The sequence below is a fragment of the Pedococcus sp. 5OH_020 genome (genome assembly GCF_027812955.1).
Taxonomy (GTDB): Bacteria; Actinomycetota; Actinomycetes; order Actinomycetales; family Dermatophilaceae; genus Pedococcus.
Genome location: NZ_JAPYZV010000007.1, coordinates 109,452 through 165,543, shown reverse-complemented (window position 1 = coordinate 165,543; position 56,092 = coordinate 109,452). Strand labels below are relative to the sequence as shown.

56 protein-coding genes (1 of these 56 running past the window's edge) are annotated in these 56,092 nt (G+C 68.9%); 21 read left to right on the top strand and 35 right to left on the bottom strand.

The genetic code is table 11. The features are described 5' to 3' along the window. Positions 1 to 230: 230 nt before the first annotated feature. Positions 231 to 998: a hypothetical protein gene (locus tag PHA84_RS14440; protein ID WP_270888825.1), complete on the top strand. Its 768-nt coding sequence runs from the start codon at positions 231 to 233 to the stop codon at positions 996 to 998. On the opposite strand, the gene PHA84_RS14435 is transcribed toward PHA84_RS14440, so the two are convergent. From PHA84_RS14435 to PHA84_RS14425, 3 genes are all read right to left on the bottom strand, one after another. Then, the gene (locus PHA84_RS14435; RefSeq protein WP_270888824.1) at positions 981 to 1,916 is read right to left on the bottom strand and encodes a hypothetical protein; all 936 of its coding nucleotides are present in this window, start codon (positions 1,914 to 1,916) and stop codon (positions 981 to 983) included. The two genes, PHA84_RS14440 and PHA84_RS14435, sit on opposite strands and share 18 nt — an antisense overlap. A gap of 185 nt (positions 1,917 to 2,101) precedes the next feature. Continuing rightward, a complete protein-coding gene (locus tag PHA84_RS14430; protein ID WP_270888823.1) occupies positions 2,102 to 2,587 on the bottom strand; it encodes an ester cyclase in 486 nt (161 codons plus the stop codon). 64 nt (positions 2,588 to 2,651) lie between these two features. Next, entirely contained in the window at positions 2,652 to 3,149 is a 498-nt protein-coding gene (locus PHA84_RS14425; RefSeq protein ID WP_270888822.1) for a hypothetical protein, read from the bottom strand. A gap of 426 nt (positions 3,150 to 3,575) precedes the next feature. Here PHA84_RS14425 and PHA84_RS14420 point away from each other — a divergent pair, with 426 nt between their 5' ends. Continuing rightward, complete coding sequence (locus PHA84_RS14420) at positions 3,576 to 4,268, top strand: hypothetical protein (RefSeq protein WP_270888821.1); 693 nt, start codon at positions 3,576 to 3,578, stop codon at positions 4,266 to 4,268. Between the two features lie 137 nt (positions 4,269 to 4,405). Next, entirely contained in the window at positions 4,406 to 4,921 is a 516-nt protein-coding gene (locus tag PHA84_RS14415; protein WP_270888820.1) for a hypothetical protein, read from the top strand. 1,310 nt (positions 4,922 to 6,231) lie between these two features. Here the strand turns inward: PHA84_RS14415 and PHA84_RS14410 are convergent. From PHA84_RS14410 to xylA, 6 genes are all read right to left on the bottom strand, one after another. Then, on the bottom strand, positions 6,232 to 6,621 hold the full coding sequence (locus tag PHA84_RS14410; RefSeq protein ID WP_270888819.1) for a DUF2237 family protein: 390 nt from the start codon (positions 6,619 to 6,621) through the stop codon (positions 6,232 to 6,234). A 187-nt stretch (positions 6,622 to 6,808) separates the two neighbouring features. After that, positions 6,809 to 7,936 carry an HBL/NHE enterotoxin family protein gene (locus PHA84_RS14405; protein ID WP_270888818.1) on the bottom strand — a complete coding sequence of 376 codons (1,128 nt, stop codon included), beginning with the start codon at positions 7,934 to 7,936 and terminating at the stop codon, positions 6,809 to 6,811. 45 nt (positions 7,937 to 7,981) lie between these two features. Continuing rightward, complete coding sequence (locus tag PHA84_RS14400; protein ID WP_270888817.1) at positions 7,982 to 9,046, bottom strand: hypothetical protein; 1,065 nt, start codon at positions 9,044 to 9,046, stop codon at positions 7,982 to 7,984. Next, the gene (locus PHA84_RS14395; RefSeq protein WP_270888816.1) at positions 9,046 to 9,990 is read right to left on the bottom strand and encodes a hypothetical protein; all 945 of its coding nucleotides are present in this window, start codon (positions 9,988 to 9,990) and stop codon (positions 9,046 to 9,048) included. The genes PHA84_RS14400 and PHA84_RS14395 overlap by 1 nt, the downstream gene beginning before the upstream one ends. Before the next feature lie 189 nt (positions 9,991 to 10,179). Beyond that, the gene (gene xylB, locus PHA84_RS14390; RefSeq protein ID WP_270888815.1) at positions 10,180 to 11,619 is read right to left on the bottom strand and encodes a xylulokinase; all 1,440 of its coding nucleotides are present in this window, start codon (positions 11,617 to 11,619) and stop codon (positions 10,180 to 10,182) included. A 9-nt stretch (positions 11,620 to 11,628) separates the two neighbouring features. Continuing rightward, the gene (gene xylA, locus PHA84_RS14385) at positions 11,629 to 12,846 is read right to left on the bottom strand and encodes a xylose isomerase (protein WP_442952898.1); all 1,218 of its coding nucleotides are present in this window, start codon (positions 12,844 to 12,846) and stop codon (positions 11,629 to 11,631) included. A gap of 28 nt (positions 12,847 to 12,874) precedes the next feature. Here xylA and PHA84_RS14380 point away from each other — a divergent pair, with 28 nt between their 5' ends. The 3 genes from PHA84_RS14380 to PHA84_RS14370 all read left to right on the top strand — a co-directional run bounded on the left by PHA84_RS14380 (position 12,875) and on the right by PHA84_RS14370 (position 15,862). Beyond that, positions 12,875 to 14,125 carry an ROK family protein gene (locus tag PHA84_RS14380; RefSeq protein ID WP_270888813.1) on the top strand — a complete coding sequence of 417 codons (1,251 nt, stop codon included), beginning with the start codon at positions 12,875 to 12,877 and terminating at the stop codon, positions 14,123 to 14,125. Positions 14,126 to 14,219: 94 nt separating this feature from the next. Continuing rightward, complete coding sequence (locus PHA84_RS14375) at positions 14,220 to 14,888, top strand: ThuA domain-containing protein (RefSeq protein WP_270888812.1); 669 nt, start codon at positions 14,220 to 14,222, stop codon at positions 14,886 to 14,888. A 26-nt stretch (positions 14,889 to 14,914) separates the two neighbouring features. Continuing rightward, positions 14,915 to 15,862, top strand: coding sequence for a nucleoside hydrolase (locus PHA84_RS14370; protein WP_270888811.1), 948 nt, complete (start codon positions 14,915 to 14,917; stop codon positions 15,860 to 15,862). Between the two features lie 22 nt (positions 15,863 to 15,884). On the opposite strand, the gene PHA84_RS14365 is transcribed toward PHA84_RS14370, so the two are convergent. The 13 genes from PHA84_RS14365 to PHA84_RS14305 form a co-directional block, all read right to left on the bottom strand. Continuing rightward, positions 15,885 to 16,904 (bottom strand): LacI family DNA-binding transcriptional regulator, encoded by a 1,020-nt coding sequence (locus PHA84_RS14365; protein ID WP_270888810.1) that lies wholly within the window; start codon positions 16,902 to 16,904, stop codon positions 15,885 to 15,887. Between the two features lie 73 nt (positions 16,905 to 16,977). Further along, positions 16,978 to 17,862: an AraC family transcriptional regulator gene (locus PHA84_RS14360; protein ID WP_270888809.1), complete on the bottom strand. Its 885-nt coding sequence runs from the start codon at positions 17,860 to 17,862 to the stop codon at positions 16,978 to 16,980. 9 nt (positions 17,863 to 17,871) lie between these two features. Next, positions 17,872 to 18,834, bottom strand: a complete 963-nt coding sequence (locus tag PHA84_RS14355; protein WP_270888808.1) for an alcohol dehydrogenase catalytic domain-containing protein — start codon at positions 18,832 to 18,834, stop codon at positions 17,872 to 17,874. Further along, positions 18,831 to 20,978, bottom strand: a complete 2,148-nt coding sequence (locus PHA84_RS14350) for a hypothetical protein (RefSeq protein WP_270888807.1) — start codon at positions 20,976 to 20,978, stop codon at positions 18,831 to 18,833. The genes PHA84_RS14355 and PHA84_RS14350 overlap by 4 nt, the downstream gene beginning before the upstream one ends. Before the next feature lie 84 nt (positions 20,979 to 21,062). Beyond that, positions 21,063 to 21,980, bottom strand: a complete 918-nt coding sequence (locus PHA84_RS14345; RefSeq protein WP_270888806.1) for a sugar phosphate isomerase/epimerase family protein — start codon at positions 21,978 to 21,980, stop codon at positions 21,063 to 21,065. An 83-nt stretch (positions 21,981 to 22,063) separates the two neighbouring features. Then, positions 22,064 to 22,792: a phytanoyl-CoA dioxygenase family protein gene (locus tag PHA84_RS14340; RefSeq protein WP_270888805.1), complete on the bottom strand. Its 729-nt coding sequence runs from the start codon at positions 22,790 to 22,792 to the stop codon at positions 22,064 to 22,066. Positions 22,793 to 22,900: 108 nt separating this feature from the next. Next, complete coding sequence (locus tag PHA84_RS14335; protein WP_270888804.1) at positions 22,901 to 23,974, bottom strand: Gfo/Idh/MocA family protein; 1,074 nt, start codon at positions 23,972 to 23,974, stop codon at positions 22,901 to 22,903. A 138-nt stretch (positions 23,975 to 24,112) separates the two neighbouring features. Further along, positions 24,113 to 25,042, bottom strand: coding sequence for a carbohydrate ABC transporter permease (locus PHA84_RS14330; RefSeq protein WP_270888803.1), 930 nt, complete (start codon positions 25,040 to 25,042; stop codon positions 24,113 to 24,115). Beyond that, positions 25,039 to 25,983, bottom strand: coding sequence for a carbohydrate ABC transporter permease (locus PHA84_RS14325; RefSeq protein WP_270888802.1), 945 nt, complete (start codon positions 25,981 to 25,983; stop codon positions 25,039 to 25,041). Before PHA84_RS14325 ends, PHA84_RS14330 begins: the two co-directional genes overlap by 4 nt. Before the next feature lie 71 nt (positions 25,984 to 26,054). After that, entirely contained in the window at positions 26,055 to 27,398 is a 1,344-nt protein-coding gene (locus PHA84_RS14320) for an ABC transporter substrate-binding protein (protein ID WP_270888801.1), read from the bottom strand. Between the two features lie 135 nt (positions 27,399 to 27,533). Continuing rightward, the gene (locus PHA84_RS14315; protein ID WP_270888800.1) at positions 27,534 to 28,541 is read right to left on the bottom strand and encodes a sugar phosphate isomerase/epimerase family protein; all 1,008 of its coding nucleotides are present in this window, start codon (positions 28,539 to 28,541) and stop codon (positions 27,534 to 27,536) included. Positions 28,542 to 28,589: 48 nt separating this feature from the next. Beyond that, positions 28,590 to 29,789 carry a Gfo/Idh/MocA family protein gene (locus PHA84_RS14310; protein ID WP_270888799.1) on the bottom strand — a complete coding sequence of 400 codons (1,200 nt, stop codon included), beginning with the start codon at positions 29,787 to 29,789 and terminating at the stop codon, positions 28,590 to 28,592. Positions 29,790 to 29,903: 114 nt separating this feature from the next. Continuing rightward, entirely contained in the window at positions 29,904 to 30,827 is a 924-nt protein-coding gene (locus PHA84_RS14305; protein WP_270888798.1) for a sugar phosphate isomerase/epimerase family protein, read from the bottom strand. Between the two features lie 249 nt (positions 30,828 to 31,076). Between PHA84_RS14305 and PHA84_RS14300 the strand changes: the two genes are divergently transcribed. Next, positions 31,077 to 32,228, top strand: a complete 1,152-nt coding sequence (locus PHA84_RS14300; protein WP_270888797.1) for an ROK family protein — start codon at positions 31,077 to 31,079, stop codon at positions 32,226 to 32,228. Between the two features lie 7 nt (positions 32,229 to 32,235). Here the strand turns inward: PHA84_RS14300 and PHA84_RS14295 are convergent, their stop codons facing one another. Then, positions 32,236 to 32,865 (bottom strand): hypothetical protein, encoded by a 630-nt coding sequence (locus PHA84_RS14295; protein ID WP_270888796.1) that lies wholly within the window; start codon positions 32,863 to 32,865, stop codon positions 32,236 to 32,238. 88 nt (positions 32,866 to 32,953) lie between these two features. On the opposite strand from PHA84_RS14295, the gene PHA84_RS14290 reads away from it, so the two are divergent. After that, the gene (locus PHA84_RS14290; RefSeq protein ID WP_270888795.1) at positions 32,954 to 33,625 is read left to right on the top strand and encodes an HAD-IA family hydrolase; all 672 of its coding nucleotides are present in this window, start codon (positions 32,954 to 32,956) and stop codon (positions 33,623 to 33,625) included. Between the two features lie 142 nt (positions 33,626 to 33,767). On the opposite strand, the gene PHA84_RS14285 is transcribed toward PHA84_RS14290, so the two are convergent. The 3 genes from PHA84_RS14285 to PHA84_RS14275 all read right to left on the bottom strand — a co-directional run bounded on the left by PHA84_RS14285 (position 33,768) and on the right by PHA84_RS14275 (position 36,070). Beyond that, entirely contained in the window at positions 33,768 to 34,643 is an 876-nt protein-coding gene (locus tag PHA84_RS14285) for an aldo/keto reductase (RefSeq protein WP_270888794.1), read from the bottom strand. A gap of 141 nt (positions 34,644 to 34,784) precedes the next feature. Beyond that, complete coding sequence (locus tag PHA84_RS14280) at positions 34,785 to 35,402, bottom strand: DedA family protein (RefSeq protein WP_270888793.1); 618 nt, start codon at positions 35,400 to 35,402, stop codon at positions 34,785 to 34,787. After that, a complete protein-coding gene (locus PHA84_RS14275) occupies positions 35,399 to 36,070 on the bottom strand; it encodes a phosphatase PAP2 family protein (RefSeq protein WP_270888792.1) in 672 nt (223 codons plus the stop codon). Before PHA84_RS14275 ends, PHA84_RS14280 begins: the two co-directional genes overlap by 4 nt. 115 nt (positions 36,071 to 36,185) lie before the next feature. Here PHA84_RS14275 and PHA84_RS14270 point away from each other — a divergent pair, with 115 nt between their 5' ends. The 5 genes from PHA84_RS14270 (at position 36,186) to PHA84_RS14250 (ending at position 42,690) form a co-directional block, all read left to right on the top strand. Further along, the gene (locus tag PHA84_RS14270; RefSeq protein WP_270888791.1) at positions 36,186 to 36,593 is read left to right on the top strand and encodes a BlaI/MecI/CopY family transcriptional regulator; all 408 of its coding nucleotides are present in this window, start codon (positions 36,186 to 36,188) and stop codon (positions 36,591 to 36,593) included. Further along, the gene (locus PHA84_RS14265) at positions 36,590 to 37,558 is read left to right on the top strand and encodes a M56 family metallopeptidase (RefSeq protein WP_270888790.1); all 969 of its coding nucleotides are present in this window, start codon (positions 36,590 to 36,592) and stop codon (positions 37,556 to 37,558) included. Before PHA84_RS14270 ends, PHA84_RS14265 begins: the two co-directional genes overlap by 4 nt. A 160-nt stretch (positions 37,559 to 37,718) precedes the next feature. Then, positions 37,719 to 41,273: a galactose oxidase-like domain-containing protein gene (locus PHA84_RS14260; protein WP_270888789.1), complete on the top strand. Its 3,555-nt coding sequence runs from the start codon at positions 37,719 to 37,721 to the stop codon at positions 41,271 to 41,273. A 100-nt stretch (positions 41,274 to 41,373) separates the two neighbouring features. Next, positions 41,374 to 42,189 carry a phosphotransferase gene (locus PHA84_RS14255; RefSeq protein WP_270888788.1) on the top strand — a complete coding sequence of 272 codons (816 nt, stop codon included), beginning with the start codon at positions 41,374 to 41,376 and terminating at the stop codon, positions 42,187 to 42,189. Positions 42,190 to 42,336: 147 nt separating this feature from the next. Beyond that, positions 42,337 to 42,690 (top strand): VOC family protein, encoded by a 354-nt coding sequence (locus PHA84_RS14250; RefSeq protein WP_270888787.1) that lies wholly within the window; start codon positions 42,337 to 42,339, stop codon positions 42,688 to 42,690. A 7-nt stretch (positions 42,691 to 42,697) separates the two neighbouring features. On the opposite strand, the gene PHA84_RS14245 is transcribed toward PHA84_RS14250, so the two are convergent. Next, a complete protein-coding gene (locus PHA84_RS14245; protein WP_270888786.1) occupies positions 42,698 to 43,399 on the bottom strand; it encodes a GDSL-type esterase/lipase family protein in 702 nt (233 codons plus the stop codon). A gap of 187 nt (positions 43,400 to 43,586) precedes the next feature. On the opposite strand from PHA84_RS14245, the gene PHA84_RS14240 reads away from it, so the two are divergent. The 5 genes from PHA84_RS14240 to PHA84_RS14220 all read left to right on the top strand — a co-directional run bounded on the left by PHA84_RS14240 (position 43,587) and on the right by PHA84_RS14220 (position 48,584). After that, positions 43,587 to 45,074, top strand: a complete 1,488-nt coding sequence (locus tag PHA84_RS14240; protein ID WP_270888785.1) for a mannitol dehydrogenase family protein — start codon at positions 43,587 to 43,589, stop codon at positions 45,072 to 45,074. After that, positions 45,058 to 45,822, top strand: a complete 765-nt coding sequence (locus PHA84_RS14235; protein WP_270888784.1) for an HAD family hydrolase — start codon at positions 45,058 to 45,060, stop codon at positions 45,820 to 45,822. Before PHA84_RS14240 ends, PHA84_RS14235 begins: the two co-directional genes overlap by 17 nt. After that, positions 45,822 to 46,883: a CDP-glycerol glycerophosphotransferase family protein gene (locus PHA84_RS14230; protein WP_270888950.1), complete on the top strand. Its 1,062-nt coding sequence runs from the start codon at positions 45,822 to 45,824 to the stop codon at positions 46,881 to 46,883. Before PHA84_RS14235 ends, PHA84_RS14230 begins: the two co-directional genes overlap by 1 nt. Before the next feature lie 140 nt (positions 46,884 to 47,023). After that, the gene (locus tag PHA84_RS14225) at positions 47,024 to 47,944 is read left to right on the top strand and encodes an RNA polymerase subunit sigma-70 (protein WP_270888783.1); all 921 of its coding nucleotides are present in this window, start codon (positions 47,024 to 47,026) and stop codon (positions 47,942 to 47,944) included. An 88-nt stretch (positions 47,945 to 48,032) separates the two neighbouring features. Further along, positions 48,033 to 48,584, top strand: a complete 552-nt coding sequence (locus PHA84_RS14220) for a dihydrofolate reductase family protein (protein ID WP_270888782.1) — start codon at positions 48,033 to 48,035, stop codon at positions 48,582 to 48,584. A 71-nt stretch (positions 48,585 to 48,655) separates the two neighbouring features. Here the strand turns inward: PHA84_RS14220 and PHA84_RS14215 are convergent, their stop codons facing one another. Continuing rightward, entirely contained in the window at positions 48,656 to 49,120 is a 465-nt protein-coding gene (locus tag PHA84_RS14215) for a winged helix-turn-helix transcriptional regulator (protein WP_270888781.1), read from the bottom strand. 141 nt (positions 49,121 to 49,261) lie between these two features. On the opposite strand from PHA84_RS14215, the gene PHA84_RS14210 reads away from it, so the two are divergent. Beyond that, positions 49,262 to 50,320 carry an SDR family NAD(P)-dependent oxidoreductase gene (locus tag PHA84_RS14210; protein WP_270888780.1) on the top strand — a complete coding sequence of 353 codons (1,059 nt, stop codon included), beginning with the start codon at positions 49,262 to 49,264 and terminating at the stop codon, positions 50,318 to 50,320. On the opposite strand, the gene PHA84_RS14205 is transcribed toward PHA84_RS14210, so the two are convergent. Together PHA84_RS14205 and PHA84_RS14200 are read right to left on the bottom strand one after the other, a co-directional pair. Beyond that, complete coding sequence (locus tag PHA84_RS14205; protein WP_270888779.1) at positions 50,305 to 50,433, bottom strand: hypothetical protein; 129 nt, start codon at positions 50,431 to 50,433, stop codon at positions 50,305 to 50,307. The two genes, PHA84_RS14210 and PHA84_RS14205, sit on opposite strands and share 16 nt — an antisense overlap. Before the next feature lie 156 nt (positions 50,434 to 50,589). Continuing rightward, positions 50,590 to 51,513, bottom strand: coding sequence for a hypothetical protein (locus PHA84_RS14200; protein ID WP_270888778.1), 924 nt, complete (start codon positions 51,511 to 51,513; stop codon positions 50,590 to 50,592). A gap of 114 nt (positions 51,514 to 51,627) precedes the next feature. Between PHA84_RS14200 and PHA84_RS14195 the strand changes: the two genes are divergently transcribed. Then, complete coding sequence (locus PHA84_RS14195; RefSeq protein ID WP_270888777.1) at positions 51,628 to 52,134, top strand: mycothiol transferase; 507 nt, start codon at positions 51,628 to 51,630, stop codon at positions 52,132 to 52,134. A gap of 122 nt (positions 52,135 to 52,256) precedes the next feature. Here PHA84_RS14195 and PHA84_RS14190 read toward each other — a convergent pair whose 3' ends face one another. The 5 genes from PHA84_RS14190 to PHA84_RS14170 form a co-directional block, all read right to left on the bottom strand. Further along, a complete protein-coding gene (locus PHA84_RS14190) occupies positions 52,257 to 52,841 on the bottom strand; it encodes an isochorismatase family protein (protein ID WP_270888776.1) in 585 nt (194 codons plus the stop codon). Positions 52,842 to 52,934: 93 nt separating this feature from the next. Continuing rightward, the gene (locus tag PHA84_RS14185; protein WP_270888775.1) at positions 52,935 to 53,621 is read right to left on the bottom strand and encodes a hypothetical protein; all 687 of its coding nucleotides are present in this window, start codon (positions 53,619 to 53,621) and stop codon (positions 52,935 to 52,937) included. Positions 53,622 to 53,725: 104 nt separating this feature from the next. After that, entirely contained in the window at positions 53,726 to 54,136 is a 411-nt protein-coding gene (locus tag PHA84_RS14180) for a hypothetical protein (RefSeq protein ID WP_270888774.1), read from the bottom strand. A gap of 51 nt (positions 54,137 to 54,187) precedes the next feature. Continuing rightward, positions 54,188 to 54,379, bottom strand: a complete 192-nt coding sequence (locus PHA84_RS14175; RefSeq protein WP_270888773.1) for a hypothetical protein — start codon at positions 54,377 to 54,379, stop codon at positions 54,188 to 54,190. A gap of 165 nt (positions 54,380 to 54,544) precedes the next feature. Next, positions 54,545 to 55,051 carry a DUF6584 family protein gene (locus PHA84_RS14170; protein WP_270888772.1) on the bottom strand — a complete coding sequence of 169 codons (507 nt, stop codon included), beginning with the start codon at positions 55,049 to 55,051 and terminating at the stop codon, positions 54,545 to 54,547. A gap of 207 nt (positions 55,052 to 55,258) precedes the next feature. Here PHA84_RS14170 and PHA84_RS14165 point away from each other — a divergent pair, with 207 nt between their 5' ends. Then, positions 55,259 to 56,092 carry the 5' end (the start) of an acyl-CoA dehydrogenase gene (locus tag PHA84_RS14165; protein ID WP_270888771.1) on the top strand. The gene runs 1,038 nt beyond the window's last position, so only the first 834 of its 1,872 coding nucleotides appear in the window; the start codon lies at positions 55,259 to 55,261; its stop codon lies beyond the right edge, outside the window.

The following is a 56,092-nucleotide window of genomic DNA, read 5'->3' as shown; positions in this document are numbered from 1 at the left end:
CAGCAGCGGCCAGAGTAGCCGGCGGTGGGGGGGCGTGGAGCTGTCTTCGAGCGCCGTCGACAAGTGCTCCACAAAGCGCTCGCTGCCACTCCGCAGTCGCCTCGGCCACTTCGCCGAGCGGCTGTCGCGGACCCGTTCCACGAACTCGTGGCCGACGGCCCTCACCGGCTGACAGAGGCGACCACCACGGAGGAGAGACATTCTGGCGGGAGCCCTGGCATGCTGGGACGGTGACAACCTGGGCCGTCACGCGCTCTGTGGATGTCGTACGTCGAGTTCTCGCTGGATTCTTTGCTGTGACTTGGTTGACCTTCCCGGGGTTCGGGGTCGTCGATCTGTCTGTCACTTGGGACCCTGAGTGGCCGCAGGTCCTCGAGGCCGGGTGGGGCCTATACATGACGCTGTTCGTCGGCGTTCCGTTCGCGGTGGTGGCGATACGAGGCCGGGCTTACCTTGCTCCCGTCGTCGGGCAGCTGTCTATAGCAGGTGTTGCTCTCCTTCTCTCGGCGGTTGTCGCCATGGAGTGGCAACTGGCATTTTGGGCGCTCGTCATCGCACTGGAGCTTGTCGTCATCGCTGGCCTGCCGTTGCCGCGGCGGCCCGCAGTGCAAGCCGGGCCGATCAGCCCGCTCCTCGTGCCGCTCGTGCTCGGGGCGATTCCATGGATGGTCTACGCGATAGCCATGTGGAGCCTCAACCGTCAGAACCTAATCGACGGGGACATCACCGTCGGTACCGATCACTACTCGGTGCAGGGCGCGTTCGGTGTGGCTCTCCTCGGACTGGTGGCGGCAGCAGCCCTGTGGCCGCGGGGACGGCTGCTCATGGGCTCATGCGCTGGCCTGGCCGCTGTGTACCTGGGGATCGTGTCCTGGGCGTGGCACCCAACCCAGGGAAGCTTCAGTCGGACCTGGTCCATCCTCTGCGCTCTCTGGGGGCTCCTGGTAATGGCGCCAGCTCTTATGACACCTTCAGGGAGATCAACATTGGAGCGGTGACCACACCGTGTTCGCACTTGCCATGACGGGACGCCTCGGGCATGCCCTCGGTGCCGGCTGAGGCCCTCCCTTCGGGCCGCACATTGCCGTAGCGCTGCGACGTTGCTCGAGGAAAGGTGCTTTGACAGAGGTGGCCACAAGCAGAGGTGGCCGAGCGCAAGGGGCGCTCGGCGTACAGCCGCCGCCGCGTTTCGGCCCTGTGGCCCGGGAGCTCCTGAAGGCGGTTCGCGCGCGCCTGGAGCCAGCGCCGGCTGAACCGGTCGCCGCCGAGGTGGTCCCCGCGGCGCCGGGCATCGGCGGCTTGGTCGGCGAGTACAGCCACGCCTGGAACAGTGCATCAGGCTGCTGTCCGGAGATCCGCTCCGCCAGCGCCACGAACTGCGCGGTGGTGACGTTGCCACCGCGCTGCCCTGCGGCCCAGTTGCGAAGGATGCTGAAGAACGCCTGGTCCCCGACGGTGATGGGCAGCGCCTGCAAGGTCAGCGCGCCGCGCTCGTAGACCCGTCCGTCGAACAGGTCCGTCCTGCCCGGGTCGCCGATGGTGAAGTTCCAGCAGCCAGATGTCGCGCCAGCGGTACAACGCGAGGCTGTCGCCGCACTACTGGTGCGCCAGCTCGTGGGCGACGACGAAGGTGTTCGGCCCACCGCCAAGAACTGCTCGGAGTAGATCGGCCGGATCTGATTCTCCAGCGCGAACGCGACCATGACGAGGTACCCCGTCAGGATCAGAAGCCAGGCGCCGGCCGCGAACCCACTGTCCGAAGCGACGGCGGCCAGCCATGCCGGTCCAGGCTTGCCGGTCTGGGCAAGGAGGTCACTCGCGCCGCCAGAGGACAGCAAGATCCCGCCGACAAGAAAGGTTGGGAACATGAGGATGGCGCACCAGGCGCCGACCACGGTGATCTTGAGGCTCTTCATCGGCGACCTCCGGCCTCCCTGTGTCGAGAGCCCAGCCCGGCGCGAGGGCCGCACATGCCCAGTTCCCGCTCACGCGAGCAATGCCTACGAGAGCGGCCTGGTGCCGGCGCGAGGCGTGGAGGCCAGACACCAATGGCGGCAAGGCGCGACGCGTGTCTTGGCGCTGCATTCCGACGTGGTGATCGCTATACGGGGACAGTTGCATCCCTCAGCTGTTGGGCCAGGGCCAAGATGGGGAAATAGGCACCCAGCGCGGTGATCTTGTCGTCGGAGAGGTCGTAGGACACGGAATACGGCAGTCGCACGGCGGCGCCGGTCGCCGGGATCCCTGCGAACTCCGCAATGTGCTTACCGACGAAGACAGCCTCCAGTGCTGCGGCCCCATCGGCCGTGGTCAACGTCCCCAGCTCGGGTGATGCGTCGAAAAGCTCTCGGTGCAAGGCAACGATGAAGTCACGCACTGCCTCGCGACCCTGGAGTTCTTCGCCGGTCTCCATCGTGGTCCACACGACATCCTGTGCAAAGAAGTCGGCGAAGTCACCGCCACTGAGCAACGCATCGAGATATCCCCGAATGGTGCGTTCGGTTTCTGCTACGGCCATTTCTTCTTCTCCATTCTCCGGTGAGGAGCTCACTTGAGGGGCGCTGGCCCCGACCGGCAGACCATTCACGAGCGTCCGCACCCTCATCCCGGTGGGCGCCGGAGGCGCCTCGCGCAAGGGTGTCCGGGGCACGTCAGGCAAGCGTCGCGCAGAGGTTCTCGACCGCCCCTGATACGCGGGTGAGCTGGTTGTCGGTGAACACGGCGGGGCCATGGAAGACGAAGACACCCTGACCCAGCGTGCCCGTGTCGTCGTGCCCAGCAAAGACCGGCGAGAGGGACGTCCCGGTGAACACCGCCACCTGCTCACCGCTGGGTCCGCTGGTGAACAGCACGGGACCGGAAATGTCCCGCACCACGCTCTTTGCCGTCGCATCATTGGTCACGGTGACCACGAACTGGCCCGTGACCAGGATGTTGCCGTTGGGGAACGTACGCGCGAACTCGTTGTTCAGCACCTCCGAGATCGTGACGGCGAAGGGGCAAGCGGCGCCCGCCGGGAACGTGACCGGCAGCCCTGACTCGACAAACACGCGTGGACTCGGCTTCCCACCGCCACCGACCAGCCCAGCCGATGCAGGCTCAGCCCCGATCGTCACGGCTGCAAGCAGCCCGGCGGATGTCGCAGCCATCAAGATCCTGTGCAACGACATGGCCGTCACCTCGTGTTCACTCGGTCTGCACGTCGCGCACGCGACCCATCGAACTGTCCTCCGATGATCGAGAAGCAACAAGGGGTCCAAGAGTGCCGATTGCCGTTACAAGGCACCAAGGCAGCAAGGCATCAAGGGCAGAAGACTTCAGCCACCGTGGCGGCATCTACGCCTTCTGGCGGAAGTGCGGGCTGTCGGCGTGGAGGACCGTCGCGTACTGACGCCAAATTCGCTCCAGGCCACCCAAAGGAGCTGAACCAGCAAGGTCGGCGAACGGTGCACCGCTGTAGGCCGCACGAGGGGTCTACCGGTGTCTGGCAGGTCCTTCGCTGGGCCGATTCCGCAGCGGATCTGTGCGCAGCACTCCGTTGCGCCTTCGACGTCCCACCGATAGGACCACAACCCATGATCACAGTCACTGTGAAAGCGCAGGGGTCTAACGATGCGGCCAGGCGTCGCGCCCGTCGAATGCTGGGCGCCGTCCTGACGACATTGGCCGTCGGCTTTGGATCCACGGCCCTGCCCGCGGACGCGGCACCAGAGCACAAGGTCGGCGATGCCCTCGGCTCCCTCTGGCAGGTGGTCCTGGACACCCCAACCCCGCAGAACCCGTTCGCAGGCGGTGACCCGTGCGTGCACATGGGGGCAATCGTGGCCCCCTTCACGCCGCTGGGCGCGGCAACGGTGGCCTGCACGGTCAGCCCCGGAACGCCGGTCCTCATTACCGCAGAGAGCTCCGAGTGCAGCACCCTGGAACCGCCACCGTTCTACGGAGCCAACGAGGCTGCACTACGGGCGTGTGCCCGAGCAGCCGACGAGGGGTTCACCATGATCGCCCTGACCCTCGACGGTGTGCCTACACCCCTGACGCAGGTGGAGACCAGCCTGCTGGCCCTAGACCTGCCCGCGGACAACATCCTCGGCGTGCCAGCGCAGCCGGCGTTCTCCGTCGCTCATGGTTGGGTCGCACTCCTGCACCCGCTGACCCCAGGCACCCACCACGTGATGCTCCGCATCGTCGGCACCGACGTCTTCGGCGCCGCAGTCGACCTGACCAACGCGACAACCCTCACCGTCACGCCCGGGCTACAGGGCTGATCGCGGGGTCGGCTTCACACCGCCCGCTTGCCGGGCGCATGGCCGATACCTACCCCGCCGCCGACCATCCCAAGCGCACCCTTTGGAATTGCCCACCAACGACAATCCGCCCGAACAGCCGACGATGAGGACTCGCCATGTTTCACCCATTGCGCATTGCCACCACCGCGACCGCAACGGCCGCCGCCATGGTCTGCCTGATCCCCGCCGCCCAAGCAGCCCAGCCAAGTCGGGACGTCTTCGACGTGAGCTCCGACGACGTGTACACCGGCTGGTGCGCCTTCCCGGTGCGGCTGCAGGAAAGCGGCAAAGTGACGGTGCTCACCTTCGACGCCACCTCGGCCGGCGTATCCCGGGAGAGCGACATCGCCTCCCAGTACCGCGGCGTCCTGACCAACGAGGACACCGGCACCCAGCTGGCCCTGAACTACCCCGGCAGCCTGCACATCACCTACTACGCCAACGGCACGCACACCACCCGCGGCACCGGACCCAACCTCATCGCCGCGCCGGTGCCCAGCCCGGCCACCGGCCGGGTGGGTCTGTGGCTGATCCACGGCCAGTTCACCTACGACGTCGCAGCGGACGATCGCGTCGTGTCCTCCAGCGTGAAGGGGACCGAGGAGGACCTGTGCCAGGCCCTTGGCGGCTAAGCACCTCATCCCGGCACGTTCTCGGAGAGAGATAAGGGCCGTATGACCACAGGCGCGCCGCCGCGATCATCACGTTGGACCATGGCGCCCGTCATGTATCGGCGCCTCGCCGAGGCCTTCGCGCCGGACACCTGCGCGCTGGCGACCACCATTCACCAGCATGGGCATGTTGAACACCGGTTGCCCCAGCAAGTATCCGGGGGTAGGGCACGCCTGAAAATGGGTCGAGGTGGACGAGGCAGCCACCCGCCTTCATGAGCAACAATGCGGCCGCGCACTCGGAGGGCAGTACGAAACGTGGGGAGGCGGCGCCCCACCAAGCCGCCCCCGAAGTCAGGGATCCACCCGGTAGTTTCCCATCGGCGCAACCCGACTCGGCCCGGCGGCTCAGACTGGCCGAACGGCTCGTGCGGCCTCAGGACCCTTTGCGCGCCCACATCGGCGACCGGCGTACGTCATGGGACCGAGGACCTTGCGGTCGGGCCGTGTCACGATGATGGGTGGGCCTGACCCGCACGTCCGGCATGCCGCCTCACGTCCCCCGTCGGGCATCCGCATGAAGGGACAAGCCATGACAGTGCATCTCCTGTGCGTGGCAGCGAAGACAAGCGTTGTTGCGGCGGTCGCGGTAGTCGGGATTCTCGCACTCGCCGTGACCGCGCCGGCCTCCCAACCACACGGGGGGCCTGCCCAACCGGCCATGCTGGGCGTGACCAACAGCAGAGTCCGGCCCGCGCCAGCTTACGGCTGCTGGACGGGAGCGGTCGTGCTGCCCGGGGACCATCACCCCACCGACTTAGCTCGCCAACAGCCCTGGGCGCCGTGCACCCAAGAGCATCACCGCTGGGATCTATACCGCCTCGCCCGCCACCTCGAGTATGACCCGCGGCGCTGAGACCGTCGAGGCGGAGGCGCCACTCCGGACGCCCCTCTGGGGTGAATGCCGTAGACGCACGGTAGGACCAGCAGCTCCCTGGTCAGTCAGGGCTGCCCGCAGGACAACGCCGACGGCACGGGTCCGGTGTCCACGTTCAGTGGACGGTGATGTTGCCCCCCTTGAGCGTTTGGCCACCGGTGGAGAAGACCGGATGAGCGGGATCCTGCACTCGGTAGATGGTGATGGTGATGCAGGAGGCTCGGCCCAGGAGCACGTGAGCGACGGGACGATGCCACTGGGGCACGAGCTGGGGGCGGCAGCCGCCCGCTCGGTTCGTGACCTCAACGTGGCACGTGGTCCGCGCGCGGGGACCACGTGAGGGGTCACGGGCCAAGCGTGCCGAATCCGGCGTCGGCGCCCGGGTCCATCGGGGTCACTCCAGGGAACGCGGATCGGCTGGGACGTCGACCGCGTGCTGCTGCAACACTGCCAGCGGCACGATCTGCAGCACCGCCTCATGCGTCGCGGCCAGTACCACCGGTGCAGCCACGTCGTCCCGATAGGCCCGCACCCAGTTGAGTGCCGTCACGCACCAGCGGTCCCCCGGCTGCAGGCCGGGAAAGGCGTACTCCGGCCGCGGCGTCGACAGGTCGTTACCGATGCCGAGCTGGTGCTCCAGGAAGCCGGCCGTCACGACCGCGCAGATGGTATGGCTGCCAAGGTCCTCAGGCCCGGTCCGGCAGCAGCCGTCTCGGAAGAACCCTGTCATCGGCTCGGTGCCGCAAGGTTCCAGCTCGCCGCCCAGGACGTTGCGCTCTGCCATCGTCACACCCTGGCACCCATCGCCCCCTGGTGCGACCTGCTCACTCTCCTGCAACGGTCGGTTACCCCAGCAACCCGGTGCTCGCCTTGAATCGCCACCCCCGCCGTGGCAGCAGGGCGCCCCAATGGTGGGCGACCTACGAGGTCGTCAGACACCAGGGGCGTGTTGTCGACGAGATCGCCGATGCTCAGCTGACGGCCGGCAGCGGCACCATCCCCTGGTTCTGCTGCGTCACGGCCATACCCTCCAGTGCGGTCGCGAACTCCACCAAGGTGGTCCATTCCTCGACCGCAGACCTGACCCACAGCTCGTCGAGCACCGTGTTGAGCGGGTCTTCCGCCTTGCCCACCAGGTCGACGATGTGCTCCAGCGTCTTGTCGAACGTCGTCCACATTTCCCGGATGTGCGTCAAGGCCTGCTGCGCGGCGGTGTTCTGGTCGCGCAGGTTCTGGACGGAGGTGTTCAGCGCACTGAGGACCACGATCTGGCGGCCCTCGTTGTCCAGGTCGACCTGGTCGCGTGCGATCTGCTCGTGCTGCTGCTTGATGAGCACCCCCATGGCGGTTGCGGTGCCGGCTCCCGCCAGCGTCACCAGACCGCCGCCGACGGCGACGACCACGCCGAGACCGAAGGTGACGACCGCCAGGGCGATCCCAGCGATCAGGACAAGCAGCCCGAGACCGAGGCCGATGAGGGAATCGGTCAGGAGCGAGTTCTCGGAGGCGATCTTCGCGTTGAGCACCTCGATGTCGGCCTTCGCCTTGGCGATCTGCACCGCCAGGCCGGCCTCCGCGGTCTGGATGGAGTCCACGCCGTCGGTAAGACTGGTGAAGTCGGCCTCCGCGGCGGCCTGGAAGGCGTCGAGCTGCTTGCCAGCGCTGTCCAGAGCCCCGTCGATCGTCGTGAGCTCCCCGCGCAGGGCCGTCAGGTAGTCGATGGTCTTCGTCACCAAAGCCTTGTACTGAGCGCTGTTGGGCGCCAGTCCCTGCGCCTGCTGAAGAAGCTCCAGGATCAGGTCTGCGGCGGCCTTGAACTCACTCCCGTAGTCGATGACGGCCGAAGGGATCGTCGCGGTGAGCTCCGGGACGAGGTCGATCCACCTCTGTGCATGGCCCTTGGCGACGTCGAGGTTCGCCGACAGCGCGTCGAACCACGCCGGGGCCGGATCGGTGGCCGGGTGAATCTCGGTATGCTGCACGGCCAGCGCGTACGCCGTCACGATATGCATGTTCGCTATGCCCGACGCGATCGCCTGCTTGGCGTCGCCGGATGAGACACCGCTCGCCGGGCTCGAACCGGTGGGGGTCGTTGTCATGGACCTGCTCCTCTTCTGGTCTCGGGAAGCTCGATTGACCGCCGGTCAGGCGCCGGCAGGGTGCGGAGTCAGGCGGATGGTCGTACCGCTCACGGTCTGCAGGTCCAGCAGTCGCTGCGCCAGCGCCGCAAGAGCGTCCCAGGCCTGCGCGGCCGCTGACAGGTTCACCAGATCCGGCATCTGTGCCGGGTCGGCGCCGGCGCGCAGCCCCTCCTGCACCCTCTGCACCTTGTCGCGCTCCGCCTCCCACAGCAGCTGAAGCTCGCGACCAGGCTGGCCGGCCAGCAGGTACTGGTCATCGATCCGCTGGAGTACCGCGAGCACTGTGTGCAGTGCGCTGACCGCCTGGAGCTCGGCGGACTCGGCGACCAGCGCCTCGTAGAGCTCGGTCAGGGCCTCGTCGATCTCGCGACTGTTCGCGATCATCTCGCCCATGTCGATCAGGACGGACAGCACCGCCAGCCCGATGCCCACGAAGGGGATCTCCACCTCTCCAATCGCGATGGCGACCACGAGCTCGACCTGGGTCTCGGTGAAGGTGCGCCCGACTGCCAGGTCGGAGGAACGCATGTTCTCGCCCAGTCCGCTGAGCCGCTCCTCGAGCTCGGCGATCTTGGCCGCGGTCTCGTCGAGTGCCTCATGCTCCTGCTCGTGCGCCGCCGCGGCAGCGGCCGCCGCTGCCAGCATCAGCTGGTGCGCGTCCGCCCACGAGCCGGCCAGCCCCTCGATGACCTCCTGCCCGGATGCGATGGCGTCGAGCGCACCGTCAAGCTGGTCGACCAAGCCGCCGAGATCCTCGGCGAGCTGCTCGGCGATCGCCCGCGACACCACGGGAGTCCCCGCGTGGAACGCCCGAAAGGTTGCCGCGTAGTTCAGGAACGGCGACACGATGGCGGCAGTGGCTGCCGGTGCGTGATCGAGCCACTGCTCGCCGGCGGCCACGTTGGCCGCGAGCGCAGCCCGGGCCTGCTCCAGCCAGGCGGGCGCGGGGTCAAGGTCCTGGAACTGTGCCGACTGGATCGAGCCCACATAGGCGAACAGCCGCGCCCACGTGTTCGCGACTCCCGTGAGCAGGTTCGACGCCTCACTGGCGTCCGGGCTGAGCTGCATCACTGCCCTCCTGGCCGCGGGACGGGGAAGGCCCCCATGGTCGTGAGGACCGCTTGTGCCAGCTGTTGGATGCTCGCCCACTCGTCGGCCGCCACGGCGATGTCCAGCTGCGTGAGGTCTGAGGTCAACGACTGCGCGGAGGCAGTGGCGATCTGCTGGGCGACATGCGCTGTGGTCTGATGCAGGGTCGCCCATTGCTCGGCCACCTGCGGCATCGCGGCGGCTGCCGGTCCAGCGGCCTCTATGCCCTGCTGCAGCTCGGCCTGCAGTGTGGTGAGGGACTGGTGGTACGCGGCCGCGTAGTCCTGGAGCAGCTTGAGGTCGGCGCCGATCGTCAGCGGCGAGGACTGCAGGTGCGCGAGCTCGTTCTGGAACCACTCACTGAAACCGTCGGTGGCCGCCTGCACGGAGCCTGCTCCCGCATCGAGGGCAGCCACGTCCGCCAGGATGATCTGGGCGAAGTCCGCGAAAGCCGCCTGTGCAGCGCCGACCTCCGTCACCGCACCGTCGACCAGGTTCTGCAGGGTGGCGAACTGCGAGCTGGCCTGCGCCAGCTGCTGTTCGGTGGCGCCGGACGCGGACACCGCGCTGAGCAGCCCTTGGACCAGGTCGGCGGTACTGGTGAACGAGTGGGCGGTATTGACGTAGCTGTTGAACAGCCCCGACTGCAGGGCGTCGCGAACACCGGGCTCTGGGTGCTCAGGGCCCGGAGACTGCAGCCAGCCGACGATGTGCTGCTGCGCGACCGCGACGGTCGACGCCAAGGCGGGCGCGATGTCGGCAAGATGGAAGACGAAGGGCTGCGACGACCCCTCCCAGGGCACCTCGACGTCGGGTTGGAAGTTGAACAGGGTCAGGAAGTACCAGTCGATGGGTGCGACAGCCCCCTCCACCGCCTGCAGCTGTTCCTGCGTCGCGGGGTCGGGGGACAGAGCGCTGCTCACGGTCACGTGGGGCAGCAGTCCGCAGCGGGGGAGGGGTGCGGCGCCGGGCAAGCCCGGTCCTGCCGGATCATGGACCGACGCTCCCACGATGCGAGAGGGACGTCAACGAGCGAGTGCTTGATGGCGACGGACAGGTGGCCCACCGGCGAGCCAGCTCTGCGGCGGGCCTCGAACGGCCATGCGGAACGTTCAGGAGATCAACGAAGCCGCCGCGTGGTAACGCTCCAGGACCTCCGGGGTCGGCTCAGCGGTATGGAGCTCGCTCTCACCCGAGGACCACTGGGGCGGCTCTGCGCCCTGGCACAACACCCAGGCTGCCTGACGAGCGGCTCCGTCCGCGACGTACTCCCCAGGGGCCGGCACCATGACCGGGACGCCGAGCACCGCGGGGGCGACTGCGCGCACGGCGGTGGACCGGGCAGCCCCGCCCACCAAGGTCACGCGGTCGACGCTGGCCCCCTGTCGCCGTACCGCCTCGATGCCGTCGGCCATCAGGCACAGCATGCCCTCCACCGCCGCGCGAGCGACGTTCTGCCTCGTCATCGACGCGAGCGTCATTCCGTGCAGGGACCCAGTGGCCGTGGGCAGGTTCGGCGTGCGCTCCCCCTCGAGGTAGGGAACATGCACGAGCCCGTGCGCGCCCGGCTCGGCGGCCAGCGCGAGCTCGCTCAGCTCCTCGTGGTCGACGCCCAGTACCCTTGCCGTCGCGTCGAGCACCCGCGACGCGTTCAGCGTGCAGGCCAGTGGAAGGTAATGACCAGTGGCATCCGCGAACCCGGCTACCAGGCCCGACGGGTCCGCAGTTCCGTTCTCCGACACGGAAGCCACGACGCCTGAGGTGCCCAGGGACACGGACGTGTCGCCAGGGCGCAGCAGGAGCCCGAGCGCGGCCCCGGCGTTGTCGCCACATCCCGGCCCCAGCCGCACATGCCCGTAGCCGAGGGCCGGGTCACCGGTGGCCGCCACCTCGTGCGGAGCGGCCACCCGCGGAAGCACCACCTGCCGTGCGCGGTCCGGGTCGCGTCGCAGCGCCAGGCCGAGCAGGTCATACCGGTACTCGTTCTCCACCGCGTCGAAGTAACCCGTCCCCGAGGCGTCGGAGCGGTCCGTCACGAGGGTGTCCAGTGACGTCGCGCCGCTGAGACGCCACGTCAGCCAGTCGTGCGGCAGTGCCACGGCCGCAACGGCTTCCGCGTGGTCGGGCTCGTGCTCCACGAGCCAACGCAGTTTCGCGACGGTCAGCGCCGCCACCGGGACGGAGCCCACGGCGTCCACCCAGCGTTTCGCGCCCTGCTGCGCGTCACCGCTCCCCAGCTCGAGGACGAGGTCGGTGGCCGCCTGCGCCGACCGAGTGTCGTTCCAGAGCAGCGCAGGCCGGATGACCGCGCCGCCCGCATCGAGACAGACCATCCCGTGCTGCTGTCCAGCGACCGCCACGGCCGCGACGTCGTCCAGCCCCCCTGCCTGCGCCACTGCCTCCCGCAACGCGTCCCACCAGAGCTCCGGGTCCACCTCGGTGCCCTCCGGATGCTGAGCCCTGCCTTGGCGGACCAGCCGGCCGGACGCGGCCTCCCGGATGACAACCTTGCAGGACTGCGTCGAGGAGTCGATGCCCGCCACGAGGTCCATGGCTGCCGCTCAGCCGATCAGGTGCTCGAGGGCGAGCTGTTGGAGCCGGACGAAGCCGTAGTCGCGCTCCGCCGCCCGGTCCGGGTCGAAGCCGTCGTCCGTGGCAAGCAGGTCCTCGACGGTCTCTCCCTCCGAGAGCGTGGGCAGCGCGAGGTCGAAGACCCCCGAGTACGTCATGGCCTCCTGGACCCGCGGATCGGCACGGAAGGCCTTGGCCTTCTCGGCGAGCATCAGGTAGGTCGACATGCAGGCCCGCGCGGACTCCCACACGCCGTCCATATGCTCGGTGCGCGAGGGCTTGTAGTCGAAGTGCTTCGGACCGGTGTACGAAGGACCGTCCGGGTAGCCCGGGAACCCGTTCTCGAGGAGGTCGACGGTGAAGAAGGCCGAGATGAGGTCGCCGTGGCCGAAGACCAGGTCCTGGTCGTACTTCAGCCCACGCTGGCCGTTGAGGTCGATGTGGAACAGCTTCCCACTCCAGAGCGCCTGTCCCAGCCCGTGGGTGTAGTTGAGGTTCGCCATCTGCTCGTGGCCGGTCTCCGGGTTGAGCCCCACGATGTCCCCGTGCTCGAGCTCGGCGATCAGCGCCAGAGCATGTCCCGCGGTAGGCAGGAAGATGTCGCCGCGGGGCTCGTTCGGCTTGGGCTCCAGCGCGATCCGAAGGTCATAACCATGGGACTTGATGTACCCCGCGACGGTGTCCAGGCCCTCCTTGTACCGCTCCATGGCGGCGAAGACGTCCTTGGAGCCGTCATACTCGCTCCCCTCTCGCCCACCCCACATGACGAAGGTGGTCGCCCCCATGTCTGCCGCCAGGTCGACCGCCCGAAGCACCTTGCGCAGACCGAACCGGCGCACGCTCCGGTCGTTGGACGTCAGCCCACCGTCCTTGAACACGGGGTGGCTGAACGTGTTCGTCGTGACCATCTCGATGACCAGACCAGCCTGTTCGGTGGCCTCCTGGAACCGGTCGACGATCTTCTCCTTCGTCGCCGCGTCCGCGTCGAACGGGAAGACGTCGTTGTCGTGGAAGGTGACGCCCCAGGCGCCGAGGTCGGCGAGCCGCTCGGCGTACTCCCACGGGTCAAGGCTGGGACGGCTGGCGGATCCGAACGGGTCGATGCCGGTCCACCCCACCGTCCAGAGGCCGAACGAGAACTTGTCTTCGGGGGTCGGCTGGCGCACCACGGTCACTCCTTGTCGAGATTTTGTTGTTCTACAAAACATAATGGCCTCGCTGCGCTAGAGTCAAGAGGTGCCGACGCCCGTGCCGACCACCGCCTCGAACCACCTGCCCCCAAGCCGCACGCCCTCGGATCCGCAGTCCACCAGCGCCCGGCAGTCCAGTCTTCGAGAGAGCAACCTCGGGCTGGTTGTCCGGACGGTGTACGCGTCGCCGACGGCGCTCTCGCGCGCGGGCGTCGCCGGGCGCACGTCGCTGACCCGGTCGACGGTCTCGCGACTGGTCGACGACCTGGTGGCGGGCGGAGTACTGGCCGAGCTCGGCCAGGCGGAGGCCACCGGCCGGGGCCGACCGGCCACGCCTCTGGTGCCGGGTGCCGGGCTGGCTGCCCTGGGGTTACAGGTCAACGCGACCTATCTCGCCGCACGCGTGGTCGACCTCCGAGGCACAGTGGTCGCAGAGCGCGTCGAGTACGCCGATCTCGTGTCGAGCGAGCCCGCGCCCACCTTGACCCGCTTGGCCGCGCTGAGCACCCAGGCCCTCAAGGAGGTGCCCGGTGACGTCCGCCTGGTCGGCGCCGGACTCGCACTCCCGGGCATCGTCTCGGCCGACACAGGTCGCCTGCTGCTGGCGCCCAACCTCGGCTGGGCCGACGTGCGACCAGCAGACCTGGTCCGCCGGGCGGCGATCGCCGGCCTGACCCTGAACGTCGGGAACGAGGCGGACCTCGCGGCGCGGACCGTAGCCGAGATGGCGCCTGGGCGCCCGAGCTCGCTCCGGGACTTCGTCTACCTCTCGGGGGAGATCGGGATCGGCGGGGCGGCGATCGTGGACGGCCAGGTGATGCAGGGCAGGCACGGGTGGGCCGGAGAGATCGGGCACGTCTGCGTCGACCCGGACGGGCCCGTCTGCCCCTGTGGCGCGACCGGCTGTCTGGAGCAGTATGCCGGCCGCCGGGCCCTGCTGGCCGCCGCCGGCCTGCCGCCTGGCAGCACGCCCGCAGAGCTGCGCGACGCCGCGAGGTCTGGCGGACGGCGCGCTGAACGAGCAGTCTCGCGGGCGGTGAAGGCCTTGGGCATCGCGCTCGCCGGCGTGGTGAACGTCCTCGACATCCCGGACATCGTGCTCGGTGGGGACCTTGGACAGATCGCCGACGTCCTGGCCCCCGGACTAGAGGTGCAGCTGCGCTCGAGGACGCTCTCTGCCCGCTGGGTCAGCCCGACGATCCATACTGCCAGCGACGATCCCGCGCCGGGTGCAACCGGCGCCGCCCTCCGGGAGCTGTCCGCCGTGCTGGCTCACCCTGCCGCCTGGCTCCCCTAGCCCGGCAGTCCCTGCGCTCACATTGTCCTTGACACCACCGGCACCTCACTTAGTATTACCGTCAAACAAATTGCACCCGGAAGTGGAGACGCCGATGTCCCTTGCCCCTGAACGCCGTTGCCTCGTCGTGCGTGGCGGCTGGGAGGGTCACCACCCCGCAGAGAGCACCGAGCGGTTCATCCCGTTCCTGAAGAGCAAGGGGTACGCCGTCGAGGTGAGCGAGACTCTCGACAGCTACCTCGACGCCGACCAGCTCGACGCCACGGACCTCGTCGTCCAGTGCTGGACGATGGGCGAGATCACCGACGAACAGGTGGATGGGCTGCGGAAGGCGGTCGCCGCCGGGACCGGACTGGCAGGGTGGCACGGGGGCATCGTGGACGCGTTCCGCTCTTCGGCGGAGTACCTGCAGCTCACCGGCGGCCAGTTCGCGACGCACCCTGGTGGCATCGTCGACCATGAGGTGACGGTCCGCTCGGAGCGGTCAGAGCACCCCATCGTGGCCGGTCTCGACTGCTGGCAGCAGAGGACCGAGCAGTACTGGATCCTCACCGACGCCATGAACGACGTGCTGGCCACCACGCGCATCCTCGGTGGCGACGGCGCTGAGTGGAACCAGGACATGGTGTTCCCCACCGTCTGGACCCGCCAGTGGGGTCTCGGCAGGGTGTTCGTGTCGACGATCGGCCACTCCCCCACGGACCTGGACGTGCCGCAGGTTCGCACCCTGACTGAGCGCGGTCTGCTCTGGGCGAGCCGCTAGACCGTCCCTGCGCCTGAGGAGCACCAGTGGAACGCATCATTCTCGACACCGACCTGGCCATGGGCGCCCCGGGCAGCGACATCGACGACGGGTTCGCCCTGGCGTTGGCCGTCGCCGAGCCCGAGCTGCGCCTCGAGCTGGTCACGACGGTCAACGGGAACACCGATGTCGACACGGCCACGATGCTGTCGCGCCGGCTGCTGCGCCTGTTGGGTCACCCCGACCTCGCCGTGGCACGTGGGGCCGCGGCGCCCCTGCTGCCCTTCCCCCAGCGCCCGCGGCGCTCCGTCCTCGCAGCGCCCGAGGAAGATGGACAGCCGCACGCCGCCATCGCGCTGGCCGACCATGTGATGCACAGCCCCGGCGAGGTGACCATCGTGGCCGTCGGACCCCTGACGAACGTCGCGCTGGCCCTCACGCTCCGGCCGGAGCTCGTCCACGCCGTCAAGCGCATCGTCGTCATGGGCGGTGCCTACCTCCGGCACACCAACGTGGGCGCCATGCCAGGGGAGTTCAACTTCTGGGTCGACCCCCACGCGGCTCAGATCGTGCTGGCCAGTGGGGCGCCTGTGCGTCTGGTGGGCCTCGACGTGACGATGCAGGTGCGCCTGACTCGGGACGACGCACGCGAGATGGGCAGCGGCGAGGACGCGTTCCGCCGATATGCGGGCGAGGCCACGGACGCGTGGATCACCCACTGCGAGCGCACCCAGCCCGGTGCGGTCGCCGACCGCGGCAGCTGCCCGTTGCACGACCCCCTGGCCGTGGTGGTGGTGGCCCATCCCGACCTCGTCGGCTGGCAGCCGGCCCACGTCAGCGTCGAGGCGGCCAGCGCCATCACCCGAGGAGTGGCGGTGGCCGACCTGCTGACGGGCGACCCTGCCCCTGCGGCGAACTGCGAGATCGCCACGACCGTCGATGTGGACGCCTTCCACTGCCTGTTCATGGACCGCATCGCCGGGCCACTGGTCTAGAGCAGCAGGAGCAGCGCCCGTCTCAGGACGACTCGCGCAGGACCAGCTCGCACGGAAGGACGACGGTGCGTGCGGCTCCCTCGTAGTCACCCCACATCCGGCTCAACAGCAGGAGCGCCGCCTGCCGTCCCGTCTCGTAGGCGGGGTTGGTCACCGTCGTCAGGGCGGGGGACACCAGGCTTGCGGCGTCGATGTCGTCGAAGCCGACAAGCCGGGCGTCGCCGGGCACCCTGATGCCGCGTGCCCGTAGGGAAGCCAAGGCGCCCAACGCCATGAGGTCGTTGGCGCAGAAGACCCCGTCGATGCGCGGGTCGCGGTCGAGAAGCTCCTGCATGGCGCGGCTTCCACCCTCACGGCTCCAGCCGCCGTCGACCACCAGCGCGTTGTCGAAGGGTCGGCCCGCGTCGGCGAGTGCCTGCCTGAAGCCGGCCAACCGCCCGGGCGCCGACCGCTCGGGTCCCCGGATCATGGCCACAAGCGCGGCGCCCCGGGACACGAGGTGAGCGGTCGCGGCATACGAACCCTCCTGCTCCAGAGTGACGACACGGTCGACGTCATGCAGCTCCGGGTAGTCCCCGACGCAGACGAACGGCCGGTCGTGCCGGACCGGCGCCAAGGCCGTCGAGGTGCCTGACAACGGCGCCATCACCACGCCGTCCGCCCCCCGGTCCTGGGCGTCCTGGAGGAACTTGGTCTCCCGGTGCGACAGCCCATCGGTGTTGCAGACGTACGTGCCGTAACCGGCGTGCTCCAGCGTGTCGGCCAGCCCTCGGGTCAGCACGCTGTAGTACTCGTTGGTCAGGTCCGGCACGACCACCGCCACCATGAGCGAGCGACGGGTCCGAAGGTTCTGGGCGACGTGGTTGGGCCGGTACCCGAGCTCCTGCACGGCCCGTTCGACCCGAGCACGCAGCGCAAGACCGACACCGCGGTTCCCTGAGAGCACGTTGGAGACGGTGGACGGGCTCACCCCCGCAGCGGCAGCGACCTCGGCAATGGTGACCCGGGGGTCGGTGCGGGCCGGTGTCGTCGGCTCAGCCACCGAGCAACCTCCCTTGTCCGCGCCCGGCACGTCCCAGTCATGGTACCGAGCCACCCCGCGGCGGGTATGGCGGTCACGCCGCTCCCCGGGTGCCTTCCCTGCGCGGGCGCGCGGCGACCACGCTCGAGGCGCGGACCGGCGACCGGGTGTGGGACGGGGCCACGCCGTACCACTTGCGATACGCACGACCGAAATGGGACGGGGTGTTGAACCCGGCTGCCGCCGCCACCTCCGTGACACTGAGGGTGGTGGAGGTCAACAGGGACTCCGCAAAGCGGAGCCGCAACCGTTGCAGGTAGGACTGGAAGGACACGCCGACCAGGCTCGTGAAGCACTCACTGAAGTAGTTGGCCGACAGGTGCGCCCGTGCTGCCACCTCGGCCAGCGTCAGCGGCTCCCTGAAGTGGTGTTCGAGGTACGTGACGGCCGCGGCCAGCGCCGTGTCCGTGGCGCTCACCCTGGGTATGGTGCCCGGCGTCGCGTCCGGGCACCGCCGGGCGAACTCGACGAGGATGCATCTCAGCAGCGAACCGGCCAGCACGGGGGAACCCCAGCGGGGTTGGTTGGTCTCCCGCCAGAGGCGCTCGAAGTCCGCCTCCGCGACCACCAGGTCGTCCGTTACCCACGAGGGCCACGGCTGGCCCGCCGGCAGAGCCTCCGCCAGACAGGCCTCCAGTGTCGTCGGCTGGATGACGATGTTGTGGCAGACGAGCGGGTCGTGGGGGTCGGCCACGACTCGGTGGAAGTCTGCGGGAGTGAGCATGAAGGCGCTCCCGCGGGACAGTGACCGCGTCGTGCCGCCGACCGTGTGCGTCGCCGTGCCGCTGACCACGAAGACAAGCTCGTAGAAGTCGTGCCAGTGGACGCCCGTATCGACTACCTCCTGGCGAAGGGCCAGGAGCCGGCCGGAAGGCGCGTCCAAGCTCGCGGCGGTGTACCGGTCCACCGGAGGCAGCACCGCGGGCCGCTACCGCTCGCCCGCTGCGCCGATGAGAACGTTGGCCTTGACGAACCCCTCCGGCTTGTCCTCGAGCGTCTGGAACGCCTTGTCGATGTCCTCCAGGTCGAAGAAGTGCGTCACCAGTGGCTCCATGGACAACCGCCCCGACGAGAGCAGCCTCATGCCTCGGGCGATGCCCTCGTTGATGACGCTGACCTCGCGGAAGTGACAGTTCACGATGTCGAAAGCCATGTAGTTCCACTGGGCCAACGGCAGCGACCGGGGCGGGCCCTGGTGGTACCCCGCAATGGCGATCTTGCCGCTCATGCGCGTGACGTCCCCCAGCCAGCTCAAGGGCTGCTGGACCCCGGTGACCTCGAACGAGATGTCGACGCCCTTGCCGCCCGTCAGGTCTGAGACCACGTCGACGATGGGCTCCCGCGTCACGTCGACCACCCGGTCCGCGCCGAGGGTGCGAGCACGCTCAAGGGCATCCTGGCGGGTGTCAGCGACGATGACCCGGCTGGCGCCGCTGAGGGCGACCAGCTCCTGGACGAGGTTGCCCATGAAGCCACCGCCGACCACGAGCACCTCATCGCCGAGGCGCACGCGGGCCAGGTCCACGGCGTTGACCGCGCACGCGACGGGCTCACCGAGGGCAAGTGTCAGAGGGATGTCCCCCACGGGGTGACAGTAGGCCTCCTTCACCGCCACGAACTCGCCGAAACCTCCGGTTGTCACCCATACGGCCACGGCCTCCCCGACGCGCAGCCCGACCACCTCGGAGCCCAGAGCCTCGACGGTGCCCGTCGCCTCGTGCCCGGGCGCCATCGGGAAGGTCGCCCCGGCCACCCCTGACCACATGTCGAGCTCCGACGCGCAGACCCCGCAGGCAGCAACTCGGACGAGCACCTCGTCGGGGCCCACGTCGGGCACCGGGGCGTCGACGATCTCGAACCTGCGTTCTCCGGTGAGGAGGGCCTTCTTCATGCCTGGCTCCTTGTCGTGGGGTCGGTGCCGGGCGCCTCGTCACGCGGGGTGAACCTCAGCACGGAGTACAGCCCGAGCTCGGCCAGCCGAACGAGATGGCCCGACTCGGTGCTCTCGACCTCTACCTCCGCGACCTTCCCGTCGCTCGTGAAGAGGGTCACGACCGGGTCGGGCACGGGCAGCTGGACGGTGACGGTGACGTCATACCTCACCGTCGCACGGTCGAGGTCGTCGTCGTAGGCGTAGCTGAGCAGGTGCACCGCAGCCGAGCCGTCCTCGAGCCGGTGGATGTTGGCGGAGACGTCGTCCGCGCCGTGCACCACGGCCTGGCGGCCCAGCGGCAGCACGCTGTCAAGCGTCGCCTGGTCCAGGGCGCTGACGCGGCGCGTGTGGGGGTGCCCCACCAGGGCTCGGCTCGTGCTCTCCGGCAGGTTGACGCCCAGGTCGCCCACGACCACGAGGCACCCACCCTCGTCCAGGTAGCGCAACAGCTCAGCCGCCTGCGCCTGCGTGAGGTGCGTGCAGTGCGGCAGGACGACCGTGGCATAGCCGTGGATCTGGTGGGCGCCGACCCGGTCGGTGGCCGTGGCGGCATCGGGGAAGATCACGACGTCGAACGGCACCGCCGCGGCGGCGAGCTGGGCGGTCAGCGTTCGGTAGGGGACGGTCACGCTCTCGTCGCGGGCGTTGTGGACGTTGTCGCTGCTGTCCGCCTGGGCGATGAGCGGCCGGTTGCTCTCCACGCTGTACACCACGGCGACGCTGTTGTACGTCGTCCTGCTGAACAACGCCTCATGGTCCGCGAGGAAGGCCTGGACCTGCGCTGCGACGTCGTGCGGGGCGTAGAAGGCGTCCTCGATCCGGCTGCCCATCCAGGCGCCGTACGGAACGGTCATGTTCGCACCGAACGCCGCCCCCTCGTAGAGCGAGGCCCGGAAGCGGTCCTCGCTCTGGCCTCGCTTGAGGTCCTCGACCAGCTCCGGAACGACGCCGCCGTAAGGGTTCTCCACGACGACCACGTCCTGCTCGTGACCGAAAGCGGCGACGTAGCGGTACCACTCCGGCTGGCGGTACGTCGTGTTGCGCATCTCCGTGATCACCAGGTCGACGTCCTCGGCCAGCGGCAGATAGTGCGGGTCGAGGTTGAAGAAGTTGCCTGAGACCAGCACCTCCCGGCCACACCGGCGGCCGTACTCACGGATGTAGTCCGCCAGCTCCCGGAAGTACGTCTTGATGGACTGGGCCTGGAAGGCGTAGTAGTCACCGAACAGCGGCGTGGTCTCCCGGTTGCTCTTGAAGTCGTAGCCCTGCTCGAGAAGCCACTGCCCGTAGTGGAAGTCCTCGAGGTCCAGGCCCGTGAGCTCCGCTGCCCGGGTGGCGGGGTCCTGCTCCTGGAGATAGGCCCGGAAGCCCTTCATGCAGTCCTTGCAGAAGCACGCGCCGTACTGCATGGCACCCAACGGCAGCTCCGCCTCGTCCAGCTGGACGCCGTCGACGCCGGCGTCGATCTGGATGCGGATGATCGCCTTGAGGTACTCGCGCCAGACCGGGTTGTTGCGGTCCATGTAGAAGCACTGGTGGTCCCGATCCGGGCACTCGACCCAGTGGGCGTGGCAGGGCACCTGGTGGATGTCGCGGGAACAGCACTCCTCGATGAGGTCGGTGACCTGCTCGCCGTCGCTGTTGACCAGGCCGCCCGGGAAGTACGACTCGAAGGCCGGCCACAGCTTGGGGTAGCGGTTGCCGGAGAACTCGCGCAGGCCCAGCCAGTCACGCCGACCTACGCCGCGCAGCTCGTTGAGGGCCAGCACCGTGTCCTCCTCGTCGTTCAGCTCGACGGGGAACTCCCAGCCCTGAGCCTCGAAGACGACCCCGAAGACCTTGATGCCGTGCTTGTGGCACTCGTCGATGAACTCGCTGTCGTTGACGAAGCCGTAGAAGCGGCTGCGGGCGTCGACCGTGCCGAAGGCCTCCTGCTCCAGGTACGGCAGCGACAGCGAGCCGCCACCCAGCGACGCCCAGACCAGCACGGTCGCGCGGTAGTCGACGAGGTCGTCGACCATCCGCAGCCGGCGGGGCGGCAGGCTCGGGTGGTAGCAGTGCTGCCGGGGGAACCATGCATCGAAGTAGACTCCGCGTTCCATCAGTGCTTCTTCGCCTTTCGTTCGGACCTGGAGTCCTGGGGGATGGTGATGTCAGGGTTGGTGCGGCACGACGTGGTCTCGCGTTCACCCCACCAGCAGAGGGCTCAGAGTGCGGTGGGCCACGGTGAGCCCCTGTCGCACCTTCACCGGGGTGCCGGACCACACCGGGTCCTCGTGCTCGACCGAGATGAAGCCGTCGAACCCGCTCTCGTAGAGCGCGTCGACCAGCGCCACCCAGTCCACCTGGCCCAGACCGGGCACGCGGTAGCGCCACCACCCGCTGTTCCAAGCGGTGGGCCGCTCGACCATCTGCCCGAAGAGTCCGAACCGGTTTCGTCCCTGAGGCTCGATCTGGACGTCCTTGGCCTGCACATGGCGGATGTGGCCTTCCGCGGCCCACACCGCGGCCACGGGGTCGATGCCGAGCCAGACCAGGTGAGAGGGGTCGAAGTTCAGGTCGAGGCCCAGTCCGAACATCCACTCCCACAGCTCTGGGGAGTACGCGAGGTTGGCGGGGTAGCCATCAGGGTGCCACCCCTCCATCGGGCAGTTCTCCACCACCAGCGTGACCCCCCGCTCCCTGGCGTACGACACCAGAGGTGGTAGCTCCTTCTCGCCGAGGCGCAGGTTCTCGGCAACGGTCGAGCCGACGTCCCGCCCGACGAACGTGCCGACGTAGGGACACCCGAGCAGCTGGGCCGCGTCGACGCAGGCTCGCAGGTGCCGGTGGTTCGCCTCACGACGACGCCTGTCCGCGTGCAGGTTGTTGTCGTAGTAAGCGATGGCCGAGATCTCCAGCCCCGCGCCGTCGAGCACTCCCCGCACGTCCTGCGCCTGGCCGGACGTCAGGTTCCGCACGTCGAGATGGCAGGGGCCCTCCTGTCCCGCGCCCGCCGGCCAGGCGGCGACCTCCAGCCCCTGGTAGCCCTGGGCCCCAGCCCACGCGGCGACGCCGGGTAGGTCCATGCCTGGCAGGCAGGCGGTCAGGAAGCCGAGCTTCACGGAGGGTCTCCTCTGTTCGACAGGTCGGGGCGCAAGGGGCGGGCGGTCAAACGCTGGCTGGACGGGATGCCGGCTGGCTCGGGTCAGTCGTTCTCGTACGTGTTGCCGGCAGTGTCACGACCCCGGGCGAGCCACAGCTTCCAGCCCTCGTTGGCCTCCACCGGAAGGACCTTCACCGAGGCGGGGAAGTACCGCATGGTGTAGCCGGTGCGGCGGATCTCGCTGGTGTTGGGCAGTGCGCCGTGGACGATCCGACCGTCGTGGAGCGAGAACTCGCCGGGCTGCAGCTCGAAGTCGACCGCCTTGTCCTCGTCGACATGCACGATCTCGGCGTGGAACGTCTGGGTCGTCATGTCGGTGGGCTGGTACTCCGAGAAGCCGTTGTGGTGCGTGCCCGGGATGACGCGCATGCACCCGTTCTCCCGGGTGCTCGGGCTGAGAGCCAGCCATACGGTCACGATGCGGTCGTACTCGCTGAGCCGGCCGTTCCAGAACGCGGAGTCCTCGTGCCAGGGAGTGGCGCGTCCGACCTTGGGCTCCTTGGAGATGAAGTGGCTGGTCCACAGCGCAATGTCCGGGCCCACGAGCGGCTCGACGACGTCGAGGACCTCGTCGGACAGGAGGAACTCCAGGAGCCGCTGGTCGCGGAAGTGGGGGGTGTCCAGCTCGTCGGAGAGCTTGTCGCCCTTCTCTGCCAGGTGCTCCTCGAAGATGCCCTGCAGCTTGGCCAGCTGGTCGGGGGCGAACAGCTGCTGCTGCGGGAGGAGGTAGCCGTTCTCGCGGAAGAACTCGACGTTCTCGGGGGTGGTCACAGTGATGCCTCTTTCGTCTGTTGGTGGGTGAAGTGCCTTGCCAACGCTAGGGATTCGCGCTACTGGAGCGCGCCGCTTATCTTCGGCAGGACTCGACACAACTTCGGCTCAGGACTTGTCCAGGACGCGGATGATCTCGGCGAACAGGTCCAGGTCCTCCACGAAGTCCTCGGCGCTCGTCTTCGGCTGCTCCCCGCTGACGACCGCGTGGTGGAAGTACTCCAGCTCGGCCGTGTACGGGTCCTTGAGGTGCGGCCGGCTGACCGTCGTCCGCAGCTCGTCGCCGGCCGTCTCCTCCAGGAACAGGCGGGTGGGGAAGTGCCTCACGTAGGGGGTGTCGTACTGGACCCGCATGGTGGCGGTCTCCCCGTACACCTCGATGTGCGCGTCGAACCTCAGCTGCTCGTCCACGCCCGTCTCGTACGTCACCAGGAAGCCGTCGTACTCCAGGAGCGCGGTGATGAACCCGTTCGTCTGGTTGCGGTGAGCAGCGATGACCGCGTTGGGGCGGCCTAGCAGCTCGCGCATGGCTGACAGGTCGTGGCTGCCCAGTCCGCACAGCAGCCGGTAGGCGCCGGCCAGCTCCGCGGGGACGTCCCCGACGGCCTCCTTGACCAACGCCGCGCCGCGGGCCCCCCGCTCGGCCGCCAGCTCCGCAGGGATGTCGGTGGGCCGGTCGACGTGGGAAGTCTGGTCGACGATGAGCTGGTTTCGCCCGATGACGTCGTGGACCCGGACGTAGTTGACCCGCCCGAGGGACTCCAACCGCTCCTTGGCCTGGAGGAAGGCAGGCGCGAACCGGCGCATGTAACCGACCATCAGGGTCCTGCCCGAGCGGTCACGGGCAGCGATGATCTCGTCGGCCTCGCGGGGGCTCAGACACATCGGCTTCTCCACGAGCACATGCGCGCCGGCGTCGAGAGCCTGCACGACGCACTGCGCATGGAACTCGTCGCTGTTCAGCACCAGCACGCAGTCGAGCTCTTCCTGGGCCAGCATCTCCGAGGTGCTGAGGTAGCGCCCGGGGATGCCGAAGCGGTCTCCGACAGCGCTCAGGAGCGAGGCCGAGATGTCACAGGCGGAGCGGACCTCGAAGAGATCCGGCAGCGAGGTCAGCACCGGCAGGTGCACCACCTGGGCGACCTCGCCGAGGCCGATGATTCCGACACGGAGTCTGGACATAGTGATAGCGCCTTCTGGGTCGAGGGGAACGGGTCGAGGGAGAGGGGTCCGGGGTAACGGGTTCGGCGAGATGAGTTCAGGGGGATGGGCTCTGGGAGATGCGTTTGCGGCCGACGGTGTGAGGTCGCACAGACGCGGTCAGCCCTTCGTGGCGCCGGCCATCATGCCGCGGGTCAGGGCGCGCTGAAGGAGGAAGAAGAAGACGAGGACCGGCAGGGTAGCCAGCGTCCCGGCGGCCATGATGTTGCCCCACTGCGTGCTGAACTGCTCGATGAAGCTATACATCCCGAGGCTCAGCGTGAAGTTGTGGTTGGAGGCGATGAACACGTAGGCGAAGAAGAACTCGTTCCACGCCAGGAGGAAGGCGAAGACGGCCACCGAGACGATGCCGGGCCGGGCCAGCGGAAGGATGATGCTCCACAGGATCCGCAGCCGGCCGGCGCCGTCGATCAGCGCGGCCTCCTCCATCTCTTTCGGTATGCCGTCGAAGTAGCCCTTGAGCATCCATACCGAGAAGGCCAGTGCGAAGGTCAGGTAGGTGACGAGCAGCGCCCAGAGAGTGTCGATGAGGTGGTACTTCGTCAGCAGCAGGTACAGCGGGATGGCCAGCATGACGCCGGGGAACATCTGGACCACCAATAGTGAGTTGCCGTAGAGCGCATGGCCCCGGAACCGCCAGCGCGACATCGCGTAGCCGCCGAGGCTCCCGATGGCGATGGCGAGCAGGGTCGTCCCGCCGGCGACGAGGAGCGAGTTCTTGAACCACGTGACGAACTGCGACTGTTCGAGGACGACTCGGAAGTGCTGGAGGGTCGGGTGCGCCGGGATGATGTTCAGCCCGGTCATGATCTCGCTGTCGGACTTGAAGGCACTGCTGATGGCCCAGAGCAGTGGACCGATCGCGAAGACGGCGATGACCAGCAGGATGAGGTGCCGCACTGCTCCTTCGGCAAGGCGCTTGACGCGCACCGACGTCGGCAGCTGGTTGCCGGCACGCGCCAGCCGTCGCGAGGCGATCGGCGCCTCAGGCAGGGTATGGCCCTGCGGCGTCATGACGTCGTCGCTCACTGGTAGACCCCTTGCTTCTTCTGCAGGCGGAGGTAGATCGCTCCGAGGAGGAGCATCAGCACCATCGAGATGATGGCCAGCGACGTCCCATAGCCGATGTTGAAGCGCTGGAAGGCTTCCTTGTACGCCAGGAGGATCAGCGGTGTGGTGCTGTTGGCCGGGCCGCCCCCCGTGAGCACGAACGGCAGGCCGAAGTCGTTGAAGGTCCAGATCGCCTGGAGCAGCGTCGCGACGACGGTCACGGGGAGGATGAGCGGCATGGTGATGTAGCGGAAGGTCTGCCACCGGTTGGCCCCGTCGAGCGCAGCCGACTCGTTGAGGTCGTCCGGGATGCTGCTGAGGGCGGCCAGGACCGTGATCATCATGAACGGGAACCGGGACCAGACACCCACGACGATGATCGAGGCCATGGCGAGCCTGGGGTTCGAGAGGAACAGCACCGGGGAGTCGACCAGGTGAAGCTTCACCAGGAGGACGTCGATGAGGCCGCTTTGGTCGTTGAGCATCCACTGCCAGCTGATGTAGGACACCACCGGAGGGACGACCCAGGGAACGAGGATCAACGCGCGGTACAGGCCGCGCATCCGGAACTTGTGGTTGAGCAGCAGGCCGGACACCAAGCCCAGGAGGTAGCTCAGACCGACGATGCCGACCGTCATGATCAGCGATGTACGCAGGGCCAGCCAGACATCATGGTCGTGCAGCGCCTGGACGTAGTTGTCCAGTCCGTTGAACCGGGTGAGCCACGGCTGGACTCGGCTGTGGTACCGGAACCCCTCGGCCAGGCCGGTGGCCAACGGGTAGAAGACGATGGCGAAGAGGAAGACCAGCGACGGCAGGATCAGGCTGTAGGCCATTGCGTTCTTGCGCCAGTGGCTCGGTTTGCCGGTGTCCTGCCGGCGGGCTGTGGGGTGCCTGCGCACCCGGACTACGTCCTGCATCCTGACCTCGTTTCGTGCTCGCCGCGGCGGGCCGGTCGGCTCTGGGCTGCCGACCCGCCGCGACCTGGGTGTCACTTCGTCTGGAAGAGCGGAGCGAGCTTCTTGTCCGCGTCCTTGAGAGCGTCCTCAGGCGTGCGCTGCCCGGTGATCACCGGGTTGATCGCCGTGTCTGCCATCCCCGTACCCAACGAGGCGATGCCCACGCCGCCCTTGTTGCTCGGGTACCAGTAGTCGACGCCGGTTTCCACGCTCTGCCGAGCCAGGGCCTTGATCATGTCGTTGCTCTGGTAGATCGGGTCGTTCAGCAGCGACTTGTACACCGGCCACTTGCCTCCGGGCTCCGCGGCGTACAGCTTGCGCAGGTTCTCCTTCTGCATCATCCAGGCCAGGAACTCCTTCGCCTGCGCCGGGTGCTTGCTCTGCTTGTAGATCATCCAGGGGTTCGCGAAGGAGACGGAGTGCCGCGCCTGCGGTCCGCCCGGGCCTTCGAGGACGGGCAGCACGCCCACGTTGGGAGCAAGCTTCTTCGCGTTCTTGGTGATGTCGTTGGCGAAGAACCCTGCGCCGAACGCCATGGCCGCCTTGCCCTGCTCGAACTGCTTGAGCACCTCGGTGAAGGTCCACGACGCGGTGCCCTTGGCCGCGCAGCAGCTCACGAGATCCTTCTCGAACTTGAGGGCGGTGAGCTGCTGGGGTGAGTTGATCGCGGGCTTGCCGTTGGCGTCCGCCAAGCTGCCACCCGCCTGGAACACCAGTGTCATGTAGAACTGGTCGGTGTCGTAGGTGCCCTGCTTCCCAGGGACCGCGATGCCGATCATCCCCTTGCTGGAGTTGTTCAGCTTCTTGGCGGCCGCCATCAGGTCGTCCCACGTCTTCGGCAGGGGGATGCCGGCCTTGGCGAAGAGGTCCTTGCGGTAGTAGATGGCGCGCTGGTCGAACTGCCAGGTGATGCCGACGTCCTTGCCGTTGAACTCGAACTTCTTGTAGGCCCACTCGGGCATGTCGGCGAAGGTGCCGTCGGACTGCCACTTCTTGAAAAGGTCACTGATATCAAGCGCCTGGTCCTGCGCCGCCATCGTGAAGGGGATGCCGGAGTCGCCGCCGCTCATGTCCGGCGGGTTGCCGGCCTGGACCGCAGAGAGGAGCTTCTGGGAGTAGTCGCCCCAGCTGAGCTGCTGGAACTGCACCTGGATGTTGGGGTGCGTCTTGTTGAACTCAGCGACGTTTGCCTTGATCTGGTTCTGGAAGGCGTCCGAGCCCCACTGCATATCCCAGTAACGCAGCTTGACCGGGCCCGTGTCCTTCGACGCCGCCGAGTCACCGGACGACCCGCCACTGCACGCGCTGGCAAGCAGCACCGCAGCTGCGGTGGCCGCCAGGACGAGGCGGGGGCGCCGCTTCGAGGTTGTCCGCATTCTTCTCTCCTTTGGGGTTTCTGTCGGCCGTTGGGTTCCGCGGGCCGGTGTTCTGGTGGTGGTGGTGGTCAGAGCGCCAGCGCTGGCTGCCGCCCTGCAGCCCCGTCTGCACGGGGGTGGGTCACGGCTCCGCCGCTAGCCGTTCGAGGAGAAGGCGGCGTCGAAGGCGGCAGCAGGCGGCTCGATCCGGACGAGCTTGCGGATGAACTGCAGGGCGTCGGGCGCACCGACCGAGCGGTCCATCCCCGCGTCCTCCCACTCGACGCTGATGGGGCCGGCGTACTCGATCGAGTTGAGCATCCGGAAGACCGGTTCCCACGGCACGTCACCATGGCCGGTGGAGACGAAGTCCCAGCCGCGACGCGGGTCGGCCCACGGGAGGTGCGAGGAGAGGCGTCCGTTGCGGCCGTTCAGCCGGAGCACCGACTCCTTGCAGTCCACGTGGTAGATGCGGTCACGGAAGTCCCACAGGAACCCGACAGGATCCAGGTCCTGCCACACGAAATGGCTGGGGTCGAAGTTCAGGCCGAAGGCGGGACGGTGTGCGACCGCTTCGAGCGCTCGCACGGTGGTCCAGTAGTCGTACGCGATCTCGCTCGGGTGCACCTCATGGGCGAAACGGACGCCGACCTCGTCGAAGACGTCCAGGATGGGGTTCCAGCGGTCGGCGAAGTCCTGGTAGCCGCGCTCGATCATCGCCGGGGGCACGGGCGGGAACATCGCGACGGTATGCCAGATGGAGGACCCGGTGAAACCGATGACCGTGTCCACCCCGAGCTCCGCCGCGGCGCGGGCGGTGTTCTTGATCTCGTCAGCGGCCCGCCGCCGCACGCCTTCAGCCTCTCCGTCTCCCCAGATCCGGCTGGGGAGGATGGCTTCGTGGCGCTCGTCGATCGGGTGGTCGCAGACCGCCTGACCGGTGAGGTGGCAGGAGATCGCGTACACGGCCAGGCCGTGCCGGTCGAGGATCTCCCTGCGCCCCTTGACGTAGGCGGGGTCGGTCACGGCGGCGTCGACGTCGAAGTGGTCGCCCCAGCAGGCGATCTCCACGCCGTCATAGCCCCAGTCCGAGGCCATGGCGCAGACGTCCTCGAAGGGGAGGTCCGCGAACTGACCGGTGAAGAGAGTGACAGGTCGAGGCATTGCTTCTCCAGGTGGCTGTGATGGGGGTTCGGGTGGCGCGGGCGCTGGCTAGCCCGCGACCTCGGTCCAGCAGGAGGACTTCTCGGCCGAGCGGGTGACGGCGTCGAGCACCTGCTGGACCGCCAGCCCTTCGGAGAAGGAGGGGGTCGGCTGCCGGCGCGCCGCAACGTCCCGGACGAGGTCGGCCACCTGGTGCGTGAAGGTGTGCTCGTAGCCGAGGCCGTGACCCGGCGGCCACCATCCGTCGAGGTAGGGATGGTCGGGCTCCGTGACGTAGATCCGGCGGAAGCCGGCCTGCGCGGCAGGGACAGTGCCGTCGTAGACGTGAAGCTCGTTCATCGACTCGAAGTCGAAGTAGAGGCTCCCTGCCGACCCGTTGACCTCCAGCCGCATCGCGTTCTTGCGGCCGGTGGCGAAGCGCGTCGCCTCGAACGTCGCGAGGGCCCCTCCGTCCGTCCGGCCGAAGAAGACGGCGGCGTCGTCGACCGTCACCTCGCCTCGCTCACTCGCCTCTCCCCCGGACGCAGCGAGTCCCGAGGACTGCGCGGCGACCGGACGCTCCTTGATGAAGGTCTCCGTCGTCGCGGAGACCCCGGTCAGCCGCTGGCCGGAGACGAACTGGGCCAGGTCGATGATGTGCGCGCCCAGGTCACCGAGGGCACCCGAGCCGGCCTTGTCCTTCTGCAGACGCCAGACCAGCGGGAAGTCGGGGTCGACGATCCAGTCCTGCAGGTACTGCGCCCGGATGTGTCGGACGTCGCCCAGCGTCCCGTCCGCGACAAGCCGCTGCGCCAAGGCCAGTGCCGGCACGCGTCGGTAGTTGAAGCCCACGGAGGCGAGGACGCCGCGGGTCGCGGCCTCCGCGGCGGCAGCGGCCATGTCGCGGGCCTCGTCCAGCGTGTTGGCCAGAGGCTTCTCGCACAGCACGTGCTTGCCGGCGGCCAAGGCCGCCAGGGCAATCTCGGCGTGGGAGTCGCCCGGGGTGCAGATGTCGACCAGGTCCACGTCATCGCGAGCGATGACCTCACGCCAGTCGGTCGCCCACTCCCGCCAGCCGAGGCGGGAGGCCGCCTCCCTGGTCCCTTCCGGGCTCCGCCCGCAGATGACGCGCATCTCCGGTTCCAGGGGCAGGTCGAAGACGCGGTGTGCGGTGCGCCAGGCTTGGGAGTGGGTCCCGCCCATGAAGGCGTAGCCGATGAGGGCGACGCCCAAGGGCCGCTTGGTGTCTGCTGTCGGGGTATCGGTCACTGGTTCACCTCGTCTGGTGTGCAGAGCCCGAGCTAGCGGCTCGGTCTCCTGGGGCTGGGCTGTGGAACGGCGGTCTGCGTCGGATCCAGACATCCGGGTCTGGTGGGGTTCGGTCTAGGTGTGGCCGGGGGAGCGGCTCGCCAAGCGGTCTTGCCCGAGCACCTGACCGCATACCCACGCGGCGGAGCGGCGTGCGCTCTCCAGTGGGGTGCCACCGTCCGGAACGTCCACCTCGACGATGTGCCACCCTGTGAAGTCCGGCGGCAATGCCTCCAGGAAGCGCACGATCGGGACATCGCCGCGCCCAGGTTCCGTCCACAGCCGGTCGCGCACGGTTGCGGACACGTAGTCCGAACCAGCCGTGCGCGCGCGGCGGGCAGCAGCGGAGTGCACGTCCTTGAGGTGTACGGCGGCCACCCGCTCGGCGTAGTCGCTGACCATGGCCGCGGGGTCCATGCCGGCCCAGAACAGGTGGCCGGTGTCGGGCCCGAAGGCAAGCAGCCCGGGCGCGATGCCGTCGAGGACGGCGCGCGTCTCATGCTCGGTCTCCACCCAGCTCCCTACGTGCGGGTGGAGGCATGCGCGCACGCCCTCACCGGCCATGACCTCGGCGACCCGCCCCAGCTGGTCGACCACCGCACCCAGCCGTCCCAGGTCGAAGGCGGCACCCACCGCGGGGCGGCGTAGCCGCTCCGGCGACATGGCGGCTGCCACGAAGCTCTCGGAGAGCCCGAGCTCCGCCTGCTGGCCGGCGTGACGCGCGGCCCGCTCCACCAGAGGCGCCACGGAGGCATCGGGGGAACAGTCGACCGAGAAGTAGCCCGGTGCGGGCCGCACACCATGGTCGTGCAGCAGGAGCAGGTAGGCGGCCGAGGACAGGTGCTCGGGCACGTCCGCCATGACGGCCTCGAACCCGGCGGCGCGGGCCTGGCGGAGAGCTCCCGGGAGGTCCGCCAGGGAGAAGGCGAATGTGCCGTCAGCCTGCAGGGCCCACGGCAGGAGGTTTAGGGCAACAGACGAACCCGTGCGCAGTGCCACCCATCCACCTCCTCGTCGAGGTCCGTTGCACGGGCTCAGCGCATGCGCTGGCCGTCTGCCGATCTGGCCGTGCTGTGTACCGTAAATCGATTTTCGCGATCTGTGGACAGACCATAGGCGCAGCACATACCGTGACTCAAGAGGTCAGAATTATGTTCTTTCGAGTCCTAATGAGGCGGGCCAGTGACACAGCAGCTGCTACGGCTCGACATTCCCCGAGTGGCGCCTCGCGTTGACGGGGATGCGGTGATGAGTGCGATCACCCGGCTGGTCGCGTCGGCCACTGCAACCACCCGTGCCGACCTCGTCCGCGCCACCGGACTGGCGCGGTCCACCGTCACGACGCATCTGGACCAGCTGCTCGACAGCTCCGTGGTCCTGGAGGAGGCCGAGCAGGCCCGCGGCGTGCACCGGGGCCGGCCCGCGAACAGCCTCGCCCTGTCATCGCACGCGGGCTTCGTCATGGTCGTGGACATGGGCATTCACAGGGCCAGGCTGGCGGTCGCCGACCTCAGCCAGCGCCTCCTTTCGATCGAGCAGGTCCAGATCGACCCTACGAGCGGCCCAGTGCCCACCCTCGCGCTGCTGGGCGACGTCCTCATGCGGATGGCGGCGAAGGTCGACCGCCCGCTTCATGAGGCGAGGGCGGTCGTCGTAGGGCTGCCCGCGCCCGTCGACGTGCGCCGCGGTATGGCGGTGCGCCCACCGATCATGCCGGGATGGGACGAGTTCCCCGTCGCTGAGACGATGAGCGCGCGCTTCGGGTGCACCACAGTGGTCCAGAACGACGTCAACCTCATGGCGGTCGGCGAAGCACGGGCGCTGCCTGCCGAGCAGTGCCCGCTGCTGTTCATCAAGGTCGGCACGGGGATCGGTGGTGGACTCGTCTCGGCCGACGGGAACCTGCACCTGGGGGCTGACGGCGCCGCCGGGGACATCGGGCACATCCGCGTTCCCGGCGCTGAACCGGTCGTCTGCGCGTGCGGCAACATCGGCTGCATCGAGGCCGTGGCTTCGGCGGACGCGATCCTCCGCCAGCTCTCGCTGCCCCAGGCCGACCCGGTCGTTGCCACCGCTCATGTCGAGCAGCTGCTGAGGCAGGGGGACGCGGACACGGTCCGCCTCGTGCGGGAGGCGGCAGTCGTGCTCGGCGAGGTCGTGGCGACCCTGGTCCACTTCTACAACCCCTCGCGCGTCGTTCTCGGGGGTGCGATCACGTCGGCCAGCGACCACCTACTCGCGGGCGTGCGGGGAGTGGTCTACCAGCGGGCACTTCCACTGGCCACCCGAAACCTCACCCTGGCGCACAGCGTGCTCGGGGCGCGCGCTGGTATCGCCGGCGGAGTGGTGATCGGCGTCGAGCTGGTCCTGTCTCCGACAGGCATCAGAGCCCTGCTGTAGGCCGGCGTCAGGATTCCCCATGACCAGCAGCTGCACCGTGCCCGAACAGGCTCCACCCACGGACCTCGGGACTGAGCCCCATCACCACCGTCAGCGCGGTCGGGAAGCGGCACAGAGCGTACGCCGTCAGCCGGAGGTGACCCTCCAGGACGACGAGATCGTGCGAGTCCGGGCCGACCACGATGATCTCGGGCAGGACCAACCCGCTCCTTACGGCAGACGCCGCAGCGAGGAACGGCTCGTTGCTCTGCCCGAACACCGATCTTCCGGCGTCGACAGCGGCAGCCGCGTTCACCGGCAGTCGGGTACCGGCCGACAGCTCGACCCAGTAGCTGTAGTCGGTGTACCTGACCGCAGCGAGGTCAGCCGGGGCCAGCACGGCGCGGCTCCACGCAACGGCGCTCGGAAAGCCGTCGAAGAGTCCCGTTCCCGCGGTGTATCCCCTCGTGGTTCCGAGCAGCTCCCGCCGCCACCGGTTCTGTCGCACGTCGCGGAGGTCGGCCTGGGTGACCAGTGCCTCGGACAGCCCCCGCGCCTTGAGCGCGTCCCGAACGGCGCCGCCGAACCTCGATGACTCGAGCTCCCCTCGCAGGAACACGCCGACGAACTCGTCCTCGTCCAGCGGAACGGGATCCACGGTCGTCTCACCCCCATGTCGAGAGCGGGATCCCCACGGGTTCCCGAAGAAAGGCGATGTCATGCAGCACGGTGGGAAAGGTGATGGTATGCCCGAGCAGGGAAGCATCTCGACGGCTCAGGTCGATGCGCTGCTGTTCGACAGTGACGGTGTGCTCGTCGACTCCGATGCCAGCGTGTTGGCGGCCTGGTCCCAATGGGCGACAGAGCACCGCCTCGAACCCGACGACGTCACCGGCCGGGTGCATGGGCGGCGGGCGGCTGACACCGTCGCCGAGCTCATCGAGCCAGCACAGCGTTCCTCGGCCCTCGCACGGATCAACGAGCTGGAGCTGGCGGCCGCGGACACGGTTCGCGCGCTGCCGGGAGCTTCCGAGCTCCTCACCATGCTCGACGGCATCCCTTGGGCCGTGGTGACCTCGGCGACCCGCGCGCTGGCGACGGCTCGCCTGCGGGCTGCCGGGCTCCCGAGCCCGAAGGTGCTCATCACGGCCGACGACCTGCGCGAGGGCAAGCCGTCGCCGGAGGGCTACCAGTCCGCCGCCGACCGGCTCGGACAGGACACCGCGCGCTGCGTCGTTTTCGAGGACAGCCAGGCCGGAGTCCTCGCCGCGCATGCCGCCGGGGTCGGCATCGTCGTGGGGGTCAACCTCCGACACGGCACCAGTGGGACGTGGGTGACAGTGCCGGACCTCCGGACGGTGACCTGTCACCGCGTGGAGAGCGGGCCGGTCAAGCTCCGCGTGGGTGTCGCCGTGTGAGATGTATCGGAGTTCTTCGGCTAGGACGCAGGACCGCCGCAGTCAGGTGCCGGCTCGCCGCCTCCAGCGGAGTGGTCGTCGCACCCGCAGCCCCCGTCGTCGTCCCGCACGACGAGGCACGCCTGCCTCAGAGCAGCGAAGGTCAGAAGGGCATCGCGATGAAGGGCGAGGTGTAGTCCTCCACCTCGTCGAGGACCAGGGCGGCGTCCTGCGCGCTGAGCTCGGTGCCCTGGGCCTCGGCGAGGATCGCCTGGCGAAGCAGGCGCGTCTCCCCAGCGGTCGCGATGCCGGTGATCTGGGGAAACGACCGCAGTACCCAAGCAATGGCAGCCGTCACGTGCTTCTGCTCGTCGAAGGGCTGGTACCACGTGTCGTAGTGGTGCCGCTCGCCCTCCGGCCAGTTCTTCCGAGCCACCGCCTTGATCGCCATCAGCGCCGCCTTGCGCCTCGCGACCTCATCCAGCAGCTCATGGAAATGCCCGGCGAACCGGTCGTCGCTGGCGAGGCGGTAGTTCATCGGCGTCAGGACGCTGTCGAAGTCGAACCGCCGCAAGGCCTCGGTATGCACCAGCGGCGCCTCGTGAGTGTGCCCGGTGATGCCGACGTAGGACGCCAGCCCCTCCTCCTTGGCCCTTACGGCAGCCTCGAGCGCCCCTCCTGTCCCGGTGATCTGGTCGAGGGTCTCGAGGTCGCACACCGCGTGCAGCTGGATCAGGTCCACCCGGTCAGTCTGGAGCCGCTCGAGGGACGCGTTGATCTCTCTCCACGCCTCGTCCTTGTTCCGCCGACCGGTCTTCGTCGCGAGGAAGACGTCCGAGCGGATCCCTGACATCCAGGGACCGAGTCGAAGCTCGGCATCCCCATAGTCGGCTGCCACGTCGAAATGGTTGATGCCGGCGTCCAACGCCTCCTGGATCGACGCGTCCGCGCGGTCCTGGTCGACCTGCGCGAGGGACGCGGCCCCGTAGATCAGCACCGAACTCTGGTGACCGATACGGCCGAGCTGTCGGGTCTGCACGCGGCAACGCTAACGCAGGGCGGGGCGTCACGCCGGTCGTGCGCGGCTTCGAAAAATGCGGTCGCTCGACTGGCGAGAGGTCTGGCCGAACCTGGTGCTCGTCCCGGACTTCGGCAGCTCCAGGCGCCTGGAACAGTCGCCCTACTGGGCGGCCCTTCGGGACCTGCGATGCTCCCGGACTCGCCACACGAGCAGAGCGAGGAGCGCGACAGCCAGGACGACGAGGGCACCATCGCGTCCCACCACCCTCTCCACCCGGGCGTAGGAGGCGCCAGCGACGTACCCGACGACGACAACCACAGCACCCCACATGACTCCGCCGGTGGCGTTGAAGGCGAGGAACTTCAGATACCGCATACGTGCCGTACCTGCCAGCGCGGGCATGACCGCCCGGAAGAACGCGACCCACCGCCCGAGCAGGACGGCCACGCCGCCGCGGCGAGCCAAGAAGTCTCGGGCTTGGTCAAGGCGCTTGCGCCGCTTGTCCAGCACGTGCCAGGACAGCAGCCTGGGGCCGACGTACTTGCCGACCTCATAGCCGACGCTGTCCCCCACGACGGCGGCTGCCACGACGACAGCGATGACGGCGGGAAGGGGGACATGTCCCCGGTTGGCGGCCACCCCGCCCAGGATGGCGGCGGTCTCGCCCGGGAGGACGAACCCGATGAACAGCGCGTCCTCGGCGAACACCACCAGCCCGACAATGGTCAGGACCAGCCACGCCGGTGCACTCAGGATGTGGTCGACGATGCCGCTCATGACGCGGTGCGGTCACCCACGCGACGGCTCCCATCCGCGCGAGCGTGGTGCCGCCCCGTGGCGGTGGCACCGCCTTCCCGCTGGGCGAACAGAGACCGCAGCACTGGCAGCCCCCGCAGCCGTTCCGTCACCCAGGTCAGCGGGCGCTCGAGGAGTAGCCAGCCCAGGAGCGCGACCAGCGCACCGAACAGCAGACCGCCGAGGACGTCCCAGGGATAGTGCGCAGCGATGTACACGCGGGCGAACGCCATGAGCAGCGCCGCCACCGCGGCCAGCGCGCCGAGGCGACGGTGCGCCAGGAGCAAGCCGACGGCGACCGCACCCGCCATGACGGCGTGGTCGGAAGGGAAGGAGAAGTCGGAGCTGACGTCTGCCAACCTGAGAATGCCGGGGTGAGCGGCGTAGGGCCGCCGTTCGTTGAACAGGTGCCCGAACGGCTGGTTCAGGGCCAAGGCGGCGAGCAGCGCCATGGCCGCCCACCCGGTTGCGGCGAGGTCGCGCGACGAGCGGCTCCGGGCGCTGAACAGGGCGGCCAGCAGTATAACGGCGAACACGACGACGCCGTACTCGGCGTAAGCCAGCACCGGCCCATGCAGGCCGGGCGTGTGACGGGCGAGCGTGTTGACCGCCAGCAGCACGTTGTCGTCGAGGCGGCGGAGCTGGTTCACGGGGTCTCTCTCGAGCGAGGGTTCTGTGGAGTGTTGCGGGTGCGGCATCATGGTGGCTGCGACCGAGATGGTCGTACTACGATCACGATAGTAGATATCCGCGAAGGGTGGGTTCATGACCGTCACACCTGCCCGCGGTCGCGGCGAGCTGGAGCGCGAAGTGCTGGCCGCCGTGGCGGCAGCAGCAGGCCCGGTGTCCGCGAACGACGTGCTGTCGCAGCTCGGTGGTGGGCTTGCGTACACGACCGTGATGACGACCTTGGCTCGGCTGGAGTCGAAGGGCGTGCTGAGCCGTCGGCTTTCGGGACGTGCCTACGTGTACGCGCTCGCCGGGGACCCGTCTGAGCTGGAGTCCTCGTTGGCCGCGCACCGGATGCGCCGAGCGCTGGAGTCGCGCCCGGACCGCGCCAGTGTCCTGGCCAGGTTCGTGGCGGATCTGTCCCCCGAGGACGAGCAGGTCCTGCTGTCCCTGCTCGATCGCGGCCAGTCGTCCCGACGCGGCGGCTCAGGCGAGGGCGAATGAGCGTCGTGACGGTGGTGCCCGTGCTCGTCAGCGCCGTACTGGGGCTGGCGGCCAGCCGGCTCGTGCGCGTGTTGCCTCCTGCGACCGCCGTCCGGATGCTCACAGCGGCGTCGCTGACAGCGGCCCTCTCCACGGGGTTCGTCCTGGGGATCGTCGCGCTCGTGGCGGCAGCCCAGGCACCGTTCGTCGCGTCGCTGGGCCGATGGTCGGCACAACGATTTGCGGGCGGGGGGACCACCTCCGCCCTCGTCGGCCTCGCCTGCGGTCTTGCGATGCTGACGCTGCTTGCCGCTGGTGTGCGCCGCGCGTTGCGGTGCGCGGCTGACCTGGTGGCGGCCGAGGCCGCGTGTCGGCGACTGGGTCCCGGCACCCATGGTCTGGTAGTGGTCGAGGACAGCCACCCGGACGCCTACGCGCTCCCAGGCCTGGCCGGGCGCGTGGTGGTGTCGACCGCGATGCTGCGCGCACTCGCGGCCGACGAAAGACGCGTTCTGCTGGCGCACGAGCAGGCTCACCTGCGACACCACCACCACGTCTACATCCAGCTCGCCGAGCTTGCAGCGGCAGCCAACCCGATCCTTCGGCCCGTGGCCACTGCGGTACGCGTCGGCACCGAGCGTTGGGCCGACGAGGACGCTGCGGCTCAGACTGGCGACCGCCCCTTGGTGGCGCGGACCCTGGCTCGGGCGAGCCTCGCCAAGCACCAGTCACCACGAAGCCGGCCCGAGGCTCTCCGCGCGGCCCTGCCTTCCGTCGAGTCTGCAGTCGTGACGCGCACCCGCGCGCTGCTCGCCCCTGCTCCGCGGCCACGCCGCATACTCGCCGGCGCCACGGCGGCTCTGATGCTCTGTGCCCTGGGCGCAGCCGCTGTCAGCGCCCATGACACGGAGCACCGCTTCGAGGTCGCCCAGAAGATGTTCCACCACAGCCGCTCAGCCCCGGCCAGGGTCGCCGAGGGCTCCTAGGAAGCCGAAGCACCGAACCAGCAGGGAGGAGTCCCGGCCCACCGCCTCGGGTCCTCGTGCAAACGGTGGATTACCGGACCAACACGCGCCGAATAGCGTGAAGGACGCTCAACCGCAGCATCTGCGAGCGGCCCCTGAGCACCGAGGTCGGGAGCCTGCGATGTCCGGACAGCTGCGTCGGCGTGATGTCTTCCTCAAGATCGAGCCTCTCGGCGGATACAGCCCGCTGGCGCCGATTGCCGGCAGCCGCTGGTACGGCCGTGACGCCATGTATGGCATGGGGCACGAGATCGGGCGGGTGCAGCCCACCGAGATTGCGGCGACCACCGTGGACGCGCTGGTGTATCGGGAGTACTTCGACGACCACTACACCCTTCCCAACACCGCCAAGCTCGTCGACGCGGACGTGAACGAGCCGCCCTGGTACAGGCGTGTCCCCGGCGCGGTCCTCTACGCCTCACCCGGGGAGCGCCTTCACATCCATGTGTTGAACGGTGACCCGCACGACTGCCACAGCCTGCACGTCCATGGGGTGGAGTACGGCATCGACTCAGACGGGGCCTGGCCGTTCGGCCTCAGCACGAGGCACGGCGCCCGCAGCGACGAGATCCGCCCGGGGGAGAGCTGGACGTACACCTTCGACATCACACCGCAGACGATCGGGCCTTGGGCCTTCCACGACCACGCGCACCAAGTGCAGAGGAACGTGAACCGAGGCCTGTTCGGCGCCCTCATCGTGCGCGACCCGAGCTGGCCGTGCGCCTCTGAGGTCCCGATGTTCGCGCACGCCATGCAGGCACCGTCCACGGCGGACGCCTTCGAGAGCCCGGTCCTTCACAAGGCAAGCCCGCCGGAGACCTTTGAGCACACCTTCAGCACCGCAGGGGTGGTCGCCTACCACTGCAAGATCCATGGACCCACGATGTCGGGGACCGTCGTCGTCGACGTGGCCGCTCCGGCCGGGGACCGCGCCGTCGACATCCGTGACAACAGCTTCAGCCCACAGTCGGTCTCCGTGCGCCCCGGCAACAAGGTCGTCTGGACCCTGGCGCAGAACTTCGACCACATCGTCCTGGCGCCCGGAGGCGGCACTCTCACCTACTGCCTCAACGGCCGGGCCTTCGTCGGCAACACTCCGACCATCGAAGCGGACACGGGGTCGCTGCTGCGCTGGCACGTCCTGAACCTCGACCTGTCCGGCGTATGGCACAACTTCCACCCCCACTCCGCCCGCTGGCAGCTACCCACACCGCCCGGTGGCGCGGCCGACGTCCACGCGCTCAGCCCGGCCGAGGGCTTCACGGCGGAGACCGTCGTGCCGAACGCGTTGCGTCTCCCGTGTGACCTCGAGGACCTGCAGTGCGACCCGCCGCCGGACGCGTGCCGGGTCCGCGTCAAGGGTGACTTCCTGTTCCACTGCCACCTCGAGGAGCACATGATGGCCGGCCTGGCGGGGCTGGTGCGGGCGCGCGACTGGGTGTGGGTGGACCCGGCGACGGCTTGGCGCTCGGACCTCGGACTCCCCTTGGACGACGGCCGTAACGACGTGAGCTGGGTCGACCTGACTCGCTGTGGCGAGTGCGCTACCGGCGAGCACGACCATCCGCACACGCACACCAAGCCGCACAACCCTTGCTGCGGCGTGCAGGAACCGGGGGACCACCACGGCGAGGACCAGCACGAGGGCCACCACGCCGCCCACCACGAGATGGACGCCGAGCGCGAGGGCCATCACCACCACGACTGCGACCCGAAGCGCTGTGCTCATGACCACTACCACCGGCCGTCCTCCGGGCAGGGTCGCTGCTGCGGCCACGACCACGGCGTCACCAGGTGCTGCGGCCACGACGCCGAGGAGGAATGTGAGGTCTGCGAGCACCTCTCCGGACACCACGAGCACGAGGACGGCGCGACGCACGGCCACCACGGCGAACCCTCGAAAGCCGCGCGGTCAAGCCATCACCCGGTCACCCCTGCGGTCCCTGCGGACGCGGTCGACTCCGCGATGAGCATGCCCACCCACAGCCCTGGCCAGGGGGCTGCCTCGGCACAGAGGGGAACGCCGAGGATGCCGGCGATGCCGGCGATGCCGGCGATGCCTGGGATGGCCGCGACCGGCGGGACGACGCTGATGGGCGGGACGACCCTGATGGGCGGGATGGCGACGATGCCGGGGATGGCTGGGGCGCTGCCGGTCGACGTGTGCGAAGTCGCCGAGACCGGTTACTGGGAGCTGCTCCCTGTGGACTCCCACGTGCTCGCCGTTCATGCGGTGCTGATGCATACGGGACAGGTGTTGTTCTTCGCCGGCTCGGGGAACAACGTCCCGAACTTCAACGCGCACCTGGTCAAGAGCGTCGTGTGGGACTACCAGGAGGGCACCTTCTACGACCCCGGGTGCCCCTTCGACGTGTTCTGTGCCTCCCAGACGGTGCTGGCCGATGGCAAGGTCCTGGTCGCGGGTGGCACCGACAAGTACGACAACTTCGTCGGGTCCCGCGCCAGCTACCTGTTCGTTCCCGAGCTGCGCCAGTGGATCCGCGTGGACGACATGGACGCCCAGCGGTGGTACCCCACCCTGGTGACCCTCGGGGACGGTCGGGCCGTGGTCTCCTCCGGCATCGCGGCTGCGAACGAGGTCTTCGACCCCGCGATCGGCTGGAGCCCTCTGCCCAAGACCACCGACCTGCCTCTCTATCCGCATCTGCTCCTGTTGAAGGACGGCTCGCTCTTCTACACCGGGGGCCAGCTCGGCAACGCGACCCTGGACGGGCGTGTCATCGACCCGTTCACCGGCGCCGAACAGACGGTGGCCGGCCTACGGGACAAGGGCATCCGCGACCAGGGCAACAGCGTCCTCCTGCCTCCAGCACAGGACCAGCGCGTCCTGGTCGTCGGCGGTGGGGGGAGTCCGGCCGCCACCCGGCATACCGACCTGGTCGACCTGTCCTCGGGAGGGGCCGGCGCGGCCTTCACCTCCGGGCCAGACCTCGCCGAAGGCCGCGGCCTGTGCAACTCCGTCATCCTGCCCGACCGCACCGTGCTCATCACCGGTGGAGGCCTGCACGGCGAGACCCGTGCCGACGCGGTGCACCTGGCCGAGATCTACGACCCGGCCACGAACTCCATACGGTCGGTGGCGGAGGCGACGGTGTCCCGGCTGTACCACTCCACCGCCCTGCTCCTGCCTGACGGGCGCGTGATCACGGCGGGCTCCAACCCCGACCGCGGGGATGACGAGCTTCGCCTCGAGCTGTACCACCCGCCATACCTTTTCCGAGGTCCACGGCCGCTCCTCGAGGCCGCGCCGACCGAATGGCTCTACGGCAGCCTCGTGGAGGTCAGCACGCCCTCGGCGATGACCCTGCGCTGGGCGCAGCTCATGCGCCCGATGGCCACCACTCACTCCAACGACACCAGCCAGCGACTGGTCGACCTGCCGATCGTCTGCCGAGACGCCTGCACCATCACCGTGGAGGTCACCGACAACCCCCACCTCGCTCCACCGGGGTGGTACATGCTCAGCGTGGTGGACGACTGCAACATCCCCTCAGTCGCGTTGTGGGTGCACCTGACGCAGCTGCCGAAACCTGCGCGGCCGGTGAAGCAGGGCGACCTGCACGCACACATGGGCCACGAGCACCGTCCCGCGTTCGACATCCCTGGCATGCCGCCACTACGGAGACCGCGTAAGAAGGACTCCACCGCGCATTAGCCGCAAGCAGGTGAGCGGATGCCAGGCCGCCTCCATCCGACGCATGCGCCACACGAGCGGCGCTCAGGTGCCGTCCCCGGCTCTACGGCACAGTGGTCACGTGACCCCTTCCACGGTGCCGCCTTCCGCTGTGCCGACCTCCGTGCTGCTGGCCTTCGGCGTCGACGACGCACCGCGCCTCCTCGCAGGCGGCCAGGGCACCTCGTGGGTCGCCGGCGATCTCGTTCTCAAACCGGGGGGTGGCCCTCTTCACGAGTGGCTCGCGGCCGTGGCTCCCTCCATCACCCAGTCCGGGTTCCGCCTCGCCGTGCCGGTGGCCGCGGGCGCGAACGCCTGGAGCGTCGATGGGTGGACCGCAACCAGGTGGGTCGAGGGCCGCGCACCGGACCTGTCCGACGCTGCGGCCTGGGGGACGGTCATCGCGGCCGGGCGGGCCTTTCATCAGGCCATCGCCCACCTGCCGCGTCCCGAGCTGTTACGAGCCCGTACCGACTGGTGGGCGGTGGCCGACCAAGCCGCGTGGGGCGAGCGCGAGCTCAGGCTGTCACCAGAGATCGCGAGCATCGCGCGACGGCTGGAGACCCTGTTGCGGCCGTTGGGCGAGCCGCAGATCGTGCACGGAGACCTGACCCACAACGTCCTGGTCCACCCTGGGCTGCCCCCGGCCATCATCGATGTCTCTCCCTACTGGCGACCCGTCGCCTATGCGGAGGGCGTGGTCGTCGCGGATGCCCTCTGCTGGCACGCTGCGGACGCCTCGATGCTCGACCGACTCGGCGTGAGCATCGCTGCGGCAGCCCGCGCGCTGTTGTTCCGGCTGTTCACGACCAGTCAACGACTCGAGTCCCACCCCGACGCCGCAGGCGGGGAAGAGCTCCGCCGCTACGAGCACGCCACCTTGGCCCTGGGCGCATAGGTTCTCTTGCCGAGACGGCCGGACCACCCCCGAGGAGCAGCGGTGGAACCAGCGCGGCCACCCGGCTGACGCTACCGCGCCGCCAACGGCATGGTCTCGGCCCGCGGAAATGCCGCCTCTGACGCCCACGCCCGGCAGGATGGTGGCATGGAACATGTGCTCGGACTCGGCGGATACTTCCTGCGCGCTGCCGATCCGGTGGCACTGGGTGCCTGGTACCGCGAATGCCTCGGTCTCACCGCAGACGACCAGGGCGTATGGCGCCAGGAAGCCGGGGTGACGGTCTTTGCGACCTTCGACTCCGAGACGGACTACTTCGGCTCACGCGCCCAGCAGACCATGCTCAACTTCCGGGTCCGCGACCTGGATGCCATGCTGGCGCAGCTGCGTCTCAAGGGTGCGGACGTGGCCGAGGCGACTGAGGACCTGGAGGGCGTCGGTCGTTTCGGCTGGGTCACCGACCCCGAGGGCAACCGGATCGAGCTTTGGCAGCCAAGCTGACAGGTTCTCAAGCGCCAGGGTGGAGCGCCTCCCAGAACGCGGCGCGCACGGCGCTGGCTCCCCAGGCGTTCGGCTCGATCACGTTGCAGTACCACAGGTCCCGGCTCCGAGGTCGGGCGTCGGGACGCGCAGGGTCCCCCGCTGAGAGGCCGTGGCCCAGGAACCGGCGGTGTACGTGGGCAATGCGTGCGCCATGGGAACCGGCGAGGTGACACAGCTCCGCGTTGAGCTCGGCGATCACCTTCACCGCGTCCGGCCATGCCGGAAGGCCGAGGCGTGCGGCGTCTGCGGTGCCATCGCTCGGGTCGTAGACGGTTCCCACGACCACTACCGCGTCAGCGGCGATGGAGGCCAGCGCCACCAGAACCGTGGCAAGCCGGGCCGTCACGGTCCGCACCGCATCGAGGGCGGCTCGGGTGTCGCCGAAGCACGCCAGCACGTCGTTGCCACCTGCCGTGAGGGTAACGAGAGAAGGGGCACGCCGGAGGGACTCAAGGCGCGGGATCTGATCACGCAGCACGGTCCAGGACGTGGCGCCATCCGTGGCAAGCAGGTGCAGCGGCATCCCGGGCCAGGTGCTACGCAGGTCTCTGCCGGACCACTCCGGAAAGTCCCCATCACGGTTCGAAGCCAGCAGACTGGCCCCTCCCCGGCCCGGACCGCCGGCGTAGTCGTCGATGGAGATCGAGTCACCCAGCGCGGCATACACGTGCCAACCTAGCGCCGCGGCGCAGGAGGGGCAGCCGTGCGCCTGATCCTCCGCACGCCCTTGTCCGAGGTTGAACATCACGTTTGCCACGACTTGGGCCGGGGTACCTGCGGGACCAGTTGTCAAACCGTCGGCAGCCCCCACCCCCTGCCACACACCGTGGCACCGGATCCTGGAGGTGCCGCCCATGCCGGCTTCCCGCGAACCCTTGTGCCTGCTCACGCGCCGGACGCTGCCCATGGTGCGAGGGGGAGTCTCCGTACCGACGTACGACGCGCGCGATCTCACCGCCGGGGTGGTCCACTTCGGGCTGGGACGGTTCCACCGGTCACACCAGGCGTCCTACTTCGACCGCCTGGCCGAGGAGGGCGTCTCCTCGGCGTGGGGCTCCGTCGGCGCCAGCCTTCGGACGGCAGGGACGAAGCAGGCGCTGAGCAACCAGGACGGCCTTCACACGGTATTCGAACGCGGCGACACGGACGCGCGCCTGCGGGTGGTCGGCAGCCTGAAGCGGTGCCTCTTCGGCCCGCGGCAGGAGCGGCTGCTGCTGGAGGCGCTGACGCATCCGGGAACCAAGCTGGTGTCTCTCACGGTGACGGCCCCGACGTACCAGACGCAGTCCCCACGAGAGCTCGGCGACGGGGTCTTCGGCTACCTTGCGGCAGCGCTGCAACGACGGCACGCAGATGGCACGCCCCCGTTCACCGTGATGTCGTGCGACAACGTGCCCGAGAACGGCAACGCTGCGCGACGGCAGGTCCTCGCGGCGGCCGAGCTGGTCGATCGCGGGCTGGCGCGCTGGATCGACGCCCACGTCGCCTTTCCGAACAGCATGGTGGACCGGATCACTCCGCCCCTCGGTGCGGAGCTTCGCGACGAGGTGGCGGCACGGCTTGGCCTCCGAGACGAGTGCGCAGTCGTGACGGAGTCTTTCAGCCAGTGGGTCGTCGAAGACAGGTTCTGCAACACGCGGCCCCCGCTCGACGCAGTCGGCGTGCAGTTCGTCGCCGACGCGGCCCCCTACCGAGAGGTCAAGTCGCGGCTGCTCAACGCCAGCCACTGCGCCCTGGGTTACCTCGGTACGGCCGCCGGCCTCAGCACGACGGCAGAGGCCATGCGCGACCCCGCACTTGCCGGCTTCGTCCGCACGATGATGCGAGAGGAGGTCGCACCTCGAGTGTCGACCCCTGCAGGCCTCAACGTGTGTCACTACCAGGACCAGGTCGTCCGCCGGCTGGCGAGCACCGCGCTCGCCGACCCTCTGACGCGACTCTGCGCTCGGGGGTCGGTGCGGATCCCCGCATACGTCCTGCCGTCCGTCGAGGCCGCGGTGCGGGCGTCTGCACCGCGGCGCCGGCTCACCCTCGTGGTTGCTGCGTGGATTGCCACCCTGCGCAGGGAAGGCGCTGCCAGGGCCGGGCAGGACCCGGGTGCCGACATGCTGCAGGCCCTGGTCCGGCACCACCCGAACGATGTGCGACCGCTACTTCGCCACGGTGCTCTGTTCGGGGGCCTCGGCCAGAGCGAGGCCTGGGCAGCCGAGCTCCAAGCCACCCTCGTGCATCTCGAGACCTACGGGGTCCGGGCAGCCCTTGCCGCCGCTTCCCACCCGCACTGGACCGGCCTGCATGGCGGTTCACACACCCAAGGAGTATCCGATGCTGCAGTTTCGTGAGCTGAGCCTGGCAGGGGTGACCACCCTGCTCTGCGACGCGGACGGCAACCTCTTCCCCTCGGAGGACCCGGCTTTCGACGCCGCTGCCACCGTGATGAACAGGATGCTCGAATCGCTCGGCGTCGACGCCCACTACTGCGGACCGACCCTTCGCCGGACGGCCACCGGACGCAACTTCCGGAGCATCGTCGAAGAGCTCGCCCGCGAGCGCGGAGTGGCCATCGACGAACCCTTGCTGGACGCCTGGGTCGAGGAGGAGGTCGCGGTCGTCACCGAGCACCTCGGCGGCGTCCTTCGCCCTGACGCACACGTGATCGAGGCTCTGGACGTGTTGCAGCGGACGTTCCGGCTCGCCGTTGTGAGCTCGAGCGCACTGCGCCGGCTTGCCGTCTGCTTCACGGCGACCGGCCTGGACCGGCTGTTCCCGCACGAGCGACGCTTCAGTGCCCAGGACTCACTTCCCTTTCCGACCAGCAAACCTGACCCGGCGGTGTACGTGTTCGCCGGCACACGGTTGGGCATCGGCAGTGGAGAGGGCCTGGCGATCGAGGACGCCTCCTCGGGCGTCGCGTCCGCGCGGGCCGCCGGCTTCGAGGCCATCGGCAACGTGCTCTTCGTCGCCCCGGAGGAGAGGGACGAGCGGATCGAGGAGCTTCGCGCCGCCGGCGCCGGCGCGGTGGTGCAGGATTGGGCAGAGGTCGTGGACCTCCTTGCGGAGTGCCCGGTGGCCGGAGAGTCGGTGGCGTGATGAGGATCGTCTACAACAGCTTCCATGGCAGGTACTCCTGCAACACCCGTTCCCTGTACGAGCGGCTCGCCGGCCGTCCAGGTACCGAGCACGTATGGCTCGCGGACCCGGAGCACCAGGCAGCGTTCCCCAGTGATGTCCGCACGGTCGATATCAACGGCCCAGAGTCACGGCGGCTCCTCGAGAGCGCCGACCTGCTCATCTCCAACACGCATACGGAGGTGGAGTGGGAGAAGGCTGCTGGGACCACGTACCTCCAGACGTGGCACGGCACGCCGCTCAAGCGCATCCACAATGATGTGCTGTGGGCCCCGGAGGGTCGCCTGCGCCGGCTTGACGGCGACATCGCCAGGTGGGACCTGCTTCTCTCCCCGAACGCCGTAAGCAGCCCACGGCTCACGAAGGCTTTCGCGTACGACCGGCTCGTCGCGGAGACCGGGTACCCCCGCAACGACTCTCTGCTCGCTCCCGACGCCGACCGGGTGCGGCAGGAGGTCCGCGAGAGCCTCGGCATCGGGCCCGGCATGACAGTCGTGCTCTACACGCCGACGTGGCGTGACGACGAGTGTTTTGTCGATGCCAGCTCCGAGATCCGGCTCGCCCTGGACCCGGCCGAGTTCGTGGAGGCCATGGGGCCGGACCACGTCCTGCTGGTGCGGAGCCACAACATGGTGACGGGACGCAGCCGCCTGGACGCGGTACGTGGGGTGCTCGACGTCTCGTACTACCCCGACGTCAGCGAGCTGTACCTGGCCGCGGACGTCCTCGTGACGGACTACTCCTCCACCATGTTCGACTTCGCGGTGACGGGAAAACCCATGGTCTTCTTCACCTACGACCTGGACCGCTTCGCGAGCGCGGTACGAGGGTTCTACTTCGACTTCACCGCAGATGCACCGGGTCCGCTGGTCAGCACCCCGGAGGAGCTCACCGAGACGCTGCATGACCTGCCCGCGATCGAGGGCGACTATGCCGAGCGGTACGCCACTTTCCGGGACACCTACTGCCATCTCGAGGACGGCGCGGCCACCGAACGGGTGGTCAGGCTTCTCGGCCTCTGACCGAGGCGCTTGGGGACCAACCCCGATGAGTCGCGTCGGCGCGTTCCCGTACCACCTGCAGCCAGGGCGCGGCTTGGCTCGGTCAGCCTGCTCGTCCCGACGTGGGTGGGGACAGTGCCCGGTGCTGTCAGGATGAGGGCGTGAGAGCGGAGTTCGAGAGCGCCGTCGCGCCCTACCGGCGCGAGCTGCTGGTCCACTGCTACCGGATGCTGGGCTCGCCTCACGACGCGGAAGACCTCCTCCAGGAGACGCTGCTGCGGGCGTGGCGCGCAGCTGACTCCTACGACTCGAGCCGCGCGTCGCTTCGCACCTGGCTCTACCGCATCGCCACGAACGCCTGCCTCAATGCGCTGGAGAGCAGAGCTTCCCGGCCGCTGCCCTCCGGGATCGGAGAGCGCTTCGACGACCCGGACGCAGCATTCGCGCCCGGCTTCGAGGTTCCGTGGCTGGTCCCGCTGCCCACGGACCCAGCAGCCGCGGCGGTCGAGCGCAGCCAGCTCCGGCTCGCGCTGGTCGCCGCTCTCCAGCTCCTGCCCGCACGGCAGCGCGCAGCTCTGATCCTGTGCGAGGCGCTGGACCTCCCGGCCGCCGAAGCTGCTGAGGCCCTCGGGATGACGACCGCCGCCGTCAACAGCGCTCTGCAGCGGGCGCGCGCCAGGCTGGCCCAGGTCGGCGTGGACCCCGACGCCGAGGCCCCGCCACCGGAGGAGCAGCGGGCAGTCGTCGAGCGTTACGTCGCCGCGTTCGAGCGCGCTGACGTGGCGGCCCTGACCGCGCTCCTCGCCGACGACGTCGTCCTCGAGATGCCGCCGATGTGGAACTGGTATGCCGGGCCGGCGAACTATGCCGGCTTCATGGACCGGGTCTACCGCACGCGCGGCAGTGACTGGCGCACTGTCCCGCTCTGGGGCAACGGCGAGGCCGGCTTCGCCGCGTACGCGGGCGGCACGCTCCATACGGTCCAGCTGTTGACCGTCTCCGCTGGCCTGGTGGCGCGTACGAGTGTCTTCCAGCACCCTGACGTCTTCGACCTTTTCGATCTTCCGCCGCAGCTGCGATGAGTTCTCGGTCGGTGGCCGGTATGTCCCTGTGAGACCGGCAGCCTGCCGGGTCGCGAGGTCAGCCCTCGTCAAGGTCAAGGAGGCCCCCATGGGCAAGGTCATCGTCATCCAGTTCGTCACGCTCGACGGCGTGGTGGAGGACCCGGACGGGCGGGGCGGCACGCCGTTCGGCGGCTGGGCGTTCCGGTTCGGTCCCGAAGCCGTCGCGGGCGACAAGTTCCGGCTGGGGCCGGTCCTGCAGTCCGGCGTGCTGCTCTTCGGCCGACAGACCTGGGAGCACTTCTCACGGTTGTGGCCGGCCCGGACGGACCCGTTCTCCACCGCGATGAACGCCCTCCCGAAGGTCGTCGTCACGCGCGGCGCTCCGGATCTCTCGGCGTGGTCCAACTCCACGCTGCTGGAGGGCGAGCTCGCTGAGGGCGTCCTCAGGCTCAGGCAGGACAGGGACGTCGTGGTCATCGGAAGTACCAGCGTCGTGCGTCAGCTGGCGGCGGCCGGCGCCGTCGACGAGTACCGGCTGCTGACCTTCCCCACGATTCTGGGCGATGGCGCCCGGCTTCTCACCACGCCGGTAGACCTGGAGCTGGTCTCGGTCGACGTGTCCGGGGCGGCCACCTTGGCGACGTACGCGGCCAGCTGACCACGGACACCGCCCGCCGCGAGGCTGGCGGCATCGGTGGCCTGCACGGGTCGCGAGGAGATGCTTTCGGGTCAGGCGCTGAGGCGGGCCCCAGGTTGCGGTACCAGACGGGTCTCGCCCCTCTCGACGGTATGCCCCCGCTCGCAGACCAGCTGCGCGTGGACCTTGCCGCCACAGTCGGCGTGAACGGTGGCCATCGGTGGGCCTTCAGGTCCGCTCAGGTGCTGGTCGCCCCACTCCCTGAACGCGAGGAGCACCGATCGCAGGTCCTGGCCCGCGGCCGTCAGGCGGTACTCGTAGCGGGTGCGCGACCCCTGTTCCCGGTAGGGCACCTTCTCCACCACGTCATGGTCGACCAGCACGTTGAGGCGCCGCGTCAGAACATCGCGGGCCACGCCGAGGTGCGAGGCGAGGTCGTCGAAGCGCCTGACCCCGTTGGCCAGGTCTCGCAGGACCAGCACTGTCCAGCGGTCCCCCACGACCTCGAGGGTGCGAGCAATCGAGCAGGTGGCTGAGTCGTAGTCCTTCCATTCCACGCGACCAGCATACAGGGCTGGGTTGGAAAACTGAACTCACGCTGCTAATGTTGCCTGAGTACGCCATACCAACTCAGCCCTTGCTGGCCGGAAGCCGCTCGACACCCAACCGCTGGGCCCCACATCACCGAAAAGGTCGTTATGAACATCAACGGATCCACCGCCTTCGTGACCGGCGCCAACCGCGGCATCGGCCTGGCGCTCGTGCGTGAGCTGCGAGCCAGAGGCGCCACCACTGTCTATGCGGCGGTTCGCGTCCCTGACGCCGTGGCGTCCATGCCCGGTGTCGTCCCCGTCCAGCTCGACGTCACCGACCACGACCGAGCAACGGCGCTGGCCCAGGAGCTGACGGAGGTTGACCTGGTGGTCAACAACGCCGGCATCGGCCTTGCCTCCCCCGCGCTGGGTGAGGACGCCCTACGAGCGGCCCTTGCCGAGTTCCAGGTCAACACACTCGGCCCGCTCGCAGTGTCCCGCGCGTTCGCGCCGGTCCTGCGCGCGAACGGCGGTGGAGCCATCGTCAACATCCTGTCCGTGCTGTCCTTCCTTGCCGTGCCGGACCTGGCCACCTATGCAGCGTCCAAGGCGGCTGCGTGGTCGCTGACGAATGCTCTGCGCATCGAGCTGGCCAGCCAAGGAACGACCGTGGTCGGCGTGCACCCGGGATACGTCGACACCGACCTGGCCGCCGGCGTCGACGCCCCCAAGCTGGCCCCGGGTGTCGTCGCCGCGGCTGCTCTGGACGCGGTGGAGGCCGGCACGGTGGAGGTTCTGGTCGGGCAGGCCGTGTTCGGTATCGGCCTCGGGCTGGTCGTCGCATCCTCCACGGCAGCCGCAATGACCAGCGTGGCCGCCGCTCAGGCGCCGATGGCCTCTGGGCTGGTGAACACGTTCCGTCAGGTCGGCGCCGTGCTGGGGACGTCCGTCCTGGGCACCATCCTGGCCTCGCAGACCGCGGCCAGCCTCCCGGAGTCCCTCGCCCAGCACGGGGTCCATGGCCCCGGGCAGCGTGCCGTTCTCCTGGCAGCCGCCCACGGCTCACTCCAGCCGACGGCCCTCGCTACGCCGGTCCGCGCGGCCGTTGACGACGCGCTCACCTCCGGCTTGCACACCGGCCTGGCGGTGAACGCCGTGGTGTTCCTGGCAGGTGCCGTGTTCGCCTCTGCGGTGGTTCGTCACCGGCATCACGCTGAGGCCTGAACGCGGCGCAGGTCGGGGACTCTGCTCCACCAGGCGGTTGCCGCGAACGGGACCACGAAGACGATGCCGCCGAGCACCAGCTGGACCAGGTAGCTGATCCAGCCGTCCGCCATGGTCAAGCGGACCCAGCCCGCTGCGGCACACGAAGCGCACCAGCGATTGTCGACGCGCGGGATTTCGCATCACCCACTGCCGCATGAGCGCAGCTGGGCCAGTCATAGCAAGGAGCTTTGGACCTGCGAATACTCCCGCAGGACCAGGCTGGGCAGTCACCTGTCGACGACGACGACCTCGTACGTGCTTGCTGCCGGCGGGAAACCCGTGTCGAACTTGGCGTTCACGGTGGCCAGCCGGTCACCGAACCGAGCCACGGTCGTCGGCACCTCGAACCTGCGGCTGGTGACCACCTTGGTCACCGATCCTGAGGTGAGGTCACCGCTGAGCCGCACCTCAGAGATCTGGTTGCTGAAGTTCTGGACGGCGAAAAGGGTCCGACCCTCGAGGAGGATGCCGTCCACATTGGGCACGCTCACTCCGGAGATCGCGCGGCTGGCGCCGGTGCGCGGGTTGACGGCGTTCACGGCCCCCTGGTTCGAGTGCGCCACGACGAGGGTGCGGCCGTCGGCGGTGGCCTGAATGCCGTTGTTGTTGAAGCCGGCAGTGACCTCGCCCGCCGGCCCGGTCAGCGGCAGGACGCGAGCGGCGCCCGGGCGCCCGTTCACGACCGGCACGAAGTAGAGCTCCGGTTGGGAGGAGTTGGTGAACCATGCGCCGTCCGGAGTCACCGCGACGTCGTTGATGACCGACGGCGCCGTGGACAGCTGGTAGGTCGCGACGGTCGCACCGCTCCTGGTGTCGTAGACGTACGCCCGGCCGTCGAACCCGCCAGCGACGAAAAGCAGACTGTCCGGGACGTCGACCCGAAGGCCGAGCGCGTAGCGACCGGGCGCGTTGTCGATGAACTTCGCCGCTGTGCCTCGCTGGATGTCACCGCGGTAGATGTCGCCGCTGAAGAGGTCACCGGCATAGAAGGTGGATCCGGCTCCGCGGGCGATACCCTCCGCCGACGTGGCGCCCGGCAGGACGATCACCGAGTCCGTGTGCACCGCCTGGGCACCAGGTGCAGCAACCGTCGCAGCGGTCACCGCCGCTAGGACAGATGCCAGCAGCGTTCTTCTGGCGACTAGGTTCATGAGAGCCACCTCGCTTCCTGCGCCAGGATCCTGCGCCGCCTCCCTGCGGTCCACGGGCAGTCTGCCTAGAACGAATGACGGGCGCCGGCGCCGGTCGCGGCCTACCATCTGGCCATGACCCTCGGTGAGCTGTTGGTGGACGCCTTCGAGCGAGTCCGTACCGGCGCCGAGGAGGCTGTCCGGGGCCTCACCCCCGAGCAGCTCGCCCAACGGCCCAGCCCACGGGCCAACTCGATCGCCTGGCTCGTGTGGCACCTGACGCGCATCCAGGACGACCATGTCGCCGACGTGGCGGGCACGGAGCAGGTATGGCTGGCGCAGGGGTGGCACGAGCGGATGGGGCTGCCCTTCCGCCCGGACGACACGGGCTACGGGCACACCAGCGAGCAGGTGGAACAGCTACGCGGGCTCGACGCCGATCGGCTCATCGGCTACCTGGATGCCGTCCATCGCCAGACGGTCGGCTACGTGAGCGCGCTGACCCCGGACGACCTCGGCCGGGTTGTGGACGAGCGCTGGGACCCGCCGGTCACCCTCGGCGTGCGTTTGGTGAGCGTCGTCAACGACGACAGCCAGCACGTCGGACAGGCAGCATTCGTGCGGGGCCTCGTCAGGTCCTAGGTCCTGCCGCTCATAGTGCTGTCGCGCAGGCCCTTGAAGGCGCACCACGACGACAGCACCGTCGTGTGGGGCGGCTTGGCGCGACTCGGCTGCGCAGCGCGTGGCGCACGTCGCCGGCCGGTCTACTGCGCCTCAGCCGACTCAGCGTGCGCGACGGCCGTGAAGTCCACGTCCGCGGTGTTCACCGTCCCGGCCGTCCGACCGGGAGCCGTGTGGAACTTCCAGTAGAGGTTGGTGTGCGCGATGACCTTGTCGGGAGGAGGCGCCCCGAACGACGAGAAGTCGTCGGTTGTATGGGCGTCAGCCACGAGCGTCGCGTCATAGCCGCGGACGATGGCACCGTGCAACGTCGAGCGGATGCACTCGTCCGTCTGGGCGCCCGCAACGACAAGCCTCCCGATCCCGCGCTCGGCCAGCACCGTCTCCAGGTCCGTCTCCTCGAAGGAGTCGCCATACGACTTGTGCACCAGCGGCTCTGAACCCTGGCGCACCAGCTCGGGCACGTACTGCCAGCTCTCGCTGTCCCTCGGGAGCCCCTCACCGCTGTGCTGGACCCACACCACGTCGACCTCGGCGGCGCGGGCCTTGTCGACGAGGCTTCTGATGTTCTTGACGACAGCATCGCGCTCATAGGCCTCGGAGACGACGCCGTTCTGCACGTCGACGACCAGCAGTGCGGTGTTGGGTCTGTTCTGGAGCGTGGTCATGGGCCCTCCCCTGCGTTCGGCGGTCCCACCATGCTAGGTGAGACCGCCGACAGCGTGACCGCTGTTGTGGAGGCGCCGTGGGAAGGGCGCGCGTCAGGCGCGCGGCGCGGCACTCTGCGGACCATCGGGACCGTCCGGACCACCGTGCCAACCGGCTCCACCGGGCCCGCCCGGTCCACCGCCCGGGCGGGTGGTGAACGTCCTCAGGTCCTTGCTCACCTCGAGCCTGACCGGGGCGCCGGCCTTCGTCCCGAACACGTCATAGGTACCGTCGGCATCCTTGCGCACCGACGTCACGGTCACCGTCGAGTCCTTTGCCTTCACCGCGGCGGTGACGGTGGTGAGCTCTGTCCCGGTGACCGGGGTGTCCGCGCTGCCGGCGGGGCCACCCGGACCACCGTGACCCCCATGGTCGCCACGACCAGCTTCGGTGGTGATGGTCGCGAGGTCCTTGCTCACCTCGAGCCTGACCGGCGCTCCGGCCTTGGTGCCGAAGACGTCGTACGAGCCGTCAGCGTCCTTGCGCACCGAGGTCACGGTCACGGAGGAGTCTTTGCGCTTCACGGCCGCCTTGACCTTGTCCAGCTCCGTGCCAGTCACCGCCGTGTGCTGGCCGCCGCGCGTCTGGGGGCTGGACTCCGCCCCCGGAGCTGCCGAGTAGCTTCCCACGGCGGGGGTCGCCGACCGTGACGACGCATTGGCGAGGGCCGCGCCGGTCGCCACGAGGCCCGCCGCCGCCACCACCCCGCACACGGCCGTGACCACTGTGTTCTTCGACATGCTTCTCCCCATCTCGTCCTCGTCCGCCCAGCCCGCTGGCTGGATCGCGAGATCGAGCCTGGGTCCGAGGCCTGTGGCGGACCTGTGAAAGACGTTGGACCGGCCTACGAGAGGGGCCGTACGACGGGTGCCGGCTGCTGGTCGAGAGGGTCCGCGTTATCGGGGCGGCGCACGGCCAGCACGAGACCCACGATGCCGACCGGTAGGTAGAAGAGGCCGACAGAGAGCGCCGAGACGACACAGAAGACCACAACGGTGACGGCAGCCGCCTGGGCGACGAGCCGCAGAGGCGCGAAGACCGGCACGAGGCACAGCACGGCGGGCAGCAGCAGGACGGGCACGACCCCTGCGCCTTGGACCGAGAGGAGCGTGGTGCCCTGCTCGATGCACGAGAGCGTTCCGGCACCGGCATCGCGACACTCCTGTGAGCTCCCCGTGGGAAGGAGCAGCACCGAGAGCCCTGTTGCCAGAGCGAAGGCGCTCAGGAGGCCCCAAGGCCAGCGACGCGTGCGCACCCCTTCAGTGTGCGCCTCGTCCCGCGAACGGGTCGAGGACCGTGCGGTGCCTCACGCGGTGCGGCGCAGCACCACCATCTCGTCCGGCATGGGGATCACAAAGACGGCGGCGTCACACGCGGTGCAGCACAGACCGCCCGGGACGCCGTCGTCGTCCACAGGCAGGAGGAGCTGCTCCGAGGCACAGTCGTCACACCACGCCTGGGTCGCCTGCAGGAGAAGCAGATCCGCGATGTTTTCCATGGGAACGAGGGTGACACGAGGCACTGACAGCGCCCGGGTCCCACGCCGTCCAGGGCCGCACCCCTCCAGGTGCCGCGAGACGGGTGTTGGCGATCACCAGGTCAGCGCGATCCCGGGGCCGACGGCGTCATGGCCACCAGCCGGACCCAAGGGCAGCCGGCTGTGTCATCCTCCCGGCACGATCCAGCGGAGCAGCTGGACGAACCCGATCACCGCACACACCACGACAAGCACTGCCAGGACGACCGCGATGATGACGGCCGGGTCGATGCCGCCCGGCTTCTCCGACGGAACCACCGGCGCGGGCTGGTCGCGCTCAGCTCGCCGACGTAGCGCGTCGACCCTCTTGTTGCCCTCGTGGTCGCGGACCGAGCGCGGAAGGCTGTGCCACATCTGCACGAAGTTGTCCGAGTGGCGCTCCCGCCAGGCCTCGATGGCCTCGTCCACCTCGGCGCCGCGTCGCGTGGTGCCGAACCAGGCCGCGCCGGCGGCGGGTAGGTCGCGCATCCTGTGGTGGAGCTCGCCGAGCAGCTCGAGCGCCTCGGGGTCGTACTCGCCGGCCAGGTAGCCGAGCAGGCGGTCCCGGGCCTTCCACTCGCGGCCGGCGGCGAGGTCGGCTTGGGCACGCGCCAGCGCGCCGTGGGGGGCGGGCATCTCGCTGTGCTGGCTCACACCACGGCAGTATGCCGTGTCCGCGCGACGGCGGTCGTCGGCGGTCGCCGCGTCGGCGACCCGGCTCCGCTCAGTGGCGCAGAGTCGGGTGCGCCCGGGAGATAACCCGGAGGACTTGCGTTCGTTACCGGCGGGTAGCACCATGGAAGTTACCGGTCAGTATCCCGCTGGCCAGGGGCGACGTACGACGACGCGGAGGTGCCCGTCATGGGCCACTACAAGAGCAATCTTCGTGACCTGGAGTTCAACCTCTTCGAGGTCTTCGGCCGGCAGGACGTCCTCGGCCAGGGGCCGTACGCGGAGGTGGACGAGGACACTGCGCGAGAGATGTTGAAGGAGGTCGCCCGGCTCTCGGAGAACGAGCTGGCAGAGTCGTTCGCAGACGCCGACCGCAACCCCCCGGTCTACGACCCACAGACGCACTCCGTGGCCATGCCCGAGAGCTTCAAGAGGTCCTACCGGGCGTATGTCGACTCAGGCTTCTGGGGCGTGGACGTCCCCGGCGAGCTGGACGGCACGGTTGCTCCGCCGAGCCTCAAGTGGGCCATGAACGAGATGGTGCTCGGCGCGAACCCGGCGATCGCCATGTTCGCGGCCTCGTACTCGTTCGGCCGGCTGCTCTACATCCTGGGCAACGACGAGCAGAAGAAGCTGGCCCGTTGGATCGTCGAGAAGGGCTGGCACTGCACGATGGTGCTCACGGAGCCGGACGCGGGCTCGGACGTCGGGGCCGGGCGCACCAGGGCGACTCCCAACTCCGACGGCACGTGGAACATCACGGGGGTCAAGCGGTTCATCACCTCGGGTGAGTCCGACCTCACCGACAACGTCGTCCACTTCGTTCTTGCGCGGCCCGCGGGCGCTGGTCCGGGCACCAAGGGACTGTCCCTGTACATCGTTCCCAAGTTCCAGGTGGACGTGGAGACGGGCGAGCTGGGGGAGCGGAACGGCGCCTACGTCACCAACCTCGAGCACAAGATGGGGTTGAAGGTCTCCACGACCTGTGAGGTCACGTTCGGCGACAGGGAGCCTGCGGTCGGC

What these genes read in the sequence shown, in the direction of transcription:
- PHA84_RS14435 (WP_270888824.1), bottom strand. Translation starts at nt 1,916, where the DNA reads ATGAAGAGCCTCAAGATCACCGTGGTCGGCGCCTGGTGCGCCATCCTC.
- PHA84_RS14425 (WP_270888822.1), bottom strand. Translation starts at nt 3,149, where the DNA reads ATGGCTGCGACATCCGCCGGGCTGCTTGCAGCCGTGACGATCGGGGCT.
- PHA84_RS14420 (WP_270888821.1), top strand. Translation starts at nt 3,576, where the DNA reads ATGATCACAGTCACTGTGAAAGCGCAGGGGTCTAACGATGCGGCCAGG.
- PHA84_RS14415 (WP_270888820.1), top strand. Translation starts at nt 4,406, where the DNA reads ATGTTTCACCCATTGCGCATTGCCACCACCGCGACCGCAACGGCCGCC.
- PHA84_RS14410 (WP_270888819.1), bottom strand. Translation starts at nt 6,621, where the DNA reads ATGGCAGAGCGCAACGTCCTGGGCGGCGAGCTGGAACCTTGCGGCACC.
- PHA84_RS14405 (WP_270888818.1), bottom strand. Translation starts at nt 7,936, where the DNA reads ATGACAACGACCCCCACCGGTTCGAGCCCGGCGAGCGGTGTCTCATCC.
- PHA84_RS14400 (WP_270888817.1), bottom strand. Translation starts at nt 9,046, where the DNA reads ATGCAGCTCAGCCCGGACGCCAGTGAGGCGTCGAACCTGCTCACGGGA.
- xylB (WP_270888815.1), bottom strand. Translation starts at nt 11,619, where the DNA reads ATGGACCTCGTGGCGGGCATCGACTCCTCGACGCAGTCCTGCAAGGTT.
- xylA (WP_442952898.1), bottom strand. Translation starts at nt 12,846, where the DNA reads ATGTTTTGTAGAACAACAAAATCTCGACAAGGAGTGACCGTGGTGCGC.
- PHA84_RS14375 (WP_270888812.1), top strand. Translation starts at nt 14,220, where the DNA reads ATGTCCCTTGCCCCTGAACGCCGTTGCCTCGTCGTGCGTGGCGGCTGG.
- PHA84_RS14355 (WP_270888808.1), bottom strand. Translation starts at nt 18,834, where the DNA reads ATGAAGAAGGCCCTCCTCACCGGAGAACGCAGGTTCGAGATCGTCGAC.
- PHA84_RS14350 (WP_270888807.1), bottom strand. Translation starts at nt 20,978, where the DNA reads ATGGAACGCGGAGTCTACTTCGATGCATGGTTCCCCCGGCAGCACTGC.
- PHA84_RS14335 (WP_270888804.1), bottom strand. Translation starts at nt 23,974, where the DNA reads ATGTCCAGACTCCGTGTCGGAATCATCGGCCTCGGCGAGGTCGCCCAG.
- PHA84_RS14325 (WP_270888802.1), bottom strand. Translation starts at nt 25,983, where the DNA reads ATGCAGGACGTAGTCCGGGTGCGCAGGCACCCCACAGCCCGCCGGCAG.
- PHA84_RS14320 (WP_270888801.1), bottom strand. Translation starts at nt 27,398, where the DNA reads ATGCGGACAACCTCGAAGCGGCGCCCCCGCCTCGTCCTGGCGGCCACC.
- PHA84_RS14315 (WP_270888800.1), bottom strand. Translation starts at nt 28,541, where the DNA reads ATGCCTCGACCTGTCACTCTCTTCACCGGTCAGTTCGCGGACCTCCCC.
- PHA84_RS14300 (WP_270888797.1), top strand. Translation starts at nt 31,077, where the DNA reads ATGAGTGCGATCACCCGGCTGGTCGCGTCGGCCACTGCAACCACCCGT.
- PHA84_RS14290 (WP_270888795.1), top strand. Translation starts at nt 32,954, where the DNA reads ATGCCCGAGCAGGGAAGCATCTCGACGGCTCAGGTCGATGCGCTGCTG.
- PHA84_RS14280 (WP_270888793.1), bottom strand. Translation starts at nt 35,402, where the DNA reads ATGAGCGGCATCGTCGACCACATCCTGAGTGCACCGGCGTGGCTGGTC.
- PHA84_RS14270 (WP_270888791.1), top strand. Translation starts at nt 36,186, where the DNA reads ATGACCGTCACACCTGCCCGCGGTCGCGGCGAGCTGGAGCGCGAAGTG.
- PHA84_RS14265 (WP_270888790.1), top strand. Translation starts at nt 36,590, where the DNA reads ATGAGCGTCGTGACGGTGGTGCCCGTGCTCGTCAGCGCCGTACTGGGG.
- PHA84_RS14260 (WP_270888789.1), top strand. Translation starts at nt 37,719, where the DNA reads ATGTCCGGACAGCTGCGTCGGCGTGATGTCTTCCTCAAGATCGAGCCT.
- PHA84_RS14250 (WP_270888787.1), top strand. Translation starts at nt 42,337, where the DNA reads ATGGAACATGTGCTCGGACTCGGCGGATACTTCCTGCGCGCTGCCGAT.
- PHA84_RS14240 (WP_270888785.1), top strand. Translation starts at nt 43,587, where the DNA reads ATGCCGGCTTCCCGCGAACCCTTGTGCCTGCTCACGCGCCGGACGCTG.
- PHA84_RS14235 (WP_270888784.1), top strand. Translation starts at nt 45,058, where the DNA reads ATGCTGCAGTTTCGTGAGCTGAGCCTGGCAGGGGTGACCACCCTGCTC.
- PHA84_RS14230 (WP_270888950.1), top strand. Translation starts at nt 45,822, where the DNA reads ATGAGGATCGTCTACAACAGCTTCCATGGCAGGTACTCCTGCAACACC.
- PHA84_RS14220 (WP_270888782.1), top strand. Translation starts at nt 48,033, where the DNA reads ATGGGCAAGGTCATCGTCATCCAGTTCGTCACGCTCGACGGCGTGGTG.
- PHA84_RS14210 (WP_270888780.1), top strand. Translation starts at nt 49,262, where the DNA reads ATGAACATCAACGGATCCACCGCCTTCGTGACCGGCGCCAACCGCGGC.
- PHA84_RS14205 (WP_270888779.1), bottom strand. Translation starts at nt 50,433, where the DNA reads ATGGCGGACGGCTGGATCAGCTACCTGGTCCAGCTGGTGCTCGGCGGC.
- PHA84_RS14200 (WP_270888778.1), bottom strand. Translation starts at nt 51,513, where the DNA reads ATGAACCTAGTCGCCAGAAGAACGCTGCTGGCATCTGTCCTAGCGGCG.
- PHA84_RS14195 (WP_270888777.1), top strand. Translation starts at nt 51,628, where the DNA reads ATGACCCTCGGTGAGCTGTTGGTGGACGCCTTCGAGCGAGTCCGTACC.
- PHA84_RS14190 (WP_270888776.1), bottom strand. Translation starts at nt 52,841, where the DNA reads ATGACCACGCTCCAGAACAGACCCAACACCGCACTGCTGGTCGTCGAC.
- PHA84_RS14185 (WP_270888775.1), bottom strand. Translation starts at nt 53,621, where the DNA reads ATGTCGAAGAACACAGTGGTCACGGCCGTGTGCGGGGTGGTGGCGGCG.
- PHA84_RS14175 (WP_270888773.1), bottom strand. Translation starts at nt 54,379, where the DNA reads ATGGAAAACATCGCGGATCTGCTTCTCCTGCAGGCGACCCAGGCGTGG.